The organism is Streptomyces sp. NBC_01454, from assembly GCF_036227565.1.
In the GTDB taxonomy this organism is placed as follows: domain Bacteria; phylum Actinomycetota; class Actinomycetes; order Streptomycetales; family Streptomycetaceae; genus Streptomyces.
This window is the reverse complement of record NZ_CP109460.1, coordinates 2,043,703-2,101,373: the sequence shown is the minus strand read 5'-3', so window position 1 is coordinate 2,101,373 and position 57,671 is coordinate 2,043,703. Positions and strand designations below refer to the sequence as shown.

45 protein-coding genes, 1 pseudogene and 1 riboswitch (1 of these 47 running past the window's edge) are annotated in these 57,671 nt (G+C 71.5%); of the genes and pseudogenes, 31 read left to right on the top strand and 15 right to left on the bottom strand.

Annotation, left to right across the window (positions count from 1 at the left end):
* Positions 1-20 precede the first annotated feature (20 nt).
* Positions 21-623, bottom strand: a pseudogene (locus OIU81_RS09085) (hypothetical protein); the annotation flags it as partial.
* 223 nt (positions 624-846) lie between these two features.
* Entirely contained in the window at positions 847-3,012 is a 2,166-nt protein-coding gene (locus OIU81_RS09080) for a RecQ family ATP-dependent DNA helicase (protein ID WP_329145663.1), read from the bottom strand.
* A 125-nt stretch (positions 3,013-3,137) separates the two neighbouring features.
* Between OIU81_RS09080 and OIU81_RS09075 the strand changes: the two genes are divergently transcribed.
* The 6 genes from OIU81_RS09075 to OIU81_RS09050 all read left to right on the top strand — a co-directional run bounded on the left by OIU81_RS09075 (position 3,138) and on the right by OIU81_RS09050 (position 12,502).
* Positions 3,138-4,760 (top strand): DUF4192 domain-containing protein, encoded by a 1,623-nt coding sequence (locus OIU81_RS09075; protein WP_329145661.1) that lies wholly within the window; start codon positions 3,138-3,140, stop codon positions 4,758-4,760.
* Between the two features lie 215 nt (positions 4,761-4,975).
* Positions 4,976-6,967 carry a glycogen debranching N-terminal domain-containing protein gene (locus tag OIU81_RS09070; RefSeq protein ID WP_329145659.1) on the top strand — a complete coding sequence of 664 codons (1,992 nt, stop codon included), beginning with the start codon at positions 4,976-4,978 and terminating at the stop codon, positions 6,965-6,967.
* Between the two features lie 48 nt (positions 6,968-7,015).
* Positions 7,016-7,780, top strand: a complete 765-nt coding sequence (locus OIU81_RS09065) for an NUDIX hydrolase (protein WP_329145656.1) — start codon at positions 7,016-7,018, stop codon at positions 7,778-7,780.
* Positions 7,781-8,598: 818 nt separating this feature from the next.
* Entirely contained in the window at positions 8,599-9,600 is a 1,002-nt protein-coding gene (locus OIU81_RS09060) for a FadR/GntR family transcriptional regulator (RefSeq protein ID WP_329145654.1), read from the top strand.
* 395 nt (positions 9,601-9,995) lie between these two features.
* Positions 9,996-11,555, top strand: coding sequence for an RNA polymerase sigma factor (locus tag OIU81_RS09055; protein ID WP_329145652.1), 1,560 nt, complete (start codon positions 9,996-9,998; stop codon positions 11,553-11,555).
* Between the two features lie 137 nt (positions 11,556-11,692).
* Entirely contained in the window at positions 11,693-12,502 is an 810-nt protein-coding gene (locus tag OIU81_RS09050; RefSeq protein WP_329145650.1) for a serine protease, read from the top strand.
* 123 nt (positions 12,503-12,625) lie between these two features.
* Here the strand turns inward: OIU81_RS09050 and OIU81_RS09045 are convergent, their stop codons facing one another.
* The gene (locus tag OIU81_RS09045; protein WP_006602664.1) at positions 12,626-12,856 is read right to left on the bottom strand and encodes a DUF7455 domain-containing protein; all 231 of its coding nucleotides are present in this window, start codon (positions 12,854-12,856) and stop codon (positions 12,626-12,628) included.
* Between the two features lie 445 nt (positions 12,857-13,301).
* On the opposite strand from OIU81_RS09045, the gene OIU81_RS09040 reads away from it, so the two are divergent.
* The 6 genes from OIU81_RS09040 (at position 13,302) to OIU81_RS09015 (ending at position 20,163) form a co-directional block, all read left to right on the top strand.
* Positions 13,302-15,422, top strand: a complete 2,121-nt coding sequence (locus tag OIU81_RS09040; RefSeq protein WP_329145647.1) for a DNA gyrase/topoisomerase IV subunit B — start codon at positions 13,302-13,304, stop codon at positions 15,420-15,422.
* Between the two features lie 154 nt (positions 15,423-15,576).
* Entirely contained in the window at positions 15,577-16,065 is a 489-nt protein-coding gene (locus OIU81_RS09035) for a DUF1453 domain-containing protein (RefSeq protein ID WP_329145645.1), read from the top strand.
* 15 nt (positions 16,066-16,080) lie between these two features.
* Complete coding sequence (locus tag OIU81_RS09030) at positions 16,081-17,262, top strand: sensor histidine kinase (protein ID WP_443073951.1); 1,182 nt, start codon at positions 16,081-16,083, stop codon at positions 17,260-17,262.
* The gene (locus tag OIU81_RS09025; RefSeq protein ID WP_329145643.1) at positions 17,259-17,933 is read left to right on the top strand and encodes a response regulator transcription factor; all 675 of its coding nucleotides are present in this window, start codon (positions 17,259-17,261) and stop codon (positions 17,931-17,933) included. The genes OIU81_RS09030 and OIU81_RS09025 overlap by 4 nt, the downstream gene beginning before the upstream one ends.
* Before the next feature lie 107 nt (positions 17,934-18,040).
* Positions 18,041-18,562, top strand: a complete 522-nt coding sequence (locus OIU81_RS09020) for a DUF485 domain-containing protein (RefSeq protein ID WP_329145641.1) — start codon at positions 18,041-18,043, stop codon at positions 18,560-18,562.
* On the top strand, positions 18,559-20,163 hold the full coding sequence (locus tag OIU81_RS09015; protein ID WP_329145639.1) for a solute symporter family protein: 1,605 nt from the start codon (positions 18,559-18,561) through the stop codon (positions 20,161-20,163). The genes OIU81_RS09020 and OIU81_RS09015 overlap by 4 nt, the downstream gene beginning before the upstream one ends.
* Before the next feature lie 167 nt (positions 20,164-20,330).
* On the opposite strand, the gene OIU81_RS09010 is transcribed toward OIU81_RS09015, so the two are convergent.
* From OIU81_RS09010 to OIU81_RS08995, 4 genes are all read right to left on the bottom strand, one after another.
* Entirely contained in the window at positions 20,331-21,005 is a 675-nt protein-coding gene (locus tag OIU81_RS09010) for a DUF7342 family protein (protein ID WP_329145637.1), read from the bottom strand.
* Positions 21,002-22,657 (bottom strand): sensor histidine kinase, encoded by a 1,656-nt coding sequence (locus tag OIU81_RS09005; protein ID WP_329154981.1) that lies wholly within the window; start codon positions 22,655-22,657, stop codon positions 21,002-21,004. The genes OIU81_RS09010 and OIU81_RS09005 overlap by 4 nt, the downstream gene beginning before the upstream one ends.
* 836 nt (positions 22,658-23,493) lie before the next feature.
* Positions 23,494-24,492, bottom strand: coding sequence for a sucrase ferredoxin (locus OIU81_RS09000; protein WP_329145636.1), 999 nt, complete (start codon positions 24,490-24,492; stop codon positions 23,494-23,496).
* A gap of 195 nt (positions 24,493-24,687) precedes the next feature.
* On the bottom strand, positions 24,688-25,938 hold the full coding sequence (locus OIU81_RS08995) for a citrate/2-methylcitrate synthase (RefSeq protein WP_329145634.1): 1,251 nt from the start codon (positions 25,936-25,938) through the stop codon (positions 24,688-24,690).
* A 113-nt stretch (positions 25,939-26,051) separates the two neighbouring features.
* On the opposite strand from OIU81_RS08995, the gene OIU81_RS08990 reads away from it, so the two are divergent.
* Positions 26,052-27,221, top strand: coding sequence for a citrate synthase/methylcitrate synthase (locus OIU81_RS08990; RefSeq protein ID WP_329145631.1), 1,170 nt, complete (start codon positions 26,052-26,054; stop codon positions 27,219-27,221).
* A gap of 111 nt (positions 27,222-27,332) precedes the next feature.
* The gene (locus OIU81_RS08985) at positions 27,333-28,433 is read left to right on the top strand and encodes a CobW family GTP-binding protein (protein WP_329145628.1); all 1,101 of its coding nucleotides are present in this window, start codon (positions 27,333-27,335) and stop codon (positions 28,431-28,433) included.
* 69 nt (positions 28,434-28,502) lie between these two features.
* Here OIU81_RS08985 and OIU81_RS08980 read toward each other — a convergent pair whose 3' ends face one another.
* Positions 28,503-30,950: a DNA gyrase/topoisomerase IV subunit A gene (locus tag OIU81_RS08980; protein ID WP_329145626.1), complete on the bottom strand. Its 2,448-nt coding sequence runs from the start codon at positions 30,948-30,950 to the stop codon at positions 28,503-28,505.
* Positions 30,951-31,238: 288 nt separating this feature from the next.
* Between OIU81_RS08980 and OIU81_RS08975 the strand changes: the two genes are divergently transcribed.
* From OIU81_RS08975 to OIU81_RS08960, 4 genes are all read left to right on the top strand, one after another.
* The gene (locus OIU81_RS08975; RefSeq protein WP_329154980.1) at positions 31,239-32,579 is read left to right on the top strand and encodes a M16 family metallopeptidase; all 1,341 of its coding nucleotides are present in this window, start codon (positions 31,239-31,241) and stop codon (positions 32,577-32,579) included.
* A gap of 38 nt (positions 32,580-32,617) precedes the next feature.
* Entirely contained in the window at positions 32,618-34,000 is a 1,383-nt protein-coding gene (locus OIU81_RS08970) for a M16 family metallopeptidase (RefSeq protein WP_329154979.1), read from the top strand.
* Positions 34,001-34,213: 213 nt separating this feature from the next.
* A riboswitch (cyclic di-AMP (ydaO/yuaA leader) is annotated at positions 34,214-34,370 on the top strand.
* Positions 34,371-34,382: 12 nt separating this feature from the next.
* Positions 34,383-35,162 carry a M23 family metallopeptidase gene (locus OIU81_RS08965; RefSeq protein WP_329145624.1) on the top strand — a complete coding sequence of 260 codons (780 nt, stop codon included), beginning with the start codon at positions 34,383-34,385 and terminating at the stop codon, positions 35,160-35,162.
* A 280-nt stretch (positions 35,163-35,442) separates the two neighbouring features.
* A complete protein-coding gene (locus OIU81_RS08960; RefSeq protein WP_329145623.1) occupies positions 35,443-36,132 on the top strand; it encodes a GntR family transcriptional regulator in 690 nt (229 codons plus the stop codon).
* 399 nt (positions 36,133-36,531) lie between these two features.
* On the opposite strand, the gene OIU81_RS08955 is transcribed toward OIU81_RS08960, so the two are convergent.
* Entirely contained in the window at positions 36,532-36,813 is a 282-nt protein-coding gene (locus OIU81_RS08955) for an HPr family phosphocarrier protein (RefSeq protein WP_329145621.1), read from the bottom strand.
* A 220-nt stretch (positions 36,814-37,033) separates the two neighbouring features.
* Between OIU81_RS08955 and OIU81_RS08950 the strand changes: the two genes are divergently transcribed.
* The 5 genes from OIU81_RS08950 to OIU81_RS08930 all read left to right on the top strand — a co-directional run bounded on the left by OIU81_RS08950 (position 37,034) and on the right by OIU81_RS08930 (position 43,290).
* The gene (locus OIU81_RS08950) at positions 37,034-40,060 is read left to right on the top strand and encodes a bifunctional acetate--CoA ligase family protein/GNAT family N-acetyltransferase (protein WP_329145619.1); all 3,027 of its coding nucleotides are present in this window, start codon (positions 37,034-37,036) and stop codon (positions 40,058-40,060) included.
* A 38-nt stretch (positions 40,061-40,098) separates the two neighbouring features.
* Complete coding sequence (locus OIU81_RS08945; protein WP_006602644.1) at positions 40,099-40,689, top strand: DUF5998 family protein; 591 nt, start codon at positions 40,099-40,101, stop codon at positions 40,687-40,689.
* Positions 40,689-41,879 (top strand): alkaline phosphatase family protein, encoded by a 1,191-nt coding sequence (locus OIU81_RS08940; protein ID WP_329145616.1) that lies wholly within the window; start codon positions 40,689-40,691, stop codon positions 41,877-41,879. The genes OIU81_RS08945 and OIU81_RS08940 overlap by 1 nt, the downstream gene beginning before the upstream one ends.
* 69 nt (positions 41,880-41,948) lie before the next feature.
* Positions 41,949-42,614 (top strand): thymidine kinase, encoded by a 666-nt coding sequence (locus OIU81_RS08935; RefSeq protein ID WP_329145614.1) that lies wholly within the window; start codon positions 41,949-41,951, stop codon positions 42,612-42,614.
* A 127-nt stretch (positions 42,615-42,741) separates the two neighbouring features.
* A complete protein-coding gene (locus OIU81_RS08930; RefSeq protein WP_329145612.1) occupies positions 42,742-43,290 on the top strand; it encodes a GNAT family N-acetyltransferase in 549 nt (182 codons plus the stop codon).
* A gap of 29 nt (positions 43,291-43,319) precedes the next feature.
* Here OIU81_RS08930 and OIU81_RS08925 read toward each other — a convergent pair whose 3' ends face one another.
* Entirely contained in the window at positions 43,320-44,096 is a 777-nt protein-coding gene (locus OIU81_RS08925; protein WP_329145610.1) for a VOC family protein, read from the bottom strand.
* 251 nt (positions 44,097-44,347) lie between these two features.
* Here OIU81_RS08925 and OIU81_RS08920 point away from each other — a divergent pair, with 251 nt between their 5' ends.
* A complete protein-coding gene (locus OIU81_RS08920; RefSeq protein WP_329145608.1) occupies positions 44,348-45,187 on the top strand; it encodes a sulfurtransferase in 840 nt (279 codons plus the stop codon).
* An 81-nt stretch (positions 45,188-45,268) separates the two neighbouring features.
* Here the strand turns inward: OIU81_RS08920 and sepH are convergent, their stop codons facing one another.
* Positions 45,269-46,330, bottom strand: coding sequence for a septation protein SepH (gene sepH / locus OIU81_RS08915; RefSeq protein WP_329145606.1), 1,062 nt, complete (start codon positions 46,328-46,330; stop codon positions 45,269-45,271).
* 497 nt (positions 46,331-46,827) lie between these two features.
* Between sepH and OIU81_RS08910 the strand changes: the two genes are divergently transcribed.
* Positions 46,828-48,015, top strand: a complete 1,188-nt coding sequence (locus OIU81_RS08910; RefSeq protein WP_329145604.1) for a hypothetical protein — start codon at positions 46,828-46,830, stop codon at positions 48,013-48,015.
* Between the two features lie 100 nt (positions 48,016-48,115).
* On the opposite strand, the gene OIU81_RS08905 is transcribed toward OIU81_RS08910, so the two are convergent.
* Complete coding sequence (locus OIU81_RS08905; protein ID WP_329145602.1) at positions 48,116-49,459, bottom strand: D-arabinono-1,4-lactone oxidase; 1,344 nt, start codon at positions 49,457-49,459, stop codon at positions 48,116-48,118.
* A 255-nt stretch (positions 49,460-49,714) separates the two neighbouring features.
* Positions 49,715-50,989, bottom strand: coding sequence for an MFS transporter (locus tag OIU81_RS08900; protein WP_329145600.1), 1,275 nt, complete (start codon positions 50,987-50,989; stop codon positions 49,715-49,717).
* A 176-nt stretch (positions 50,990-51,165) separates the two neighbouring features.
* Between OIU81_RS08900 and OIU81_RS08895 the strand changes: the two genes are divergently transcribed.
* Positions 51,166-52,320: a ferrochelatase gene (locus OIU81_RS08895; RefSeq protein WP_329145598.1), complete on the top strand. Its 1,155-nt coding sequence runs from the start codon at positions 51,166-51,168 to the stop codon at positions 52,318-52,320.
* A 44-nt stretch (positions 52,321-52,364) separates the two neighbouring features.
* Positions 52,365-53,210, top strand: coding sequence for an inositol monophosphatase family protein (locus OIU81_RS08890; protein ID WP_443073950.1), 846 nt, complete (start codon positions 52,365-52,367; stop codon positions 53,208-53,210).
* Positions 53,211-53,294: 84 nt separating this feature from the next.
* Here OIU81_RS08890 and OIU81_RS08885 read toward each other — a convergent pair whose 3' ends face one another.
* Positions 53,295-53,471, bottom strand: a complete 177-nt coding sequence (locus OIU81_RS08885; RefSeq protein WP_018093452.1) for a hypothetical protein — start codon at positions 53,469-53,471, stop codon at positions 53,295-53,297.
* 329 nt (positions 53,472-53,800) lie between these two features.
* Here OIU81_RS08885 and OIU81_RS08880 point away from each other — a divergent pair, with 329 nt between their 5' ends.
* The 4 genes from OIU81_RS08880 (at position 53,801) to OIU81_RS08865 (ending at position 57,393) form a co-directional block, all read left to right on the top strand.
* Entirely contained in the window at positions 53,801-54,454 is a 654-nt protein-coding gene (locus OIU81_RS08880; RefSeq protein ID WP_006602630.1) for a response regulator transcription factor, read from the top strand.
* Positions 54,455-54,460: 6 nt separating this feature from the next.
* Positions 54,461-55,723, top strand: coding sequence for a sensor histidine kinase (locus tag OIU81_RS08875; protein ID WP_329145594.1), 1,263 nt, complete (start codon positions 54,461-54,463; stop codon positions 55,721-55,723).
* Between the two features lie 526 nt (positions 55,724-56,249).
* Positions 56,250-56,552, top strand: coding sequence for a DUF4193 domain-containing protein (locus OIU81_RS08870; RefSeq protein WP_003982531.1), 303 nt, complete (start codon positions 56,250-56,252; stop codon positions 56,550-56,552).
* 13 nt (positions 56,553-56,565) lie between these two features.
* Entirely contained in the window at positions 56,566-57,393 is an 828-nt protein-coding gene (locus OIU81_RS08865) for a hypothetical protein (RefSeq protein WP_443073949.1), read from the top strand.
* A 58-nt stretch (positions 57,394-57,451) separates the two neighbouring features.
* Here the strand turns inward: OIU81_RS08865 and OIU81_RS08860 are convergent, their stop codons facing one another.
* A protein-coding gene (locus tag OIU81_RS08860; RefSeq protein ID WP_329145590.1) for a DUF3093 domain-containing protein crosses the window boundary here: on the bottom strand, positions 57,452-57,671 show its 3' portion. It continues 224 nt past the right edge of the window; 220 of the gene's 444 nt are visible here — the last part of the coding sequence; its start codon lies off the right edge, out of view; it ends in the stop codon at positions 57,452-57,454.

Sequence of the window (57,671 nt, the reverse complement as noted above, 5' to 3'; positions counted from 1 at the left end):
CCGGTGCGCGGCGCCTCCGGCCGCGCTGCCGTCAGACGGCGCGCCTCCGTACGCCCGGTCTCCGGACGGCGCGGTTCGGGGACCGGCAGACCCGCGGAGGGCGGCCGCGGACGGCGCCCGCCCCGGACCTCTCCCAGGACCTGCCAGCGCTCCGGGGTCAGCGTGATGTACGCCCCGCAGCGGAGCCCGTGCAGGGTGCAGGCATCGCGCAGCCCCCACATCCACGCCCCGTCCGTCTCCGTCCAACGGGGCTCGCCCTCACGGCAGTAGAGCAGCACCGCGGTCCGGACCGGGGCCCGCAACCGCAGATCGTGCGGGATCACCCGGCGCAGATGCGCCAGCAGCACATTGCGGAACTCCCAGCCGTCGGGCACGGCCGCGAGCTCGGTGAACGAGGCGCTGGCCGTCACCCGGTCCTGCGTGTCCAGCACCGCGACGATGGCCGTCGACGACCCCGGGCGATGACGCTCGTGCAGATCGGCGACGACCTCACGGGGATTGCGCAGCAGCGGGATCCCGGCCGAGGCCCATTCGGCAGGCACGAGCATCCGCCCCAGGCGCGCGGCGGAATCGGCGGACACGGGCAAGGACACATGCGGGGGCGGAGCGAAGCCGAAGGTCATGTTCCTCCCTTCGTCAGGCGTCCACGTGTCGGGCGGTGACCGGGTACGGAGGCGCACCACGGCACGGCGCGGCCTGCCCACGGACGGCCGGTACGGGGAAGCATTCCAATTCTTCCCGTCGTACACGCATGCGGCAACGAGCAATTCCCGCCGGTGCCGGGAATGCCTCGGAAAGTCACCGATGTACTTGCCCCGTCGCGGCGTCGCCCGTGCCGTACCGCTCCTAGCCCTGAACGGCGAGGACCAGCGGAAACACCCCCTCCGCGCCCGCCCGGCGCAGCAGCCGGGCGGCCACGGCCAATGTCCAGCCGGTGTCGGCGTAGTCGTCCACCACCAACACCGGGCCACCCGCCGACGCCAGGGCCTGCGTCAACTCCGGCGGCACGCTCAGCGAACCGTGCAGCGCCCGCAGCCGCTGTGCGCTGTTGCTGCGCGGAATCCTGCCCTCGGCACCGTCGTCCGCCGAGGCCACCGTGCCCAGGAACGGCATCCGGCCGACCCCGGCGATCCGCTCGGCCAGCGACCGGATCAGCTGCGGGCGGCTGCGCGAGGAGAGCGCGACGACGCCCACCGGGCGGGCCGGTGCCTCGGCCGCGCCCGAGGCCCAACCACCCGGTCCCTTGGCCCAGTCGGCGAGCACGGTGACCACCGCGGCGGCCACATCGTCGGGCACCGGGCCGTCGGGTGCCTGCGGTGCGAGCATCGGCCGCAGGCGGTTGCCCCACCCGATGTCGGAGAGCCGGCCCAGGGCCCGGCCCGTCGAGGACAGTTCGCCCGCGGGGATACGCCCCTTGAGGTCGACACCGACGGCCGGCAGCCCCGTCGGCCACATCCGCCGCGGCTCCACCTCCACCCCCGGGCGCCCCAGCTCACCGCGCGCCGCGTCCAGCGCAGCGGCGGACACCTCGGTACTGAACCGTGCCCCGGCGCAGTTGTCGCAGCGGCCACAGGCCACCGCGGCCTCGTCGTCCAGCTGCCGCCGCAGGAACTCCATCCGACAGCCCGCCGTGGTGGCGTACTCCCGCATGGCCTGCTGTTCGGCCTCGCGCTGACGCGACACCCACGCATAGCGCTCGGTGTCGTACGACCATGGCCGGCCGGTGGACGTCCAGCCGCCCTTGACGCGGTGCACGGCGCCGTCCACATCGAGCACCTTGAGCATGATCTCCAGGCGCGAGCGGCGCAGTTCGACCTGCGGCTCCAGGGCGGGCAGCGACACCGGCCGGCCGGCGGCGGCCAGCACGTCCAGGGTCCGGCGCACCTGCTCCTCGGGCGGGAAGGCCAGCGACGCGAAGTACTTCCAGATCGCCTCGTCCTCGCGGCCCGGCAGCAGCAGCACCTCGGCGTGCTTCACCCCACGGCCGGCCCGGCCCACCTGCTGGTAGTACGCGATGGGGGACGACGGCGACCCGAGATGCACCACGAACCCCAGATCGGGCTTGTCGAAGCCCATACCCAGCGCGGAGGTCGCCACCAGCGCCTTGACCCGGTTGGCGAGCAGATCGTCCTCGGCCTGCTGACGGTCGGCGTTCTCCGTCTTACCGGTGTACGACGAGACCGTGTGCCCCCGATGGCGCAGGAAGGCCGTCACCTCCTCGGCGGCGGCAACCGTGAGGGTGTAGATGATTCCCGAGCCCGGCAGCTCGTGCAGATGGTCCGCGAGCCAGGCGAGCCGGTGTGCGGCGTCCGGCAGCGGCAGCACGCCCAGGCTCAGGCTCTCCCGGTCCAGCGGCCCGCGCAGCACCAGCGCCTCGGTGGAGCCCTCGCCCGTGCCGAGCTGCTCGGCGACATCGGCGGTCACGCGCGCATTGGCCGTGGCGGTCGTGGCGAGCACCGGCACACCGGGCGGGAGGTCGGCGAGCATCGTGCGCAGCCGCCGGTAGTCCGGCCGGAAATCATGGCCCCAGTCGGAGATGCAGTGCGCCTCGTCGACCACCAGCAGACCGGTCGCCGACGCGAGCTTGGGCAGTACCTGATCACGGAAGTCGGGGTTGTTGAGGCGCTCGGGGCTCACCAGCAGGACATCCACCTCACCGGCCGCCACCTCGGCCTGGACGGTGTCCCACTCCTCGGTGTTGGCGGAGTTGATCGTGCGCGCACGGATCCCGGCCCGCGCGGCGGCCTCGACCTGATTGCGCATCAGCGCGAGCAGCGGGGAGACGATCACGGTCGGCCCGCTGCCGCGCTCGCGCAGCAGCGCCGTCGCGACGAAATAGACCGCGGACTTGCCCCAGCCCGTCCGCTGCACCACCAGCGCGCGGCGGTGGTCGGCAACCAGCGCCTCGATCGCCCGCCACTGATCCTCACGCAGCCTGGCCTCGCCGCTGGGATCCCCGACGAGTCGGGTCAGGACGGCATCGGCGGCGGCACGCAGATCATCGTTGCTCATGCCTCCATGCAACCCGATGCCACTGACAATGCGCGAACCCCCGCCCGAACCTGTGGATAACTCGCTCGCCCGCGAGTTATCCACAGGGGTCGCGGCGCGGCGGCCCGCCGCGAGATCTTCGAGCCATGAATCCGCACAGCGAACCGAGCAAGCGCACCACCGACAGCGATTCCGCCGCTCAGCCCGCCGCCCCGACCCCTTCGAACACTCCCCGCCCGCCCGAACCGCCGGCCCCTGCCGACCCGCACCGCGCATCCGACCCCACCCCGCCCGCCCGCTCCGCAGACAATTCCCGCCCCATCGACTCCGCGAACACCACCACCCCTGCCACGCCTTCCCTCCCCACCCACCCCGCCGAGACCTCGAGCCCGTCCACTTCGCCCACTCCCTCCAGCCCCTCGCCCTCCTCCGCGCCCGCCGACGCGGTCCCGCCACCGCCCGCCGAAGCCCAGGTCACGCTGCGCAGCCCGGCCGAACTCGCCGACGCTTTGCCGTACCTCATGGGCTTCTATCCGGATGACAGCGTGGTTCTGATCGCGCTGCACGGCGACCGCGGGCGCTTCGGCGGCCGGGTCCGGCTCGGCATCCCCGCCGACACCGCACAGTGGCCGGATGTCGCCGACCAGCTCGCCGACTGTCTGGTCTCCGCGGGCAAGAAGCGTGACGCCCGGCCCGAGGCGATCCTCGTCTACCTCTGCCAGGAGCCCGCGGAGGGCGAGAGCGGCAAGGACGTCAAGGACCGGCTCCGCCCGCTCGCCCAGCGGCTGCGTACGGCCTGCGGCGCGCTCGACGTACCGGTCCTGGAAGCCCTGTGCCTGTCCAACGGCCGCTTCTGGTCCTACTGCTGCCCCGACTTCCGGTGCTGTCCCGCCGAGGGCACTCCCATGGTCATGCCCGGCACATCGGTGATGGCCGCGGCCGCCGCCTACGCGGGCATGCAGGTGCGCGGCTCGCTCAAGGCGATGGAGGCCCGGCTGACGCCCCGGACCGGCAGGCGGGCCGCGGAACAGGAGAAGACGCTGGACGCGGCGGCCGGCGCGCTGGTGCCGCGCATGCTCGAGCGGGACGGTGCGGCGGCCGTGCGGCACAGCACCCTCGAACTGGCCGGAGCCATGATCCACCGGTTCCGTCAGGACACCCCCTCTGGCAGCAACCGTGCCCGGGACGCCTGTGACGATGCGCTGATCACCGATGCCGAGGCCGCCGACCTCATCCTGGGCCTCCAGGACCGCGTCACCCGCGACCGGGCGGCGGAGTGGATGGACGGCTCAGCGGCCGCGCCGGCCCTGCGCCTGTGGCGCGCGCTCGCCCGCCGCTGCGCCGGCGGCTATGCGGAGCACGCGGTGGCGCCGCTCACCCTCGCCGGCTGGGTCTGTTGGTCCACCGAGGACGGACCGTCGGCACGCGTCGCCCTCAGCTGCGCCCTGTCGCTCGACCCCGAGTACACCTTCGCCCAGTTGCTGCACCGCGCCATCAACGAAGGCCTCGATCCGGAGCCGCTGCGCCGCTGCCTGCGCGAGCAGCACCAAGAGGGCGTGAGCACCGCCCAGGGCGAGCCCGCGCCCGACGCCGGCTCCGCGTCCACCACCGAGGAGACACGACGGCCGGCCAGGCGCCCCGGGCAGGCACGTCCCGGACCGGCCCGCCGCCCCCGCGGACCACGCGGCAGCACGGGCCCGGGCACCCGTTCGACGGACGGGCGCGGCAGGCGCCGGACCGGCCGGGACGGCGACCGGAGCCGGCGGTGAACACGACATGGCTGCGCGGCTGGCGTGACCTGGGCGCCGGCCGGGCCGTTCACCTGAGTGGCGTAGGCCGTACGAAGCCCCGACCTCACCAGGGAGCGCAGAGCGTGCCAGGCATCGTCCCCCTCACTCATCAGCCTCATCGGCCGCCCGGCGAGCGACGCCCGGCACCGCCCCGGCCCCCGCAACCGCAGCCCGTCCACTCCTCACTCGTCTGTGTGGCCCTCCCCGCCCTGGCGGTGTCGCCGGCCTCGGGGCAGTTGACCGGCCAGGGCATGGACGGCTTCTATCGCGACGGACGGCGGGTCCTCTCCCGCTGCGAACTCCGGGTCGCGGGCGACGAACCACTCGTCGTCCAGGGGCGGTTGAACGGCGCGGACCGGGCCCGGTTCCTCGGGGTGATCCACAGGGCGGGAGCGCGCGGACCCGACCCGGACATCCGCGTGGAACGACTGCGCTCCGCCGACGGCACCGAACGGATCACCTTCCACAGCAGCATGTCGCAACCCGTCCGGCTGCCGGTCGAGATCCGCCTGGGTACGGACCTCGCAGAGCTCGGAACCATCGCCGTGGGTCTGCCCGGTCCGGAGCTGAGAGCCGCGGTCCATGGCTCCGGGTTGCGCTGGTCCGGGTCCGATGTGCATGCGGTGGTGTCCGCGTCCCCCGCGCCCCAGGACGCGCTCGCCTCAGCGGGCCTGCTGCGCTGGGAACTGGAACTGCCACCCGGCGGCCGCAGCACCATCGAGCTGCACACCGGACTCGAGCACGACAGCGCCGGACCAGCAGGTCAGCGGCGCTCCGGCACAGCCTTCATCCCGGGCCCGCGCACCGGACCGGGCGTCGCACGCACCCGCAGCGCCCGGCCACCGAGGCCCTGGACGACGGCCCGCCTCGAATGCGACGACCACCGGGCCGACGCGCTCATGGCAGCTGCCCTCGACGATCTCCACGGCCTGGTGATGCGTGACCCGGCAGCCCCTGCAGACACCTTCGTGGCCGGCGGATTCCCCTGGCGCTGCGGCCTTGCACCGGTCGAGGCGCTGTGGGCCGCCCGGATGCTGCTGCCCCTGGGCACCCGGCTGGCGGCGGGCACGCTGCGGGTGCTCGCGCGAACTCAACAAGCCGCACCAGGGGCGGATTTCGGCCGAATTCCCGGACCGCTCCGGGACGCCGGACCGCATGCCCCGCCGAGTTGCACCGGCATCGAAGCAACCCTTCTGTTCCCCACCGTCCTCGCGGAGGCCCGCCGCTGGGGGCTTCCCGACCACGAGACGGAGCGGCTGCTGCCCGTTGCGGAGCGCTGCCTGAGGTGGCTGAGGACGGTCACCGACTCACCGGCCGGCAAGCGCGGTGGCTACGTTCCCGACCCCGCGCCCGGCGGACCGTACCGCTGCGAGACCCAGGCCCATGCCCATCGCGCGGCCCTGCTGGGCGCCGACCTCCTCGAAGCCTCTGGATCGTCCGAGGCGGCGGCACTGCGCGACTGGGCCGCCGACCTGCGCGCCCGGTTCCGCACGGACTTCTGGTGGGAGGACGGTGCCGGCGGCCGCCCCGCCGCCCTGCTCACCGCCGACGGGCGGCCCGTCCCGCACCTCGGCTCCACCACCGTCCACCTCCTCGACACCGGGCTGCTCGGCGGCGGGAATCCGGCTCCCGGCCTGCTGGACGTCACCCAGACCGACCGGCTGGCCAGGGCGTTGGAGACCCCCGCCATGGACTCCGGGTGGGGCCTGCGCGCAATGGGCACCAGGGAGAGCGGCTACAACCCGTTCGGCCACCGCAGCGGCGCGGTGCGCGTCCACGACACGGCGATCGCCGCCGCCGGACTGGCCGCGGCGGGTCATGAGCAGGCAGCCGGCGCCCTGACCAGGGGCATCCTCGACGCGGCGGACAGCTTTGCGCACCGCCTCCCCGAGATGTACGCGGGGGAGCAGCGCACCGCCGGCGGCATTCCCGTACCGCATCCGGCGGCCTGCCGCCCCGCGGCCGTGGCGGCGGCCGGCGCGGTGCACATACTGATCGCCCTCGCCGGTCTGCGCCCCGATGTCCCCGGCGGGACGGTGTCCCTGCGGCCCCTGCGCACCGCCCCGCTCGGTGCGCTACAGCTCACCGGCCTGAGCGTGGCCGAGCAGCCGTTCGCCGTACGGGTCAGCAGACTCGGCATGGGGATGGTGGAGACGGCCGCGGAAGGTCTGCAGCTGGGCTCGTGAGGTGCGGCAGGACCTGTTTATCGTCAGGCGGACGACTATGATCACGCCATGCCTCCCTACGACCCGTCGGCCTTCCCGCCCTTCGCCGTCACTGTCGACCTGGTCGTGCTCACCGTGCGCCGTCACGCCCTGTGTGCGCTGGCCGTGCGGCGCGGTGAGCCGCCGTTCCAGGGCCGCTGGGCCCTGCCCGGTGGGTTCGTCCGGGCCGACGAGGACCTCGAGGGCGCGGCCGCGCGGGAGCTCGCCGAGGAGACCGGGCTGCACGCCCATTCCCCGGCCGGGCCGTCCCCCGTGTACGGCGCGCACCTCGAACAGCTCGCTACCTACGGCGACCCCAAGCGCGACCCGCGGATGCGGGTCGTCAGCGTCGCGCATCTGGTACTCGCCCCCGACCTTCCCGCTCCCCGGGCCGGCGGCGACGCCCACAGCGCGCGCTGGGCGCCGGTGGACAACCTCCTGGAGCAGGACGACACCCTCACCCGCGAGGGTGAGCTGGCGGCTCCGCTCGCGTTCGACCACGCCCGGATCCTGGCCGACGGCGTGGAGCGGGCCCGCTCGAAGATCGAGTACTCCTCGCTCGCCACGGCCTTCTGCCCGCCGGAGTTCACCGTGGGGGAGCTGCGCCGGGTGTACGAGGCGGTCTGGGGAGTGGCGCTGGACCCCCGTAACTTCCACCGCAAGGTGACCGGCACCCCCGGCTTCCTGGTGCCCACCGGTGGCACGACGACGCGTCAGGGCGGCCGCCCCGCACAGCTGTTCAGGGCCGGTGGAGCGACGCTGCTCAACCCGCCGATGCTTCGCCCCGAGGTCTGAGACGTCGCGCACACCGGTCGACACCGGAGGGCCGGGGTTCACCCACGGTGACACGACGAGCCGTCAAGATTGAACCATTACGGGAAAATAGGACATATTCAGGTATCTTGGCCGGGTGAGTCCTTACGTCGCCACCAGAGTTCCCGGCCGGCCTCACACCCCGCGAGGGGTGCCCGGTCCACCACCGCCGCGCCCGTCCGGCGAACCTCGCGGCCCGCGCCCGGCCGTTGTCGACGCGCCTGGAGTGCGGCTCCGCGCGGCCGCTACCTCCTCCTGGCGGTGACCGATCCAGTCGGGCCGTGGTCGGAGTTCCGGGCCCTGTCCCGGCCGCCTCTGCACTGTGAGGTCCCTGGTCCGGCGGCCTTCTGCGTGCCCGTGCTTGCCGCGGTGTGGAATGGCCTGTCCTCGTGGCAAGTTGGGCGGAGCAACTGACCCGTCGTGCCCGAGTGAAAAGAGGGGCCGGTGAGGTATTCCGTTCCGCCGCAGCCGGATTGCCGGAGAATTCCCGTCATTTCAGGTGAGGCGGGGTAGCCGCCTGACGTCCGGTGTCCGCGTCAAGGGTCCGTTCGGAATTGACCAAAGGGCGCTGGTTCGTGATGCGGTTCACGAGCCAACCGGCAGGCAGGGCGCGGGTGTTGTCGTACCACCTCTGGCCTGCAGTGATGTGCTCCCGGTGCGATGTGGCTGCTTCTGCTGATCGAGTAAGGCATATGTTTTGGTGCCGTGTTGTTATGGCTGCTGCCCGCAACTCGCCGTAGAGAGCGCATTTCTTTCCGATAAAGCGTCAATTCAGGGATGGGGGGCGATCACCCTTTCGTGTGCTTTTCACCAAAGACCTCAAGGGTGTTCAGAGTGTCGCCGACAACAGATGCGTGAGTACCCTTGCGCACACCATGATGACCGCGGCTCGCCCCGGCGACACCGGCCTCGCAGGCCCGGGCGAGCTTGACCGCTACCCCTACGCCAACGCCGGCAACGCCGCGAACGCCGCCAGCGCGGCCGGCCAGGACCGTGCAGAGCGCGTTTCGCAGGTCTGGGACGGCTCCGAGGCAGACATCGGCCGGGTCGGCCGACGCGCCGCCGGAAGTCGCGGGCGTGGCCTGCACGGCCAACTCGTCCAGCAGCTCGGCCAGATGATCGTCTCCGGCGATCTCGGCGCCGACCGCCCGCTCGTCCCCGAGGAGATCGGCCAGCGCTTCGAGGTCTCCCGCACCGTCGTCCGTGAGTCGCTTCGAGTCCTCGAGGCCAAGGGCCTCGTCAGCGCCCGCCCGAACGTCGGCACCCGGGTGCGCCCCGTGAGCGACTGGAACCTCCTCGACCCCGACATCATCGAGTGGCGGGCCTACGGGCCGCAACGCGACGACCAGCGCCGTGAGCTGTGTGAGCTGCGCTGGACGATCGAGCCCCTCGCAGCCCGGCTCGCCGCATGCCACGCCCGTGAGGACATCCAGCAGCGGCTCGCCGACATGGTCGAGATCATGGGCCACTCCGCGGCCCAGGGCGACACCATGACGTTCTCCCGCGCCGACGCCGAGTTCCACTCGCTGCTGCTGCAGCTCGCCGGCAACCGCATGCTCGAGCACCTCTCGGGCATCGTCTCCGCCGCCCTCCACGTCTCGGGCGCCGCCGCCGGTGGCTGCGAACGACCGGTCGAGACGTCCGTGGGTCAGCACATGCGGGTCGTCGACGCCATCGGCTCCGGTGACGCCACGGCGGCCGAGTCCGCGATGCGCCAGCTCCTCGCCGCCCATAGCGAGGCCGCCGGGCAGGGCTCCGGGACGCCCGCCGACCACGTCGTCCCCGCGCCCCGCGAGCACTGAAGGCCCGTACCCGACCGCGTACGGACCGTGGGTGTCATGCGGCTGCCGTGCTTGCACGCCCTCCGGGCAGGGCACGTCGTACGGGAGAAGGCGCAGAAGATCGCCGGATCCGGATCGTCGACCGGATCCGGCGAGAGGTCTCGGGAGGGTTGCATGTCATATGACTGGGAATGGGTCGTTATGGGGTGTGACTCGGGCCACGCAGATTGGGCGTAACACTCTTCAGGGAAGCGCGATGACTTAAGAGGTGATAGCCGAGGAGGGAATAAGAGCGGCGTGAGAGACGCTGTTCAACTCCCCGGTTGCCCCTGCGCCGTCGGTCCATCCCCACCGGCGGTCGTCGGCTCCGATCCACAGTGGACGGGGTCGGAAGCCGTTTCCATCGTTCCGAGAGGTTGTTCGTGTCGGCCAGCACATCCCGTACGCTCCCGCCGGAGATCGCCGAGTCCGAGTCTGTGATGGCGCTCATCGAGCGGGGAAAGGCAGATGGGCAGATCGCCGGCGATGACGTGCGTCGGGCCTTCGAGGCTGACCAGATTCCGCCAACCCAGTGGAAGAACGTTCTGCGCAGCCTCAACCAAATCCTCGACGAGGAGGGTGTGACGCTGATGGTCAGTGCCGCAGAGGCGCCCAAGCGCACCCGCAAGAGCGTCGCAGCGAAGAGTCCGGCGAAGCGCACCGCCACCAAGACCGTCGCGGCGAAGACCGCCACGGTCAAGAAGACCACCGCCGCCGCGTCCTCCGCCCCTGTGGCGGACCCGCCGGCCGGTGAGTCCGAGTCCGCGCCCGCGAAGAAGGCAGCGGCGAAGAAGACGGCCGCCAAGAAGACCGTCGCGAAGAAGACGACGGCCAAGAAGGCCACCGCCAAGAAGACCGCCTCCAAGAAGGACGCCGACGAGCTCCTCGACGAGGACGCGACCGAGGAGACCCCGGCGCCCGGCAAGGGCGACGCTCCCGAGGCCGCCGAGGGCGCGGAGAACGCCGGCTTCGTCCTGTCCGACGACGACGAGGACGACGCCCCCGCGCAGCAGGTCGCCGCGGCCGGCGCCACCGCCGACCCGGTCAAGGACTACCTCAAGCAGATCGGCAAGGTCCCGCTCCTCAACGCCGAGCAGGAGGTCGAGCTCGCCAAGCGCATCGAGGCGGGCCTGTTCGCCGAGGACAAGCTGGCGAACGCCGACAAGCTCGCACCGAAGCTCAAGCGTGAGCTGGAGATCATCGCCGAGGACGGCCGCCGGGCGAAGAACCACCTCCTGGAGGCCAACCTCCGTCTGGTCGTCTCCCTGGCCAAGCGGTACACCGGCCGCGGCATGCTCTTCCTGGACCTGATCCAGGAGGGCAACCTCGGTCTGATCCGTGCGGTCGAGAAGTTCGACTACACCAAGGGCTACAAGTTCTCGACCTACGCCACGTGGTGGATCCGTCAGGCCATCACCCGCGCCATGGCCGACCAGGCCCGCACGATCCGTATCCCCGTCCACATGGTCGAGGTCATCAACAAGCTCGCGCGCGTCCAGCGCCAGATGCTCCAGGACCTGGGCCGCGAGCCCACCCCGGAGGAGCTGGCCAAGGAACTCGACATGACCCCCGAAAAGGTCATCGAGGTCCAGAAGTACGGCCGCGAGCCGATCTCGCTGCACACCCCGCTGGGTGAGGACGGCGACAGCGAATTCGGTGACCTCATCGAGGACTCCGAGGCCGTCGTCCCGGCCGACGCGGTCAGCTTCACGCTTCTGCAGGAGCAGCTGCACTCGGTTCTCGACACGCTCTCGGAGCGCGAGGCCGGCGTCGTCTCGATGCGCTTCGGTCTCACTGACGGTCAGCCCAAGACCCTGGACGAGATCGGCAAGGTCTACGGCGTCACGCGTGAGCGGATCCGTCAGATCGAGTCGAAGACCATGTCGAAGCTGCGTCACCCGTCGCGCTCCCAGGTGCTGCGCGACTACCTCGACTAGTCCCGGCCCGCCCGGACAGCGCCATGGAGCCCGGTCTCTCCCAGTGGAGGGGCCGGGCTCGCGCATGTCCGGGTGCGTAGGGCGATCGTTGGCGTCACTCTGGGTGTGCATGCACCGTCCCGGAGTCAGGAGTCCGTATGCGTCCGACCGCCCACGCTGCCTTTGCGGCACTCGCGCTGGTCCTCGCCCTGCCGGCGTCGGCGACCGCGGACGGGTCGGTGATCGGTGGAAGACCTGCACCGTTGTCGCACAGCCCCTGGGCGGTCGCGCTGGCCTCGCACCAGCGCTTCGGGGCACAGCGCTCCGGGCAGTTCTGCGGCGGTGTGCTCGTCGGGCACTCGACGGTGGTGACGGCGGCGCACTGTCTGAGCACGGAGGTGCTGGGCGTCCCCTGGCGGCAGGTACGGGACCTGAGGGTCGTCGTCGGACGCGACAACCTCACCGGGGGCGGCGGCCAGGAACTCAAGCCCGCGAGGGTCTGGGTCAATCCCCGCTACAACACCTGGACGAACGACGGCGACATGGCCGTCCTCACGCTGGATGGGCCGGTCCCGAACCGGCCCATCCCTGTGGCGGGGCGGAATGACAGCGCCTACCGCCCGGGCAACGCGGCGACGGTCTACGGCTGGGGGGACACGACGGGGGGCGGCAGTTATGCGTCACGGCTGCGGGCGGCGCACGTCAATGTGCTGCGCGATGCGGTCTGTGCCCGCGCCTATCCTGGCAACGCCGACGGAAAATACCGTGCGCAGTCGATGATGTGCGCAGGGGAGCCGACCGGCGGCCGGGATGCCTGCCAGGGGGACAGCGGCGGACCGCTGGTCGTCCGGGGGCGGCTGGTCGGGCTGGTGTCATGGGGGACGGGCTGCGGCCAGGCGGGCAGTCCAGGGGTCTATACGCGCGCCTCGGCGCTGCTCCCGGCGGTATCCGCACACGGGGCCGGTTGAACCGTGCGAGGGGCTCTCAGGCCCACCTGCGGACGCACGACTGCGGGCAGCCTCCCGGTGGTGCCGGGTGGCCGCCCGCGGTACGGCGCTGTGCCGCTGTTCGCTCGTCGTGGATGCGAAGTGTCAGCGTTCCTCTTCGGACGCGGACGCCGGAGAAGCGGTGAGCCGCTCCGTCTCGTCCTGTATTTCCGCGGCGATCTTCTTGAGTTCTGGCTCGAACTTGCGACCGTGATGGGCGCAGAAGAGCAGTTCTCCGCCGGACATCAGAACGACGCGCAGGTATGCCTGGGCGCCGCAGCGGTCGCAGCGGTCAGCGGCCGTCAGCGGGCTCGCGGGTGTCAGAACAGTAGTCACGTCGCCTCTTCTCTAGCTCGACGAGCTGTCGTACCAGGGTCAACATCCAACCAGGCCGAAAACGTTCCCGCTCGTGCCTTTTCCTCGAAAAAATTCTCCGAGGGGGCCGGGTGCTGCCGGGTGGCGGCGAATGAGCCGTGTTGCGTGGTGGTCTGATTCACGTTGGTTGTTGGTCTGTGTCCTCACCGGCTGGCTTGCCGGTTGTTGATGAGGACGTGCCCGGAGCCTAAATGGTTCATGCCTCGAAGGGAACGTGATGTGCACGTCACTGCGACGTCACCCCAACGAGGGATCGAACACGCGAGCGAAATTCTACTAGCATGAGCATGCTTACGGGTGGCGTCACATCGGCTCTACCAGGCCTCGGTACCCTCTGACCGGCGACACCGCCACAACCGAGTCCGTGGAATGCGGACTGCCAGAAATTCAGCGAGGAGCGAACCGCGTGACCGCCGAGATGTCCGTGCCGTCCACCGCAGTGCTGACCGGGGCAGACCGGGACGGATCCAACTACACCGCGCGGCATCTGCTCGTCCTCGAGGGGCTCGAAGCCGTCCGCAAGCGCCCGGGCATGTACATCGGCTCGACGGACAGCCGTGGCCTGATGCACTGCCTGTGGGAGATCATCGACAACTCCGTCGACGAGGCGCTGGGCGGCTACTGCGACCACATCGAGGTGATCCTCCACGACGACGGGTCCGTGGAGGTCAGGGACAACGGCCGAGGCATCCCCGTCGATGTCGAGCCGAAGACCGGCCTCAGCGGCGTCGAGGTCGTGCTGACCAAGCTGCACGCCGGCGGAAAGTTCGGCGGCGGCTCGTACGCGGCCTCCGGCGGCCTGCACGGCGTCGGCGCCTCGGTCGTCAACGCCCTGTCCGCGCGGCTCGACGTCGAGGTGGACCGCAGCAGCAAGACGCACTCGATCAGCTTCCGTCGCGGCGTACCCGGCATCTTCACCGAATCGGGTCCCGACGCCCCCTTCGACCCGGGCAACGGCCTGCTCAAGGGCAAGCGGATCGCCAAGACGAAGACCGGCACCCGGGTGCGTTACTGGGCCGACCGGCAGATCTTCCTCAAGGACGCCAAGCTCTCCCTGGAGACGCTGTACGCCCGCGCGCGGCAGACGGCCTTCCTCGTGCCGGGCCTGACCCTCGTCGTCCGTGACGAGCGGGGCATCGACGGCGCCGGCAAGACGGAAGAGATCTTCCGCTACGACGGCGGCATCAGCGAATTCTGCGAGTACCTCGCGCAGGACAAGGCCGTGTGCGATGTACTGCGCCTGAGTGGCCAGGGCACCTTCAAGGAGACCGTCCCGGTCCTCGACGACCGCGGCCACATGACCCCGACCGAGGTCACCCGGGAGCTCGGCGTCGACATCGCGCTGCGCTGGGGCACCGGCTATGACTCGACGCTCAAGTCGTTCGTCAACATCATCGCGACGCCCAAGGGCGGCACCCACGTCTCCGGGTTCGAGCGGTCGGTCACCAAGACCGTCAATGAGGTGCTGCGGTCGAGCAAGCTGCTGCGCGTGGCCGAGGACGACGTCGTCAAGGACGACGCCATGGAGGGCCTCACCGCCGTCGTGACCGTACGGCTCGCGGAGCCGCAGTTCGAGGGGCAGACCAAGGAGGTGCTCGGCACCTCCGCGGCCTCCCGGATCGTCGCCCAGGTGGTGAGCCGGGAACTCAAGGCGCACCTGACCTCCACGAAGCGGGACGCCAAGCAGCAGGCCCGTGCCGTCCTGGAGAAGATCGTCGCCGCGGCCCGTACGCGCATCGCCGCCCGGCAGCACAAGGAGGCCCAGCGGCGGAAGACCGCGCTGGAGTCGTCCTCACTGCCGGCCAAGCTCGCGGACTGCCGCAGCGACGACGTCGACCGCAGCGAGCTCTTCATCGTCGAGGGTGACTCGGCGCTGGGCACCGCGAAGCTGGCGCGGAATTCCGAGTTCCAGGCGCTGCTGCCGATCCGCGGCAAGATTCTCAATGTCCAGAAGTCATCGGTTTCGGACATGCTCAAGAACGCAGAGTGCGGCGCCATCATCCAGGTCATAGGGGCCGGGTCCGGCCGCACCTTCGACATCGACACCGCCCGCTACGGCAAGGTCATCTTCCTGGCCGACGCGGACGTCGACGGTGCCCACATCCGCTGTCTGCTGCTGACCCTCTTCCAGCGCTACATGCGGCCCATGGTCGAGCAGGGCCGTGTCTTCTCCGCCGTCCCGCCGCTGCACCGCGTCGAACTGATCAACCCCAAGAAGGGCCAGGACAAGTACATCTACACCTACTCGGACAACGAGCTGCGCCAGACCCTGCTCGAACTTCAGCGCACGAAGGTCCGCTACAAGGACAGCATCCAGCGCTACAAGGGCCTGGGTGAAATGGACGCCGACCAGCTCGCCGAGACGACCATGGACCCGCGCCACCGCACCCTGCGTCGCATCAACATCAGCGATCTCGAAGCGGCGGAGAAGGCCTTCGACCTCCTGATGGGCAACGAAGTCGCCCCCCGTAAGGAGTTCATCACCAACTCCGCGTCCACTCTGGACCGTTCACGCATCGACACCTGAGCCGTTCGCGGCCGCCGACGGGCGTTTCTCCACCCCAGGGTGGAGAAACGCCCGTCGCCTTTCCACCCGGGCCCCACCCTGGCGCCGATCCGCACGGTGACGCCGCTCCATAGCGTCGGAGACGTCGAATTCCCGTCCCATGGAGGGCCAGATCATGAGCGGCTCGCTCAACATCGTTGTGATCGTCGGCGTCATCGCGCTGGTGTTCATCCGGCAGTTCGCGGCGCAGCGCATCTCGTCGGAGGGCAAGGCCTGGTGGCTGATTCCGGTCGTCCTGACGTTCATGGCAGTGCGGCAGCCCGGCCTCGTCGACCCGGCGCACCACACGGCGTCCGCCGTCCTCCTGGGCCTGGAGGTACTGATCGGCCTGGCCTGCGGCGCCGGCTGGGCCTGGACGACACGCATCTGGACCGACGACGACAGCGTGGTGTGGACCAGGGGGAGCTGGGCGGCGGCCGGCGTGTGGGCCTGCGGCATGGCGCTGCGGGTCGGTCTCATGGGTATCGCCGCGGTCATGGGCATCCACCAGGGCAGCGCGGCCACGATGCTCTCCGTCGCGGCGATGCTGCTGGCCCGCGCCGGAGTCACCATCTGGCGGACCCAGGGCATGCAGCGGACGTACCGTGTCCCTGTCGCGGGCTGAGACCCTGCGAGCGCCATGGAAGGGACCGTAGTGCCGCCGAACTCCTGGACGAGCTGGCCCTTGCGGGAATCGCTGGCCCGTGAGGGCGTAAACGGCGCCCGGTTGTGGATCGGCCGGGCGGTGCGCATCGCGGTGGTGGCGGGGCTGGTGTGGACCACCCTGGTGGGGTCGGCCTTCACCGGCTGGCGCCTGGTGGCGTTGTGCGCGGGTATGGCAGCCACGCTGCTGACGTTCCGCGGCTTCTTCCGTACGACGCTGGCCCAACGCCTGTGGCCGTCCATCGGACTGTTCGCCGTACTGCTGGGCGCGGCCCTCGGCCTCGCAGGCGCGGGGGCGCGGGTGCCCGCCATCGTCCTGTGGTGCGCCTGCGCCGTCGTCGCCATGGAGCGGCTGCCGCTGGGCGTCGCCGTACCGTGCTCCGTCGGCGCACTGGGCGGGTACGCCGCACTGAACACCGACAACTGGTGGGCGACCGCCGCGACCGCCGCAGGCCTGGGACTGGCGGGCTACGTCGTACGGCTGGACGCCGAGGCGCGCGGCCACGCCCAGCGGCTGCTGGCTCAGGAGCGTGCCGCCCGCAAGGCCGAGGCCGAATCGGCGGCGCTCACCGAACGCGGGCGGATCGCGCGCGAGATCCACGACGTCCTCGCCCACAGCCTGAGTGCCCAACTGGTGCACCTGGAGGCCGCGCGGTTGCTGATCCAGCGCAGCACCGACCTGGAGGCCGACCGTGTGCAACTGCTGGAGCGGGTGACGGCGTGCCGGGGAATGGCCCGTGAAGGGCTGGACGGCACCCGTGAGGCGCTTTCGGCGCTGCGCGGGGAGATGATCCCGGTCGAGGACTTCCTGCGCCGTCTGGCCGCCGCTGAGGGCGCTCGGCTGGAGGTGACGGGCCAGGCACGCGCCGTGCCTGCCGAGGCGGGCCTCGCGGTCCGCCGGGTCGCCCAAGAGGCCTTCACGAACGTACGCAAGCACGCCCCGGGTGCCCGGGTGAGTGTGCGGCTGGAGTACGCGGCGGACGGCATCGGGCTGGAGGTGCGCGACTCCGGCGGCCGCGGCGCGCCCGGCGAACTCGCGGGAAGCGGCTCCGGGTACGGTCTGCTCGGGATGCGGGAGCGCGCCGAACTCCTCGGCGGAACGCTGGAGTCCGGCCCCGGCGAGGAGGGTTTCGTGGTGCGGTTGCGGGTGCCCGCATGACGGCGGACGCGAGAACGCGGGTCGTGGTCGCCGACGACCAGACGGTGGTGCGCGAGGGGATCGTGATGCTGCTGGGGCTGCTGCCGGGGATCGAGGTCGTCGGATCGGCCGCGGACGGCGAGGAAGCGGTCCGCCTGGTTGCCGGACTCGCCCCCGACGTCGTCCTGATGGACCTGCGGATGCCGCGCTGCGACGGTGTCGAGGCCACCCGCCGTATCCGTGCCGAGCACCCCGGTACCCAGGTGGTGGTGCTCACCACCTATGCGGACGACGACTCGCTCTTTCCTGCTCTGCAGGCCGGTGCCCGCGGCTATCTGACCAAGGACGCCGACGGCGACGAAATCGTCCGCGCCATCGCCGACGTGCTCTCGGGAGAGGCCGGACTGTCCCCCAAGATCCAGCGCCGGCTGCTGGAGCGCTTTACGGAGCCCGTGCGAACGGTGCCGCATCTGCCCGACGAGCCCCCGGACGGGCTGACCGCCCGCGAGGTGGAGGTGCTGCGGCTGGTCGCCGAGGGCCAGTCCAACCCGGAGATCGCCCGCACCCTGCATGTCTCCACCGCGACCGTGAAGACCCACATCAACAATCTCTTCGCCAAAGCGGGACTGCGGGACCGCGCGCAGGCCATCCACTACGCGTACCGTCACGGCCTTGCACAGCCGCCCCAATAGCCCGTCACCTGATGGGGTGAAGGGTTCGCAATGAAGAGTCCAGGATCTTCCTTTCTGTCCACTCTTGGGCCACACGGACAACAAACCCGTGCACCAAGGAGAGTTCGGTGGACAAGCAGGACGGCCGTTCGGCCGGTGAGTCAGGGGCCCTACGGCTCGACGACCCCTGGTACGACGCTCTCGCCTCCGGGTGGGGCGAGCTGGATGACGCGGCGCAACCAGCGGGGGAGTGGGACCGCACGGAGAAACCCGAACCGGTCCCGGTACCCGCGCCCGTACCGGTAGCGGAACCACGGTCCGCACCGCACGACGAGATCTATCTGGCAGTGCAGCGAAGCGCGGCCTTCCAGGAGGTGCGTCGCCGCTACCGGCGGTTCGTCCTTCCCGGCACGACGATCTTCCTGACCTGGTACCTCGCCTATGTGGTTGCCGCGACCGCCGCGCCGGGACTCATGGCCCATCGCGTCGTCGGCGCGCTGAACGTCGCGATGCTCGCCGGGCTCGGCCAGTTCGCCACCACGTTCCTGCTCACCTGGGCCTACGCGCGCCACGCACGGCTGCGCAGGGACCGCGCGGCACTCGACATCCGCTGGGAAACACAGGAACTCACCGGGGGGAACATCCGTTGAGCGGCGACCACCAGACCCTCGCACTGGTCCTGTTCAGTGTGTTCATCGCCGTCACCCTGGCGATCACGACCTGGGTGAGCCGCCGCCGGCACGGCTCCGCCGAGGAGTTCTACGCGGGCGGGAGACTGTTCTCCCCCATGGAGAATGGGTTCGCCATCGCGGGTGACTACATGTCGGCCGCGTCCTTCCTCGGCATCTCCGGGCTGATTGCCCTCTTCGGCTACGACGGCCTGCTGTACTCGGTCGGCTTCCTCGTCGCCTGGCTCGTCGTCCTCTTCCTCGTCGCCGAACTCGTCCGCAACTGCGGCCGGTTCACCCTCGCCGATGTCGTCGCCGCCCGGATGCGAGAGCGCCCCGTACGCATCGCGGCCGGCACGGCCTCCGTCACGGTATCCGTGCTCTACCTGGTCGCGCAGATGGTCGGCGCCGGCAGCCTGGTCGCCCTGCTCCTGGGCGGCGCGAGTCAGCAGGCCCGCACCTGGATGGTGATCGGGGTCGGCGCCCTGATGGTGGTCTACGTCGCCTTCGGCGGGATGCGGGCCACAACCTGGATCCAGATCGTCAAGGCCGTACTCCTCATGGGCGGTGCCATCGCCCTGACCGTCCTGGTACTGATCCGGTTCCACGGCGACTTCAATACTCTGCTGAACACCGCCGCCGAACGCAGCGGCCACGGCCGCGAGTTCCTCACTCCCGGCCTTAAGTACGGCGGCGGCTGGACCGCGCGGCTCGATTTCATCAGCCTCGGCATCGCTCTGGTCCTGGGGACCGCCGGACTGCCGCACATCCTCTCCCGCTTCTACACCGTCCCCACAGCGCGCTCCGCCCGTCGCTCCGTCGTCTGGTCCATCGGCCTGATCGGCGGCTTCTACCTGATGACCATCGTGCTCGGCTTCGGCGCCGCAGCGGTGCTGGGCAGCTCCGCGGTCCATGCGTCCAATACGGCCGGCAACACCGCGGTCCCGCTGCTCGCCCTCAACCTGGGAGGCGGCGCCGGTTCGACCGGAGGGACGGTTCTCTTCGCCGTGGTGGCCGCGGTCGCGTTCGCCACCATCCTGGCCGTGGTCGCCGGCATCACGCTCGCCTCGTCGGCCTCGGTTGCGCACGATCTGTATGCGTCGCTGCGACGCCCGCGTGGCACCGTGCAGGACGCCCAGCGTGCCGAGGTGGCTGTGGCGCGGATCGCAGCGGTGGCGGTCGGCGCGGTGGCCATCGGCCTCAGCCTCCTCGCCCAGGACTTGAACGTTGCCTTCCTGGTGGGGCTGGCATTTGCGGTCGCGGCTTCGGCCAACCTGCCCGTCCTGCTGTACACCCTCTTCTGGCGCCGCTTCACGACCCGGGGGGCGGTCTGGTCCGTGTACGGCGGACTGATCCCGGCGATCACCCTGGTCGTGCTCTCGCCGGTGGTCTCGGGTGGCACGGAGTCGATCTTCCCCGGGCTGGATTTCGCCGTCTTCCCGCTCGAGAACCCTGGTGTCGTATCGATTCCCTTGGGCTTCCTGATGGGCTGGCTGGGAACACTGCTCTCCCCGGAGGCTGCCGACGAAGCACGTCATGCAGAGACGGAGGTACGGGCGCTCACGGGTGCGGGTGCGGCTTAAGAGCATGACCGATGAGTCCCGGGGCGGGCAGGCCCTGGACTCGGAGGGGACGGGGCAGGACGGGCGGGACCGGGACGGCTGTGCGGCGGTCCGGCCCTCGGCCCCGTACACGTCGTCACCCCTATGCCCGTCTATGCCCGTCGCTCCCGGGGTGGCGATGGGCCGGCCTAGACCCACTCGTAGCGGTGCTCGGGGCGGCCGGTCTCGCCGTACTTGAGGGTCAGGCGCACCCGCCCTGCGCGCTCCAGGAGCTTGAGGTAGCGCTGCGCCGTCTGCCGGCTCAGCCCCGCCTGAACAGCGACGTCCTGCGCGGACAGCGAGGCTTCCGCGGAGCGCAGTACCGAGCGCACGCGGTCCGCGGTGGCGGTGGAGTGTCCCTTCGGCAACTCGGCGGGACCCGCGTTGGCGGATGCCAACGTGCCGAAGATCCGGTCCACTTCGGACTGCTCCGCCTGTCCGCCGCCCGCAAAGGTGCGGTGCAGTGCGGCATAGCCTTCCAACTTGGAGCGCAGGCCGGCGAAGGTGAACGGCTTGACCAGATACTGCAGTGCGCCGTGACGCATGGCAGCGTGCACGGTGGCGATGTCGCGCGCGGCCGTCACCATGATCACGTCGGTGAGCACACCGCGGCGTCGCAGGTCGCCGACCAGCTGGAGCCCTGTCCTGTCGGGAAGATAGTGGTCCAGGAGGATCAAGTCGACGGGGTGGCTCTCCAGGGCCGCGAGGGCTTCCGCGGCGGTGTGCGCGAGGCAGCTGACCCGGAACCCGTCAGTCTTGGCGACATACGCTGCGTTGATCTTTGCCACGCGCACGTCGTCGTCCACGACCAGTACGTTGATCATCGGCCGCCCCCCGTTGCGCCTCCGGGAAGGCGCGTGCTCGCCGTGGCCCGTCTGGTGCTGGCGGATTCTGCGACTGCCTCCTGGAGGGGCGCTTCACGCCCCGCCGGCAGCTCATCGGACAGTGCGTCAGGGACCGTCACCGTGAATACCGCACCACCACGGGGGCGCTCGCCGACCTCGGCGCTGCCTCCATAGCGCTCGGCGAGACGCCGCACGAGCGCCAGACCGATGCCGCGCTGCCCGTGGGAGGGCGGATCCTTGGTCGTCCAGCCCTCGGTGAAGATCTCGGCGCGACGTGCTTCGGGCACGCCCGGCCCGTTGTCGCTGACCCGCAGGACGGCGGTTCGGCCGATGGTGCGAACCTCCACTTCCACGAGGGCGTCCCGTTCACCTGACGCGGCGTCCAAGGCGTTGTCCACGAGGTTGCCGAGCACGGTGACGAGGCTGTGCGGATCGACCAGACGGTCGGGCAGGTACGCATCGGGCGAGATGCTGAGGGAGACGCCGCGCTCGGTGGCGACGGTGGCCTTGCCCACCAGGAGGGCGGCCAGCAGCGGATCGTGGATACGCTCGGTGACCTGCTCGGCGGTCGCACGGTGCACGCCCACGGCCTGTGTCACGAACTCCACTGCCTCTTCGTGCAGCCCGAGTTCGAGCAGTCCGAGGAGCGTGTGCAGCCGGTTGGCGTGCTCGTGGTCCTGGGCGCGTAGGGCATCGATGAGGCCCCGGGTGCCGTCCAGTTCGCGGCCGAGCCGTTCCAGCTCCGTGCGGTCGCGCAAGGTGACGACGGCACCTCCGTCCTCGGTCGGCATGCGGTTCGCCACCAGGACCCGGTGCCCGCTGACGGCCAGCAGGTCCGCCCCTGACACACGGCCGGCCAGCACATCGGTCGTACGACCGGGAGGCAGAGCCGCTTCCAGGGGACGGCCGATGTCCTCGGCACGGAGCTCCAGGAGGCGCTGCGCCTCGTCGTTCATGAGGCGGATACGGCCCTGCCTGTCGAGCGCGAGGAACCCCTCACGGATGCCGTGCAGCATTGCTTCCCGCTCGGCGAGCAGCGCGGAGATGTCGGAGAACGCCAAATCGTGCGTACGGCGCTGGAGGCGGCGGGAGACGAGGTAAGCGGCGAGAGCGCCCACGGCGAGCGCCCCGCCGGCGTACGCAAGCAGCTGGGGGACGGTGGAGAGCAGCCGTTCCTGCACGCTCTTGTACGCGATGCCGACGGACACCGCTCCGACGATCTTGCCTTGCTCGTCACGGAGCGGGACCTTGCCGCGTGCGGACCGGCCGAGAGTGCCTTCGTCAATCTGCATGACTTGCCGGCCGGAGAGCACGACGCTGGGGTCGGTCGAGACATGGCGCCCGATCTCGGCCGGGTCGGTGTGGGACCAACGCACTCCCCGCTTGTCCATGATCACCACGTACTCGGCTCCGGTGGCGGCGCGAATCCGCTCCGCCTCGTTCTGCACGGGGCCGTGGCGTGTCGGGCGGGAGGACTCCAGGGCGTCGTCGAGACGTGATTCGGCGGCGGTGGTCTGCGCGATGGACAGGGCACGACGCATCGCTTGATCATCGAGTTGCGCACTGAGCGGGGCGAGGAACAGACCGGTGGCCAGTGCCGTGACTCCCGCGGCGATGGCCAACTGCACCATCAGGACCTGGGAGAACACCTTCCGGGGCCAGCCCAGGTGCGGTCGACGCAACCTGGAGACGACCGGTTCGCGGTCGGGCTGGGCCGGCCGACCGCCGGGCGCATGCGTGGCATCGCGCGGCTTGCCGCTGGTGCCCCGGGAGACAATTGCGGCGGCGGGAAGCGGCGCGGAACCCGAGGGCTCCGTGGCGCTCGGGCGCGGAACGGACTCTTCCTTTTCGCCCATACGAACGAACAGTAAGTGCGGTGATGGTCGGGCCGGTAATCCCTCACGGGGGCGAATTCGGAGCGTGGCCGGGTGGCGACGCATACGTGACGTCGCCCGACCGCGTCCGATCACGGGCCGCCGCGGAAGGCGCCTTCGGCTGCTGCGCGGAGTTATCCACAGGCCTGTCGGTTGCGGAAAGTGCGCACTTAGCCTCGAACGGTGAAGCCGACTGGGCTCTGCGGGCGGCGGTTTGAGGACCACCGGTTGCAGGGCGAGGTGCGCGATGGGGCGCGCGGAAGGGAGTGGTCATGCGGTGGACGGGGGAGGGCTGCGGGGCCTGGCGTAAGTCGTGGAGGGTGGCTGGTGGGGCCCCGCCCGGTCGCCTCCGCGCCGGGGGCGCGCTGTCCCGGCGCGGCTGGTCAGTGCGATTCGCCTGCAGTCTCACGTGGTCCTGGCGGAGGCGTATGCCGCAGGAGGAGCCTCGCCCGCCCGCAGGGACAGCACCGTCGAGCTGCGGTGGTCACCGGCCTCGGGGTCGTCGACTCGGCAGAGTCGAAGTCCCCGATGTGCCTCGGGTGAGGGACGACGGCGATGAAGCGCCAGGCGGGTGCGCGGCGGAACCCTTGCGGTCAGCTGCCGACAGCCTGCGCCGTCCTCCCCGGCATACGGTTCACCGCGGCGATGGAGACAACGGCCATACGCGCCGGTGGACCGAGCGGCGCACCACAGCTGGCGGGCGCCGCAGCACCATCGGCCCGCTGTTCGACGGTGACCTGCCAGCTGCGGCCGTCGGAGTGCGCCACGGTGACAGCCCACGCGGAGGAGGCTCCCGTGAGCGCAGAGCTACCGGGCATCGAACTGTCGGCCGGCCTCGGTTCGGGCCGCACCGTGTCGGTCCGTACGACGTCGAGTGCGTCCGCCCGGTCCTCCCCGAGCAGCTCGCGGACCGCCAGGTCGGCGGCCTGGCCCGGCCGGTCCCACGCCGAGCGGCCACGACAGTGGTCGATCGTGATCCGTCCGTCGCGCGCCGCTTCCACAGCCTCCTTGACGAGGGGGGCCGAGGCGCGTCCGTAGGCGTAGCCGTAGGGGAGGACGAACAGCGTGGGGGAGAAGCGATGCCCTCCGATGTGGGTGACTTCCCAGGCCTCGGCCCCGTCGGCGGCGAGCTCGGCGGCCAGCGGGCGCCCGAGCAGGGCGCAGCAGCGGTCCCGCTTGCCGTTGGTGCACACGAGGACCAGCGGTTCACCGATGTACGGCTCCCAGAGGTTGTGGTGCTCGCCTGCCCCCAAAGCCTTGAAATCCAGACCGAGAGCCGCTCGCGGGTCGGTGGCGGTGGTGGTGCGGATCCAGGTGCGTCCGGGGGCGGTGTGCGCCAGGAACATCCGGCGCCGGGACGTGCCGTGGCAGTCGGCATGACGCCCGGGTCGGCGGATCAGGGCGACACGTACGCCCGTCCCCGCGGTCGCGGCCTCCAGGGCCCGGCCGACATCAGGATCGAGGTGACTGTCCGTCAACGCTTGGGCTCCCCAGGGTCCCGTCTGCTCGATGAGCAGCCAGGTCCGGGCGGTGGCCGCCGTCGCGGTGAGAGATTCGGCCGATTCACGGGAAGCGGTGGCACAGGTACTCACATAGGTGAGCCTAACCTCATCCGCTGAGTGCCCGACGCCGGGTGGTCCCCCAGCGGGTGACGGCGAAGTCGCGTTGCCTTGCCTGGGAGTCTTCGCGGGCAGCTCAGCAGTGCCGAGGCCGGTCGTGGTGGGCGGGGTCGGTGTCTCGGCGTCGGCTCCGTATGGAGAAGCGTCCGCGCCCCGCGAACTCATCACTCACGGCAATGGCTGTGGTGGACGGCGGCCGTGGTACTGGCCGCTGGGGCGCATGCGGAGGGGGTGTTCGGTGTATTCCTCCAGGGCGTGCGCGATCCAGCCGGCTGTGCGGGCAATAGCGAAGATCGTTTCGCCGGCCTCGGCGGGCATGCCTGTGGAAGCGGTGAGTACGGCCAGTGCCAGGTCGACATTGGCGTGCAGCTCCGTGTGCCGGGCCGTGGTGGTGATCACTTCACGGGCGGCCTGCAGGGCGGGATGGGCACGTGGCACCTCCTCCAGAAGCCGGAACAGGGTGCGAGCCCGCGGGTCCTCGCCGGGATAGAGGCGATGGCCGAGCCCTGGCACCCGTCGGCCGGCCCGCAGGTGGTCGGCCACGACGGCGGCCGCGCTGCCCCGGTCCAGTACCTCCACCAGCATCCGGTGGGCAAATCCGCTTGCCGCGCCGTGCAGCACGCCGTCCAAGGCCCCGAACCCGGCCGAAACGATCGCGTACGGATGGGCGCGGGCGGAGGCGGCGACCCGGACCGCGAGCGTCGAGGCCGCGAGGTCGTGGTCGATGAGCAGGACCAATGCGGCGTCCAGCACACGGAGGGCCTCGGCATCGGCAGGTTCCGCGGTCAGTCGTGACCAGAGGCGTGCAGCGAGAGCGCCGTCGGCTGGTGGCTTCGGGGCGTGCGGCGGCAAGGCGTCGACGAGTGTCGGGATGAGGCTGCGCGCGATATCGACGACGGTGTCTTCGGACAGGTCGAATCGGAGCGGGTCGGTGTGCGCAGCGGCGATCACGCCGACCCGTAGCCGGTCCATCGGTCCGCTGTGTGCCGGCAGCGCTTCAACGGCGCGGTGGGCAGCTGCCAGCGCGTCGCGCGGTGCGGTGAAGCGGATGCCGGGGCGCAGTTCGCCGGACCACAGCCACTCGGCGACTTCTTCGTAGCTGTAGTGGGCGGCGAGTTCTGATGTGTCGACGCCGCGGAAGTAACAGTGATCGCGGTCGATCAGAGTGATGCCGGTGCGGATCGCCAACTCGCTGCCCGGCGTCGAGGGTTCGCGGCGGCCGGCGCGACGGGCCAGTGCGTCGACCTCTTTCGCGTCGAAGGTGCTGCCGCGACTGCCCGGCTCGCGGCGGCTGGTCAGTTGGCCACGGCTGACATAGGCGTACACCGTCTCCGACTTCACGCCGAGCCGTTCGGCCGTCTCCCGGGTGCTCAGCCGCTGTCCGCCCCGGCCCGATGCCGCTTCCTGCTGGTCTGCCATGGGGCCACCGTATCCGGACCGTCCACATTGATGGAATCAATATTGACAAGTATTGAGTCGAGAATGGACAGTCGGATCAATTATTCGGGTGAGGGAGAGCAAGGAGATCAGCCATGCCGATCGCCGAGGTGAACGCACCGGTCGACGCGCCCCGCGGACTCGCGGGCGTCATCGTCACCGAGACCCAATTGGGCGACGTCCGGGGTGCGGAGGGCTTCTACCACTACCGCCAGTACTCCGCCGTCGAGCTGGCTTCGGCCCGCAGCTTCGAGGACGTGTGGTACCTGATGTTCCACGGCGAGCTGCCCGATGCGGTGCAGCTGGACGCCTTCAGGGCCGAGACCGCCGCACTGCGCGCCCTGCCCGCGGCCGTACGCGACGCGTTGCCCGCCCTGGCCCGTGCCGGTGTGCTCTCCGGCCCGCTCGCCGGGCTGCGTACCGCGTTGTCGCTGCTCGGCGCAACGGCCGGCTTCCGGCCGCTGTACGACATCGACGCCGACCGCCGCCGTACCGACGCCCTCGCCGCATGCGCCGCAGTACCGACGCTGATCACCGCGCTGCACCGGCTCGGTCAGGGTCTCCAGCCTGTCGAGCCGCGTGCGGACCTCGGTCACGCGGCCAACTACCTCTACATGCTCACGGGCGAAGAACCGGACCCGGAGCGTGTCCGGGCGATCGAGGCGTATCTGATCTCCACCATCGACCACGGATTCAACGCCTCGACCTTCACCGCACGCGTCATCGCCTCCACCGGTGCCGACCTCGCGGCCTGCCTCGTAGGCGCCGTCGGCGCGCTCTCCGGGCCGCTGCACGGCGGTGCCCCCAGTCGCGCACTGGACATGCTCGACGCCATCGGTACCCCTGACCGCATCGACTCCTGGATCCGCGACAGTGTCCTCCGCGGGGACCGGATCATGGGGTTCGGCCACTCCGTCTACCGCACCGAGGACCCGCGTTCGAGGATGCTGCGAGGGGTCGCCGAACAGTTCGGCGGCCCGCTGGTGGACTTCGCCGTCCAGGTGGAGGCGAGGGTCGAAGCGCTGCTGGCCGAGCTCAAGCCCGGCCGTGAGCTGCACACGAACGTGGAGCTCTACGCGGGCGTCGTCATGGAGCTGTGCGGGCTGCCGCGCGAGATGTTCACGCCCACCTTCTGCGCGGCCCGCGTGGTCGGCTGGAGCGCCAACATCCTGGAGCAGGCCGAGGACTCGAAGATCATCCGGCCGGCCGCCCGGTACGTGGGCCCGCCCCCGCCGCAGCCGCTGCCCGCCACCGCGCTCCGATAGCGGGCGGTGCGGCGGCCGAGCCGGGCCCCCGCAGCCGGCGGTCCGTTACGATCGACAGCTCGTCCGCCGCCGGTCCGCGCGGCCCGCCACCCGCACCATGGAGGCGCCCCCTTGGCCACGCAACAGATCCCGGTCGTCGTGCTCGCGGGCTTCCTCGGATCGGGCAAGACCACCCTCCTCAACCATCTGCTCGGCACCGGCGACGGCACCCGTATCGGCGCGATCGTCAATGACTTCGGCAGCATCGAGATCGATGCCATGACCGTCGCCGGACAGGTGGACTCGATGGTCTCGCTCGGCAATGGCTGTCTGTGCTGTGCCGTGGACACCAGCGAACTGGACACCTACCTGGAACGGCTCGCCCGCCCCGCAGCCCGCATCGATGTGATCGTCATCGAGGCCAGCGGACTGGCCGAGCCGCAGGAACTCATCCGGATGATCCTCGCCAGCGAGAACGACCGGATCGTCTACGGCGGCCTGATCGAGGTCGTCGACGCCGCCGAATTCGAGGACACCAGGGCCCGCCACCCCGAACTGGACCGGCATGTGGGCATCGCCGACATCGTGGTGCTCAACAAGGCCGACCGCATCGGCGACGCGGCACGACAGGAACTCATCGCCACCCTCGCCGACCTCGCTCCCGGCCGGCCCGTGATCTGCACGGCGTACGGCCGGGTCGACCCGGAGCTGTTCTTCGACCGCGCGCCGGGGGAGGGCGACGACCCGGCCGTACGGCAGCTGTCCTTCGAGGACCTGTTGCGCGAGGCCGTGGCGAACGAGGACGCCGCCCACGACTGCGACGGCCACTGCGCTCACCCCGACCATGCCCACGCGGAGGGCCACTTCCACGCCGCCTACCAGAGCGTGGAGTTCACCTCCACCGAGCCGATGCACCCGCGCCGCCTCATGGACTTCCTCGACAGCCGCCCGGCCGGTCTCTACCGCATCAAGGGGTTCGTCCACTTCGACGTGCCGGAGAACCGCCAGAAGTTCACGCTGCACGCGGTCGGTGACTTCCTGCGTTTCTACCCCTCGCCGTGGCCGAAGGGCGAGGAGCGGTGCACCCAGCTCGTCATGATCGGCAGCGGCATCGACGCGCCGGCCCTGCGCAAGGAGCTGGAGAACTGCCGGGACAGCACACCGTCGGAGGCGGGCGCCCACAGCATGTGGGGTGTGCTGCGGTACGTGGCCGCGCGCGAGGAGGACTGGTGACGCCGCCGGGCCGGTGAGCCACCGACCCGACCGCGTCCACTCCCCATCCTGCCGACTGCCGACCGCCGGCTACACCGGCCCGGCCAGCGCTGCCACGGGCTTCGTCAGCGGCACTCCCGAGCCGTCCCGCCGCGGATCCACCTCGGGCAGCTCGACGGGCGAACCCTTGGCGTCCGCGGCCCGCACCGGAGCCGGCCCCACCCACGCCAGGGTGAGACAGTCCTCGCCCTTCAGGAACCGCTGGCAGCGCACACCACCGGTCGCCCGCCCCTTGCGCGGATACTGGTCGAACGGGGTGAGCTTGGCCGTCGCCACCGAGTCGTCCAGCGTGCCGTGCGAGCCGGCGACCGTGAACACCATGGCATCGGCGGCCGGATCGACCGCGGAGAACGAGAGCACCTTCGCGCCCTCGCCCAGCTTGATGCCCGTCATGCCGCCCGCGGGCCGGCCCTGCGGCCGTACCTGCGCGGCCTGGAAACGCAGCAGCTGCGCCTCGTTGGTGAGGAAGACCAGGTCCTCCTCACCGGTGCGCAGCTCGGCCGCGCCCACGATGCGGTCGCCGTCCTTGAGGGTGATGACCTCCAACTCCTCCTTGTGAGAGGGGTAGTCGGGCACCACCCGCTTGACCACGCCCTGCTCCGTGCCGAGCGCCAGGCCCGGTGAGGACTCGTCCAGCGTGGTCAGGCAGATCAGCTGCTCGCCGTCCTCCAGCGTCAGGAACTCCGAGAGCTGTGCACCGCCGGAGAGACTGGGCGCGGCTGCCGTCTCCGGGAGCTGCGGCAGATCGATCACCGAGATCCGCAGCAGCCGGCCCAGGGACGTCACCGCGCCCACCTCGCCGCGGGTCGTCGCCGGCACCGACGAGACGATCACGTCGTGCTTGACGCGCCGGGCGTCGGCGTCGAAGGGCACCTCTCCGGTGACCGTACGGGCCAGCAGGCCCGTCGAGGACAGCAGCACCCGGCACGGGTCGTCGGAGACCTCCAAGGGCACCGCACCGACCGTGGTGCCCGACGACTCCAGCAGGACCGTGCGCCGGTCCGTGCCGTATTTCTTCGCCACGGCGGCCAGCTCGCCGGACACGAGCTTGCGCAGCTCCGTGTCCGAGTCCAGGATCCGCGTCAGCTTCTCGATCTCGTCCTGCAGGCGGTCCCGCTCCGACTCCAGCTCGATCCGGTCGAACTTGGTCAGCCGGCGCAGCGGCGTGTCGAGGATGTACTGGGTCTGGACGTCGCTCAGCGAGAAGCGCTCGATCAGCCGCTCCTTGGCCTGCGCGCTGTTCTCGCTGGAGCGGATCAGACGGATCACCTCGTCGATGTCCACCAGGGCCGTCAGCAGGCCCTCGACCAGGTGAAGACGGTCGCGCCGCTTGGTGCGCCGGAACTCGCTGCGCCGGCGCACCACGGTGAAGCGGTGGTCGACGTAGACCTCCAGCAGCTCCTTGAGGCCCAGCGTCAGCGGCTGGCCGTCCACCAGCGCGACGTTGTTGATGCCGAAGGACTCCTCCATCGGCGTGAGCTTGTAGAGCTGCTCCAGGACGGCCTCGGGGTTGAAGCCGTTCTTGACCTCGATCACCAGCCGCAGGCCGTGCGCGCGGTCGGTGAGGTCCTTGACGTCGGCGATGCCCTGCAGCTTCTTCGAGCCGACCAGGTCCTTGATCTTGGAGATGACCTTCTCGGGGCCGACCGTGAACGGGAGTTCGGTGACGACCAGGCCCTTGCGGCGCGCGGTGACGCTCTCGACCGTGACCGTGGCGCGGATCTTGAAGGTGCCGCGGCCCTTCTCGTACGCGTCCCGTACGCCGTCGAGCCCCACGATCCGGCCGCCCGTCGGCAGGTCGGGGCCCGGCACGAACCGCATCAGGGTGTCGAGGTCGGCGTTCGGATGCTTGATCAGATGGCGGGCGGCGGCGATGACCTCGCCCAGGTTGTGCGGCGGCATGTTCGTCGCCATACCGACGGCGATACCGGACGTGCCGTTGACGAGGAGGTTGGGATACGCGGCGGGGAGGGCGACGGGCTCCCGCTCCTGGCCGTCGTAGTTCGGCGCGAAGTCGACGGTGTCCTCGTCGATGGACTCCGTCATCAGGGATGTCGCGGACGCCATCTTGCACTCGGTGTACCGCATCGCGGCGGGCGGGTCGTCATTGCCCAGCGAGCCGAAGTTGCCGTGGCCGTCCACCAGCGGCAGCCGCATCGAGAACGGCTGCGCCATGCGCACCAGGGCGTCGTAGATGGACGCGTCGCCGTGCGGGTGGAGCTTACCCATCACCTCGCCGACGACGCGGGCGCACTTGACGTAGCCGCGCTCGGGCCGCAGGCCCATCTCGTTCATCTGGTACAGGATGCGGCGGTGCACGGGCTTGAGACCGTCGCGGGCGTCCGGCAGGGCGCGCGAGTAGATGACCGAATACGCGTACTCGAGGAAGGAACCCTGCATCTCGTCGACGACGTCGATGTCGAGGATCCTCTCCTCGAAGTCGTCCGGCGGCGGGGTCTTCGTGCTGCGGCGGGCCATCGCGGCTGCGGCTCCTTCTGCTGCGTCTACTGCCGATATCGGAAAGCGTCGGTCAACCCGTCGGGTCAACCGGGCGGGGGCTCAGCCCGCGCATATCTCTGAGTCTGACGCCGACCATTGTGGACCGCCCCACCGACAACGCTGACCGCGACTCCCCCTTCGGCCCCCGAGGAAGCCGCACGGGGCGCACGTACAGGGCCGGTCGCCCGGGAACTTCGCCAGATGCCGACGCGCTTGCATACAGTGACAGAACTTCCTCGCAAGCGGATCGAAGGGACGTACATGCCCATGGGTCACACGGCCACAGAACAAGCCGGCTCCGGCGGCCTGACAGCGACCGAGCACCGGCTGGCCAACGGCCTGCGCGTGGTGCTCTCCGAAGACCACCTGACACCGGTCGCAGCGGTCTGCCTGTGGTACGACGTCGGCTCCCGCCACGAGGTCAAGGGCCGTACGGGCCTGGCTCACCTCTTCGAGCACCTGATGTTCCAGGGCTCCGCGCAGGTGACGGGCAACGGCCACTTCGAGCTGGTGCAGGGTGCCGGCGGCTCGCTCAACGGCACCACGAGCTTCGAGCGCACCAACTACTTCGAGACCATGCCCGCCCATGAGCTGGAGCTCGCGCTCTGGCTGGAGGCGGACCGGATGGGCTCGCTGCTGACCGCGCTCGACGACGAGTGCCTGGAGAACCAGCGCGACGTCGTCAAGAACGAACGCCGCCAGCGTTACGACAACGTCCCCTACGGCACGGCCTTCGAGAAGCTGACGGCCATGGCGTACCCGGAGGGGCACCCGTACCACCACACGCCCATCGGGTCGATGGCCGATCTCGATGCGGCGTCCCTGGAGGACGCGCGGGCGTTCTTCCGTACGTATTACGCGCCCAACAACGCCGTGCTGTCGGTCGTCGGTGACATCGACCCCGCGCAGACGCTGGCCTGGGTGGAGAAGTACTTCGGCTCGATCCCCTCGCACGACGGCAAGCAGCCGCCGCGCGACGGCACGCTGCCCGACATCATCGGCGGCCAGCTGCGTGAGGTCGTCGAGGAGGACGTGCCCTCCCGCGCCCTGATGGCGGCCTACCGGCTGCCGCACGACGGCACCCGTGAGGCGGACGCCGCGGATCTCGCGCTGACCGTACTGGGCGGCGGCGAGTCCTCCCGTCTGTACAACCGGCTGGTGCGCCGTGACCGCAGTGCGGTGGCCGCCGGCTTCGGCCTGCTGCGGCTGGCCGGCGCGCCCTCGCTGGGCTGGCTGGACGTGAAGACGTCCGGCGGGGTGGAGGTCCCCGGCATCGAGCGCGCGGTCGACGAGGAGCTGGCCCGCTTCGCCGCCGAGGGGCCGACCCCGGAGGAGATGGAACGGGCGCAGGCCCAGCTGGAGCGTGAATGGCTGGACCGGCTCGCCACGGTCAGCGGCCGCGCCGACGAACTGTGCCGCTTCGCCGTCCTGTTCGGCGACCCGCAGCTCGCGCTGAGCGCCGTCCAGCGTGTCCTGGACATCACCCCCGAGGAGGTGCAGGCGGTCGCCAAGGCCCGGCTGCGCCCCGACAACCGCGCGGTGCTGGTCTACGAGCCGACCGAGCCGAACGACGCCGCCGACACCGAGGAAGGGCAGGCGGACCAGTGAGCGACGCCACCACCCACGCCGACACCCCTGTGAGCACGATGGACTTCCACCCGCAGCCCCAAGGCGGCGCGCCCAAGCCGTGGGCCTTCCCGGCGCCGGACCGCAGCCAACTGCCCAACGGTCTCACCCTCCTGACCAGCCACCGCCCCGGCCAGCAGGTCGTCGCCGTCGAGATCAACCTCGTCGCGCCCCTGGACGCCGAGCCCGAGGGCCTGGACGGCGTTGCCACGATCATGGCGCGGGGGCTGTCCGAGGGCACCGACAAGCACGACGCGGAGGAGTTCGCCGCCGAGCTGGAGCGCTGCGGCGCCACCCTGGACGCGCACGCCGACCACCCCGGTGTACGGGTCTCCCTCGAGGTGCCGGCCTCCCGGCTGCACCGCGCGCTCGGCCTGCTCGCCGACGCGCTGCGCGCCCCCGCCTTCCCGGAGAGCGAGGTCGAGCGGCTGGTCCGCAACCGCCTCGACGAGATCCCGCACGAGCTCGCCAACCCGGCCCGGCGCGCCGCGATGGCGCTGTCCAAGGAGCTGTTCCCGGCCACGGCCCGGATGTCGCGCCCGCGCCAGGGTACCGAGGAGACCGTCGCGCGCATCGACGCCGCGGCCGTCCGCGGCTTCTACGACGCCCATGTACGGCCCGCCACGGCCACCGCCGTCATCGTCGGCGACTTCACCGGCGTCGACCTGGACGCGGCGCTGGCCGACACCCTCGGCGCCTGGAGCGGCTCGACGGCCGAGCCGCTGAAGGCCTCGCCGATCGCCGCCGACGACACCGGCCGCGTGGTGATCGTCGACCGTCCCGGTGCCGTCCAGACGCAGCTGCTCATCGGCCGGATCGGCCCCGACCGGCACGACCGGGTGTGGCCCGCGCAGGTCCTCGGCACGTACTGCCTGGGCGGGACCCTCACCTCCCGTCTGGACCGTGTGCTGCGTGAGGAGAAGGGCTACACCTACGGGGTGCGCGCGTTCGGCCAGGTGCTCCGCTCCACCGCCCCCACGTCCCCCGAGGGGGCCACGGGTGCCGCGCTGCTGGCCATCAGCGGCTCGGTGGACACCGCCTCCACCGTTCCGGCCCTCGAGGACCTGTGGAAGGTGCTGCGGACCCTCGCGGCAGGGGGGCTGACCGACGACGAGCGGGATGTCGCCGTGCAGAACCTCGTCGGGGTCGCGCCGCTGAAGTACGAGACCGCGGCGGCCGTCGCGGGCACGCTGGCCGACCAGGTGGAGCAGCACCTCCCGGATGACTTCCAGGCGCAGTTGTACGCCCGCCTCGTGGAGACCGGCACGGTCGAGGCGACCGCGGCGGCGGTCAGCGCGTTCCCCGTGGACCGGCTGGTGACGGTCCTCGTGGGTGACGCGGCGCAGATCGCCGAGCCGGTCAAGGAGCTGGGCATCGGCGAGGTGACGGTCGTCGGCGGCTAACCCCGCCCGTATGACGAAAGGTCATATATCGACAAAGCGGCTCCCGTGGCACTCACTCGCCACGGGAGCCGCTGTATGTCCGTTTTCTTACAGCTGGTTGCGCAGGTTCTTGTGGCATCCCGCACAAAAATCGGCTTCTGTTTGCCCCACGAAAGTGGCCCCGTTTAGCGTCGTCCCGGCTGTTCGTCACAAGTCCGCCACAACAGTGGCACCGGACAGTCATCGCCGAGTCCCCGTACGGCGCGAGCCAGGGGAGCCGGGGACCCACGCGTCCCTTGGGGTGAATCGGACTCCTCTCCCGAGGAGCCCGTAGGAGACCTTCCTGCTCCGAACCCGTCAGCTAACCCGGTAGGCGAGAAGGAGGGAAAGGACAAGCCCGTACATGGCGTTCATCCGTGCCACCGGGAAGCACCGCCGCGCCAACCGTCCTACCCGGACGACCCGCAACGTCGCCGGTATAGCCACCCTCGCGGCGGGCGGTGTGGTCGCCTCCGTGGCCTCGCCGGCACTGGCCGCGACGGACGTGGCACCCACCCATGACACCGGTCTGCAGCAGGCCGTCGTGATGGGTGACGAGCTCGCCGGCCATGTCGCGGCCCAGGCCGACGCGCAGCGCGCCGCCGCGGAGTCCGCCGCCGCACAGGCGAAGGCCGAAGCCGTCGCGAAGAAGCAGGCCGACGAGGCCAAGCGGCGTGCCGAGGCCGCCCACAAGGCCAAGGTGCGCGCCGCCCGCGATGCCGAGCGCAAGCGTCTGAACACCTTCGTCGCGCCGGTCGCCGACTCCTACGTCTCCACCGGCTACAAGGCGTCCAGCAGCCTGTGGTCCTCGGGCAGCCACACCGGCATCGACTTCCACGCCGCCTCCGGCACCAGCGTCCGTGCCGTCGGCTCGGGCACCGTCGTCGAGGCGGACTGGGGCGGCTCGTACGGCAACAACATCGTGATCAAGATGAACGACGGCACGTACACCCAGTACGGTCACCTGTCGTCGTTCGCCGTCTCGGTCGGCCAGAAGGTCACCCGCGGCCAGCAGATCGCCCTCTCCGGTGCCACCGGCAATGCCACCGGCCCGCACCTGCACTTCGAGGCCCGCACCGGCCCCGACTACGGCTCGGACATCGACCCGATCACCTACCTGCGCGCACACGGCGTCAACGTCTGACCTGCCGCTGGCCCGTCCCCACGCCCGGGAGGGGTGCCCCGCACCGCGCGTCCTCCCGAAGCCCCGGTCCCATGACCGGGGCTTCGGCGTATCCGGCGCGGCGTCGCGTTTGCGGTGCGGGGGGCGTGCACCGGAGGCGGAGCCGGCGTGCCCACGACTTCCGGCCAAAAGTATCCATGAATATTCTGTGCCCGTCGGAAAAGCCGTGCCGGTCTAATAGAGTCACGGAAAAGCCGCCGACCGGCGGCGTTTCCTGGGGATCACGGCGGAGGCTCGGAAGATGCGAGGCCATATTTCCGCGCATGCGGTGTGCACGGCGATTCGCGACGACATTGTCTCCGGTGCGCTGGCGCCGGGGAGCCGGCTGATCGAGGAGATCCTCGCGGCCCGTTACGGCGTTTCCAGAGTGCCGGTCCGTGAGGCGCTGCGCACCCTGCAGTCCGAGGGCTTCGTCACCACCCGCCACCACGCCGGGGCCTGCGTCGCCGAGCCCACCGCGCAGGAGGCGGCCGATCTCCTGGACGTCCGCGCCCTGTTGGAGCCGCTGGGCGCCGCCCGCGCGGCCGCCCGCCGCAGCCCGGCCCACCTCAAGGTGCTCCGCGGCCTGGTGCGGCTCGGCCGCGAGCGGGCCCGGCACGGCGATCCGGGGGACCTGCAGCAGCTGGACGACTGGTTCCACGAGACGCTGGCCCAGGCGGTCGGCAGCCCCAGCCTGACGGCGCTGCTGACCCAGCTGCGGCGCAAGATCGAGTGGATGTACGCCGTGGAGCCGCCGACCCGCTCCGCCGAGTCGTGGGACGAGTACGGTGCCGTGCTGGACGCGGTGGCCCGGGGAGACGCGGAGCGGGCCCGCGCCCTGATGGCGGCTCATGTCGAGCGCTCACTCCCCGTGTACCGGCTGCGACGCCCGCTCAAGACCGGGGTGAGGGATCCGAAACCGCCCGTCAACACGGTGCGCGTCCGCCCTTAACAACCGTCCCGTATACAAAGAGGTCCCGCATGCGAAGAAGTGCGGGACGTGTGGAACGGGCTTCGGTGAGCAGAAGCGAGATCCCTCCGGTGCAAATGCGGCCGGTATTCGGGGATCTATTCTGTGGCGCCGCGAACGGTGAATGGTGCGCGCCGAATGGTGCACGTTTTGCGGCACCGAGATGGGTTGTCACAGCTGACGTGCGCGCTATTTCTCGCCCGCCGGATTTCCGGGTGGTCGGGAAAATCCGGTGCACCCGCGCGACAAAGGCGCGCGCGGCGGCCGTGCACACACCGTGGCCCCGCCTCGGACTCAGGGCGCAGTGAAGCGGCCCCGTCGCGGCAACCGGTGACCGGTCGCCGCGACGGGGCCGCCGCGTACAGCAGAGAGCCTGTGGGCTCAGACGGTCTCGGGGAGCTCCTCGAGACCCTCGGCGACGAGCTTGGCCAGGCGGTCGAGCGCGGCCTCGGCGCCGTCGGCGTCGGAGGCCAGCACGATCTCCTCGCCGCCCTGGGCGCCGAGGCCCAGGACCGCGAGCATGGAGGCGGCGTTCACGGGGTTGCCCTCGGCCTTGGCGATCGTTATCGGGACACCGGAGGCGGTGGCCGCGCGGACGAAGATCGACGCGGGGCGGGCGTGCAGGCCTTCGGCCCAACCGACATTGACGCGGCGCTCTGCCATGGTGTTGCCCTTCAAAGTCGTGACTGTTGTCTAGACCAGTCTCTCACGCTGCCGGACCTGCTCCAGCGGACGCGCCTGCTGGCCTTCGCCGCCCCTGGTCCCCAAGGGAGGCCCGGCCGGCCGGGCCCGCCGCACGGTCTCCACGGCATCATCGGCCTGCCTGCACCCCGAGCGTACGCGCGCCGGGCCCGTTGTCGGTGCCCGGCCGTACGCTGTCCGCATGCAGAAGTCGCAGGACCACGCGTACCCGACCCACTGGGAAGCAGACGTGGTGCTGCGTGACGGCGGGACGGCGCGGATCCGCCCCATCACCCCCGACGATGCCGAGCGGCTGGTCTCCTTCTACGAACAGGTCTCGGACGAGTCGAAGTACTACCGCTTCTTCGCCCCCTACCCGCGCCTGTCCGACCGCGATGTGCACCGTTTCACCCACCACGACTACGTCGACCGGGTCGGTCTCGCCGCGATGGTCGGCGGCGAGTTCATCGCCACCGTCCGCTACGACCGGATCAACGACCAGGGCCTGCCCGCCAAGGACCCCGAGGACGACCAGGCGGAGGTCGCCTTCCTCGTCCAGGACGCCCACCAGGGCCGCGGCGTCGCCTCCGCCCTCCTGGAGCACATCGCGGCCGTCGCCCGTGAACGCGGCATCCGCCGGTTCGCCGCCGAGGTGCTCCCGGCGAACTCCAAGATGATCAAGGTGTTCACCGATGCGGGCTACACCCAGAAGCGCACCTTCGAAGACGGTGTGGTCCGGCTGGAGTTCGATCTGGAGCCGACCGAGCAGTCCATGGCTGTGATGCGCGGCCGCGAGCAGCGGGCCGAGGCCCGCTCCGTCCAGCGGCTGCTCACCCCGCGCTCGGTCGCCGTCATCGGCACCGGCCGCGCCACCGGCGGTGTCGGCCGCACCGCCCTGCGCAGTCTCCTGGACTCCGGCTTCACGGGCCGGGTGCACGCCGTCAACCACGCGTTCCCCGACGGGATGCAGCGGCTGGACCCCGAAGGCGTACCGGCCGTCCGCGCGCTGCGCGAGATCTCCGAGCCGGTCGATCTCGCCGTCGTCGCCGTGCCCGCGGACCGCGTCCCCGACGTCGTCCGTGACTGCGGTGAACACGGCGTCCAGGGGGTGCTGATCCTGTCCTCCGGTTACGCCGAGGCGGGCCCGGAGGGCAGGGAGCGGCAGCGCGCCCTGCTCGGCCAGGCCCGCTCGTACGGCATGCGGCTCATCGGCCCCAATGCCTTCGGCCTGATCAACACCGCCCCCGGTGTGCGGCTGAACGCCTCCCTCGCGCCCCAGATGCCCGGTGCCGGCCACATCGGCCTGTTCACCCAGTCCGGCGCCATCGGCATCGCCCTGCTCAGCGGACTGCATGCGCGCGGCCCCGGCGACGGCGGCATCGCCGGCATCTCCGCCTTCGTCTCGGCCGGCAACCGCGCCGACGTCTCCGGGAACGACCTGCTCCAGTACTGGTACGAGGACCCGGACACCGATGTCGTGATCCTGTATCTGGAGTCCATCGGAAACCCCCGCAAGTTCGCCCGGCTCGCCCGCCGCACCGCCGCCGTCAAACCGGTCGTGGTCGCCAAGGGGGCCCGGCACAACGGCACCGCCCCGCCGGGCCACGCCGTGCCCACCGTCCGGGTTCCCGACAGCACCGTCGCCGCCCTGATGCGCCAGGCGGGCGTGATCCGCGTCGACACGGTCACCGAGCTGATCGACGCCGGGCTGCTGCTGGGCTCCCAGCCGCTGCCGGCCGGCTCGCGCATCGCCATCCTGGGCAACTCCGAGTCGCTGGCGCTGCTGGCCTACGACGCCTGCCTGACCGAACGGCTGCGCCCGCAACGGCCCCATGTCCTGACCTCGGCCGCGACACCCGACGACTTCCGGGCCGCGCTCGACGAGGCGCTGGCCGGCGACGGCTGCGACGCCGTGGTCGTCACCGCCATCCCCTGGGTGGGGGAGGGAGCCGCGGTCTCCCCGGGCGGGGGTGAGGGCGCCGCGCTCGCCGCCGCCCTGCGCACCGCCGCCGAGGCCCACCCGGAGAAGCCGGTCACCGTTGTCCATCTCGCCATGGACGAACTGGCGGAGAGGCTCGCGGCACCGGCACCGGCACCGGCACCGTCACCGGGAGGAGCCCAGGCATCGGGGCCCGACGCCCCCGCCGGTGACCGGGCGGCCCGCCACGAGAACCCGGCTCCGGCACCTGCCCCGTCGTCCCCGGAGTCCGCGCCGCCCCCGCGCCACCCGTCGTATCCCGCACGCCCCCCGGTCCCCCCGGGACCGCCGCCCACTCTCACCGCAGCGCAGCCGGCCAGGGCCCGTGACGCCGAGGCCACCGCCCCGCCCCCGCGCCGCGCCGCACCCCTGCGCATCCCCGCCTACCCCGCCGCCGAGCGTGCCGTCCGTGCGCTCGCCGAGGCCGTCCGCTATGCCACGTGGCGCCGGGAGGCCGCCGATCCGGGCCGGGTGCCCGAGTACGACGACATCCAGGAGGCGGCGGCCGGCGCCGACATCGAGCGCCTCCTCGACCGGCTCACCCGCGACGTCCCCACCGGCCGCTCCGTCCCCGTGCCGGCCGAGGACGCCGAGGCCCTGCTCGCCCGCTACGGCATCCACACCCGCCCCGTCCTCCCCGCCCCCGACCCGGACACCGCCGTCCGCGCCGCCGCCCGCCTCGGCTATCCGGTGGCCCTCAAGACCACCGCACCCCATCTGCGGCACCGCGCCGACCTCGGCGGCGTACGCCTCGACCTCGCCGGCGAGCGGGAACTCCGCCGCACCTATGCCGAATTGACCGATTTCCTCGGCTCCCCGGAGGAGCTGCGTCCGGTCGTCCAGTCGATGGTGCCGCGCGGTGTCGACACGGTCATCCGGGCCGCCATCGACCCGGCCGCCGGCGCCGTCCTCTCCTTCGGCCTGGCCGGTGCGCCCTCCGAGCTGCTCGGCGACATCGCCCACCGCCTCATTCCCGCCACCGACCGCGAGGTCGCCGAGCAGATCCGCTCGATCCGGGCCGCCCCGCTGCTCTTCGGCTGGCGCGGGTCCCAGCCCGTGGACACCGCGGCGCTGGCCGAACTGCTGCTGCGGGTCTCCCGGCTCGTCGACGACCACCCCGAGGTCGTCGGTGTGGACCTCGAACCGGTGGTCGTCGCCGCCCACGGCCTCTCCGTTCTGGGTGCCTCCGTCCGCCTGGCCAGGCCCCCTGCCACCACTGACCTCGGCCCCCGCCGGCTGCCCGTCTACTGAGGCTCTCGCGGCCCGGTACGCCCCGTAAGATGGACCCCATGGCTAAGACCGGTACGACGACCCAGGGACTGCGTGCGGCGATCGAGCGCAGTGGCTATTACCCGACGCTCGTGGCCGAGGCGGTGCAGGCCGCGGTCGGCGGTGAGCCGGTCGTGTCGTACCTCGTCCATCAGGAGACGACCTTCGACGCCAACGAGGTCCGCCGTCATGTCACGGTCCTGGTCCTGACCGGCACCCGCTTCATTGTCAGCCACACCGACGAGCAGGCCGCCGACGCCACCTCCCCGTCGCCGTACGCCACCACCTCCACCGAGTCGGTCAAGCTCGGCCGGATCTCGTCCGTGGTGCTCAGCCGCGTGGTCGCCAACCCCGAGTCGTACACCCCCGGCCAGCTGCCCCGCGAGGTCGTGCTGACCATCGGCTGGGGCGCGGTCGCCCGCCTGGACCTGGAGCCCGCCGCCTGCGGCGACCCCAACTGCGAGGCGGACCACGGCTACACGGGCTCCTCCACCGCCGACGACCTCTCGCTGCGGGTCAGTGAGGCCGGTGACGGACCGGACTCGGTGCGCGAGACGCTCACCTTCGCCCAGGCGCTCTCCGAGGCCACCGCGGCCACCACCACCCGCTGATGGCCCACACCGTCCCCGCCTGGCCGGAACCCGAACCGCTCGACCCGCTGGCCGCCCCCGCGCCGCGGTACGGCACCGGCTCGCTCGCCGATCTGCTGCCCGGCATCGCCGCGGGACTGGGGATACCCGGCGTGCACACCTCGCTGGAGCTGACCCCCGCCGACCGGGCCTGCGTCTTCCTGATCGACGGCCTCGGCTGGGAGCTGCTGCGCGACCACCCGGAGGAGGCGCCGTTCCTGACCTCGCTCCTGGACACGTCGTGCAACGGCACCGGCCGCCCGCTCACCGCCGGCTTCCCCTCCACCACCGCCACCTCCCTCGCCTCGGTCGGCACCGGCCTGCCGCCGGGCGCCCACGGCCTGCCCGGCTACACCTGCGAGGACCCGGCGACCGGCGCCCTGATGAACCAGCTGCGCTGGTACCCGTGGACCGACCCCCATGTCTGGCAGCCGTATCCGACGGTGTTCCAGCGCGCGGACGCCGCCGGCATCCACACCTGCCAGGTCTCCGCACCGAACTTCCAGCACACCCCGCTCACCAAGGTCGCGCTCAGCGGCGGCACCTTCCACGGCCGGCTCTCCGGCGAGGAACGGATGGACCTCGCCGCCGAGCAGCTCGCCGCCGGTGACCGCTCGCTGGTCTACACGTACTACTCCGAGGTCGACGGCAAGGGGCACCGCTACGGCGTCAACTCCGATGCCTGGCGCGGCCAGGTGATGTACGTCGACCGGCTCGCCCAGCGGCTGGCCGAGCAGCTCCCGCCGCGCAGCGCCCTGTACATCACCGCCGACCACGGCATGATCGACATCCCCTTCGACCCGGAGTCGCGGATCGACTTCGACGAGGACTGGGAACTGCGCGCCGGCGTACGCCTGTTGGGCGGCGAGGGCCGGGCCCGGCACGTCTACGCCCACCCGGGCGCGGCCGCCGATGTGCTCGCCGTATGGCGCGAGGTGGTCGGTGAGCAGATGTGGGTCGCGAGCCGCGACGAGGCCATCGCCGCCGGGTGGTTCGGTCCGTCGGTCGATGACCGGGTGCGTGCCCGGATCGGTGATGTCGTGGCGGCCGCCCATGCCGACATGGTGATCATCGCGACCGAACGGGAGCCCCGGGAATCGGAGATGGTCGGGATGCACGGTTCGATGACCCCGGTGGAGCAGCTGGTGCCCCTCCTGGAAGTCCGTACCTGATCCACGCGGCCCGCCCCCCCCGCACTTCGCCACGCCCCCCCCACGAGCCCGAAAGGCCCGCAACTCCCCATGCCCGAGCTGGTGTTCTTCTCCGGAACCATGGACTGCGGAAAGAGCACCCTCGCTCTGCAGATCGAGCACAACCGCTCCTCCCGCGGCCTGCAAGGCATGATCTACAGCCGCAACGACCGGGCCGGCCGCGGCAAGCTCTCCTCCCGCCTCGGCCTGGTCACCGAGGCCGTCGAGGCGGCGGATGACATGGACTTCTACGCCCATGTCATCGGGCACCTCTCCTCCGGCGGCCGGGTCGACTACGTCATCGCCGACGAGGCGCAGTTCCTGGCCCCCGAACAGGTCGACCAGCTCGCCCGCGTCGTCGACGACCTGGAACTGGACGTCTTCGCCTTCGGCATCACCACCGACTTCCGCAGCAAGCTCTTCCCCGGCTCCCAGCGCCTGGTCGAACTGGCCGACCGGATAGAGGTGTTGCAGGTCGAGGCGCTGTGTTGGTGCGGTGCCCGCGCCACGCACAACGCCCGTACCGTCGACGGCCGGATGGTCGTCGAGGGCGCGCAGGTCGTCGTCGGCGACGTCGTGGGAGACGTGGACAGCCCCCAGGCCGAGGTCGGTTACGAGGTGCTGTGCCGGCGCCACCACCGCCGCCGCCAGACCTCGACGACGGCCCGCGCGGCCGCCCTCTCCCCGGACGTACTGCCCGTCGACGGCGCGAAGTAGCGGCCGCCCGCCGGCACCCGCGCCCGCACGCCCCACGAATGTCGGTGCGCCGGCACCGGCGCCCGATGGACGCTCTCCGCTTCGCGGGGAGGGAACCCACCGCTCCGCCCGGCGCGTCCTCGCGGGCATGACGCACACTCCGGTCCTGCTGCGCCCCGCCGTCCCCGCCGATCTCGACTCGCTCGTGGAACTACACACCCGGGCCCGCACCGCGTACTACCGGGCGGGCGGGCTCCCCGCGGCACAGATCGACACCCCCGACGGGCCGGCGCGGCGACGGGAGGGGTGGGCGCGCTCGATCCTCTCGGCCACCAGGACGGTGCGGTGCGCGCTGCGGAACGGCACCGTGGTGGGCGTGGTGGCCATGGGCCCGCCGCTCGGCCCCGGGAACCAGCCGCTCGGCCACGGGAACGAGGCGATGACCGTCGGCGAGCTGTACCAGATCCATGTGCTGCCCGGGCAGTGGGGACGGGGGATCGGCGGCCAACTGCACGCGGCCTTCGTACGGTTCCTGCGCGAGGCGGCGCTGCCCGGGGGCCGGGTCGAGGCATGGGAGCGCAACGACCGTGCACGGGCCTTCTACACGCGGCACGGCTGGCGGCCGGACGGACACCGGCGACCGGGACCGGCGGGCGCGTGCTACGTCCGGATGCGCCTGGACGCGGCCACCGCCTGAGCCCCACCGTCCCTGGTACGGCGGGTGTTTCAGCCCTGCTGGATGATCGTGAAGACGGCGCCCTCGCTGTCGGCGACGGTCGCCAGCCGGCCGTGCGCGGAATCCCGGGCGGCGTGCAGCACCCGTCCGCCCAGTTCGGTGACCCGGCGGGCCGCCGCGTCCGTGTTGGGGACGGCGAAGTACGTCATCCAGTGGGAGCCCCGGTCGCGGGGCAGGGCGGTGCCCACCCCGTGGACACCGGCCACCGGGCGCCCCTTGAGCCGCAGCGTCAGATAGTCGAGGCCGGCCGTGGCCACCGGCTCCGCCTCGAAGCCGAAGACATGCTCGTAGAACGGACTGACCGAGCCGGTATCGCGGGTGACCAGCTCGTTCCACACCGGTGTGCCCGGCTCGCCGGTGTGGACGGTGCCCATCGGCGACTTGCCCTGCCAGATGCCGAAGATCGCGCCCTGGGGATCGGAGCCGATCGCCATCCGCCCCGTGTCGTCGTCCGCGTCCAGCGGCCCGACGCCCACCGTCCCCCCGCAGGAACGGATCTGCTCAGCCGTCACATCCGCGTCGTCACTGGCCAGATAGGTGGTCCAGGAGACCGGGAGGTGGCGGTCGGGTGCCAGCTCACCGACCCCGGCGACTTCCCGGCCGTCGAGGAAGGCCCGGGCGTACGGACCGAAGTGCTGCGGCCCCGGGTGGAACTCCCAGCCGAACAGCGCGCCGTAGAACTCCTGCGTCGCGGACATGCTGTGGGCCAGGAGGCTCACCCAGCAGGGCGCGCCGGACATCCGCCGGGTCGCTGCCTCGGTCGTCATGGTCGCTTTCTCCTCGGAGTGTCGGGGGTGCCGACCCTGTGCGGTACGGGCACGGGTCCCGAGCAGATGCTCGCACCCGGTGACCTGGTGTGCGCCCCGGCCGCGCCGTCCACGGCGCGTTCGCGGGGGAGAATGCCCGATTTGAGGCCCCCGATCCGTTTCCGTGAGGTGACAACACGGCGCAACTGCGTCATACGGAGGGTGGGCTACCGCCTTCTGTACGTAGCAGTTGCTACGCAAGGATGAGTCCCATGAACGTCATCATCACCGCTACCGAACTCGCGAGCGAGCTGGCACAGCCCGCCGCCCCCGTCCTCCTGGACATCCGTTACCAGCTCGGCGGGCCGCCCGGCCGCCCCGAGTACGAGGCCGGCCACGTGCCCGGCGCGGTCTACGTCGACCTCGACAGCGAACTCGCCGCACCCCCCGGCCCGGCCGGCCGGCACCCGCTGCCCGACCTGGATGTGTTCGCCGCGGCCATGCGCGCCGCGGGGGTCCGCGCGGACCGCCCCGTGGTCGTCTACGACGGCGGCCAGAGCTGGGCGGCCGCCCGCGCCTGGTGGCTGCTGCGCTGGACCGGCCACCCCGACGTGCGTGTCCTGGACGGCGGTCTCGCCGCCTGGCAGGCCTCCGGGGGCGCCCTGAGCACCGATCAGCCGACCCCGCCCACCGGCGACTTCACGCCGCTGCCCGGCGCCCTTCCGCTGCTGACGGCGGACGACGCGGCCGCGCTGGCCCGCCGCGGAGTCCTGCTGGACGCCCGGGCCGCCGAGCGCTACCGCGGCGAGGTCGAGCCCATCGACCCGGTGGCCGGCCACATCCCGGGCGCCGTGTCCGCGCCGACGACCGAGAACGTCGCCGAGGGCGGCACCGTATTCCGTGACGCCGCGGAACTCGCCCGGCGGTTCGCCTCGCTCGGCGCCACGGCGGACACGGAGGTCGGCGTCTACTGCGGCTCCGGGGTCTCCGCCGCCCATCAGGTACTGGCGCTCGCGCTCGCGGGCGTTCCCGCCGCCCTCTACGTCGGCTCCTGGAGCGAGTGGACGGCCGACCCCGCCCGCCCGGTCGCCACCGGCCCGCAGGCCGGCTGAGCCCCCGTCACACGCCGTCCGCCCGCCCCCTGGAAGCAGGGGACGGGCGGACGGCATCACTGCAGGGGGAGCGCCGCCGCGCTACTCCGGCTTCTTCCGCCGGGTGCCGAAGACGATCTCGTCCCAGCTGGGCACCGCGGCGCGGCGACCGGGCCGGACGCCGTCCGCCTCGGCCTGCCGGTCCGTGGTCCCGGTCAGCCGGTCACGGTGGCCGGCCACCGCACGCGGCATCAGCACATCGGCGTATGCGGAACCCGCGCCCGCGCTGGCCGCCGGGGCGGCCGGCTCCTCGACCTCGGCCTCGGATTCCTCGTCGCTCTGCGGCGCCTTCGCGCTCTCCGGCACGATCATGTCGCCACGGAAGCTCGGCACCGCCTCCAGCAGGCTGGTCAGCGAATCCCGCTCGCGCTCGCGCTCACCGACGGCCTCCTCGGCGCCCCGCGACTCCTCGTCCTCGCCGCCGGACTGCCCCGCACGCTCGGACGGCTGCCGGTCCAGGGTGCGGTCCAGCGGCCGGTCGCGCGGCAGCCGCGCGATCCGCGGCACGAACGGGAAGCTCGGCTCGGGCGTGTCGTCGCTCTCGCCGATCAGTGCCCGTGCTTCGTCGTCCACGGCCTGGACGAGCCGCCTCGGCGGGTCGTACGTCCAGCTCGCCGAGTGCGGTTCGGTGGCGACGCGGTAGACCAGCAGCACCTCCCAGGTGCCGTCGTCGCGGCGCCAGGAGTCCCACTGGACGCTCTCCTTGTCGGCGCCGCGCAGCAGCAGCCGCTCCGCGACCGCCTCACCGAGCTGTGGGCCGGTGTTCTCGCCGGGGCGCCGCACCGGTGTCTTACGGGCCCGCTCGGCCATGAAGGCACGCTCGGCGAGCACCGGGCCCTCGAAGCGGCGCACCCGGTCGACGGGGATGCCGGCGAGCTGGGCGACCTCTTCGGCGGAGGCACCGGCTCTTATACGGGCCTGGATGTCCCGCGGCCGCAGATGGCTCTCGACCTCGATCTCGATCTGGCCCAGCCGTGCGCGGTCGTTGCGGACAGCGGCGCGCAGCCGTTCGTCGATCGGAAGCGTGTACTCGGTGCTGTCCGCAGCTTTGAGCACCAGCCGTGTGCCGTCGTTGGAGACGGCCACGACACGCAGTTCGGGCATGGGGACCTCCCGGGTGGTGCCTGCCGACGTCACGTGCGTCGCTGCTTCCGCTAGTCGAGTGTGGCCTGCCCGGGTGCAGCCTGCCACAACATTGCCGAGTTGCCCGGCGTGTCGAGGCTTGGCCCTGAAACGCCGTTATGACACGGTTACCTGTTCGCAACGCTCAGTGACCGTGCCGCTTGCCCTGTCGCCGTTCACCCGTGCCGGTCGGCGGCGCCCCGGGGCGAGTGCCGCCTTCACAGCCCCTCCCGTGGGTTCCGGGCAGCCGGACGGGAACCGGGGCCAGGGCTCGCCACAGTACTCCATTCGGACCACTGACGTGGACCGCCGCGCCGCCGAACTTCTGGGCGGGCAACGGAGTTGAGTCACCTTGTCGATCTCTCTACCTGGCACGTAGGTGGCAAGTTTCACAGATTCCCCAAAATCGGAACTTTTGGGTACTCCGAATGGTCACTTCTCCATGCAAGATGGATCGAAGGGGCTATCAAAGGTTGGAGATGGACGTAGAAACCGAAACCGACACGAAGAAGAAGGAGAAGCGGATAGACCTGAGCGTGGCTCAGGTGTCCGGCAGCGCGGTCGCCGCGGCTGCCGCGGCGTATCTCGCAGGCCAGCTCGGCGTCTACGGAACCTTCATCGGCGCGGGCGTGGTCAGTGTCGTGGCCACCACCGGGGGCTCGATATTCCAGCACCTGTTCCGGCGTACCGGCGAACAGATCAAGGAAGCATCGGTCATCACCCGGCCGAAGCCGCGCCGCTTCTCCGCCACCCGCAATCGATCCACCACACCCGAAGCGCGGCACCCCGCCTCCACGATGGTGTTGCCGACCTTCGACCGGCAGGGAGCGGAGGACGAGGTCACCTCCGTCGCCGCCAGAATGCCCGGGCCCGACACGGCCCGTACACAGCTGATCCCGCGGGCGGATTCGTCCGCACCCCGTGATCCGGCAGGCGCCTCGGAGGCCGACGACGCGACGCGGATGCTGCGCCCCGTCGATCCCGCCGCCCCCGGGGGACACGCGTCGGATCAGGCCGGTCCGGAGCGGCCGGCCGACCGTACACAGCTGGTGCCGCGTCTCGACGAGCGGACCGCGATGCTCGGTCAGGCGGCGGCCCGCGCGCCCGGCGCGCCGCCCGTGCGGCACCCGGCCGGATCGGCCGAGACGCTCAGCACCACGACGTACGGTTCCCGGCTGCGTGGCTGGAAGCGGCCGGCGCTCGGTGCGCTCGCGGTCTTCGTGCTCGCCATGGGCGCGGTCACCGGTACCGAGCTGATCACGGGGCAGACGCCGAACGGCGAGAAGGGCACCTCGCTGGGCAACATCACCCAGATCGGGGGGTCCGGCCGGCACCAGCCCAGCAGTCCGCAGTCGCCGGGATCCGGTGACTCCCCGGACGACGGCAAGCAGCACGGCAACGGCGATCAGCCCTCCCCGGACCCGAGCCCCTCGGACGGTACCGGCACGGGCAAGGACAACGGCAGTCCGTCGCCGGAGCCCAGTCCGTCCGACGGCGGCAAGACCTCGCCCGACCCGAGCCCCTCGTCACCGGACCCGTCCTCGAGCGGTTCCTCCGGCGACGGTGACACCGGAAAGGGTGACGGCTCGACCGGGGGTGACACCCCGGGGAGCCCGCAGCAGCAGCGGGGGTCCGACGGACGCAACCCCGCGCCCGGGGCCTCCTGACCCCGGACGGCCCGTCCGGAGCGACGGTCCGGTGAGCGGAACCGACACGGCCGCGGCCCGGTTGCCTGTGAAGGCGCCGGGCCGCGGCCGTCGTCGTTCGTCAGTCCCCCAGGACCCGCCGCAGATACGCGTTGGCGAACCGGCGGTCCGGGTCCAGCCGGTCGCGCACCGCGGTGAACTCGCCGAACCGCGGATAGGCGTCGGCGAGATGGGCGGCATCGCGGGTGTGCAGCTTGCCCCAGTGCGGACGGCCCCCGTGCGCCGTCATGATCCGCTCGGTGGCCGCGAAGTACGCCTGGTGCGGCGTCCCCCGGAACATGTGCACGGCGATATAGGCGGTGTCCCGGCCCGAGGCGGTGGACAGCGCGATGTCGTCGGCCGGAGCGGTGCGCACCTCCACCGGGAAGCTGATCCTGAATTCCGAGCGCTCCACCAGGGCCCTCAGCTCGCCGAGCGCCGCGACGGCGGCCGCGCGGGGCAGCGCGTACTCCATCTCCACGAACCGCACCCGCCGCGGGGAGGTGAACACGCGGTAGGGGATGTCGGTGTAGGTACGGGCCGACAGCGCGCGGCTGGAGAGCTTGGCGATGCCCGGGATGGCGGCCGGCACCGCCCGCCCCGCGGTGCAGGCGAGCTGGAAGACCCCGTTGGACAGCAGCTCGTCCTCGACCCAGCCGCTGACCTTCCCGGGGGGCGCGGCCGGGCCCTGGCTGCGGTTGTTGCGCTTGGTGTTGCAGCTGCCGGTGTGCGGGAACCAGTAGAACTCGAAGTGTTCGTTCTCGGCGACCAGCTCGTCGAACCGGTCCGTCACCTCGTCGTAGGGCATCGGCTCCTCGCGGGCGGTCAGCAGGAACTCCGGCTCCACGGCGAAGGTCAGCTCGCTGATCACGCCCAGCGCGCCCAGGCCCAGCCGCGCCGCGGCGAAGACATCCGGTCGCTCCTGGGCGGAGCAGGTCAGGCGCGAGCCGTCGGCGGTGACCAGCTCCAGGGCGGTGACCTGGGCGGCGAGTGACGCCGAGTCGCGGCCGGTGCCATGGGTGCCGGTGGCGGTCGCCCCGGAGACGGACTGCTCCATGATGTCGCCCATGTTGGTCAGCGACAGCCCGTGTGCGGCCAGCGTCTCGTTGAGGTGCCGGAGCGGGGTGCCGGCCGCCACGGTCACGGTGCCGGCCGCGCGGTCGATCCCGCGGATCCCGGTCAGCCGCTCGGGGCGGATCAGCAGTCCGTCGGTGGCGGCGGCCGGGGTGAAGGAGTGGCCGGTGCCGGCCGCCTTGACCGTGAGTCCGTCCGCGGCGGCCGCGCGGACCGCGGCGGCCAGTTCCTCGGTGCTCGCCGGGGTCACGCTCCGGGCGGGGCGGGCGGTGACGTTGCCCGCCCAGTTGCGCCACGGACGGCCCGTCGAGCCACGTCCTCCCGAGCCGCCGACGGCGTTGCTGACTGCCATGGTGACGTCCCCTCCCGCGTCCGGCCCACGTGGCGTGGGCACATGATGCCGGTCGCCGACGCGCTCTCCGGGCCGGATGACGTACATCACACACGCGGGAACCGGCCGCGGTCGCCCGGCTCCCGGACATGTCGTACCGACGGTAACTCTCCGGCGGGCGGCGCGTGTTCACTTCACGGCTCCCCGGTCGGTCCGGCTCGCCCGCCCGGCAGGCGCGCGAGCGGGCCGGACCGTGCGGCACCCTCCGGACCCGCCCTAGGCGACGCTCTCCTCGCCCTGCGGCCGCGGGAGGGTGCCGCCGTGCGCGGACGGCGCCCCGGCGGCCGCCGGGTCCGTCACCGAGGAAGCGGTCCGGGGGCGGAGCCTGCGGTAGCCCGCCAGGGCCACCAGGGCGCCGAGCACCCCCGCCGCCCCCGGCACCAGATACCCCCGGGCCGCACCGGCGGCGTCGACCACCCAGCCGGCCGCCGACGAACCCAGCGCGACGCCCACGGCCAGACCGGTGCTGGTCCAGCTCATGCCCTCGGTCAGCTTGGACCGCGGCACATGCTCTTCCACCAGCGCCATCGTGGTCACCATCGTCGGGGCGATGGACAGCCCCGCGAGGAACAGCGCGACGGCCAGCAGCGGCAGGGAGTCCACCAGTTGCAGCGGCACCATGCTCACCGCGATCGCGCAGACCCCCACCACGAAGCGCCGGGACGGATGCCCCGGCAGGTGCAGCAGTCCGAAGACGGCGCCGGCCGCACACGAGCCGAGCGCGTAGACCGCCAGCACCAGGCTGGCCGCTGCCTTGTGCCCGGCCTCCTCGGCGAAGGCCACCGTCACCACGTCGATCGCCCCGAAGATCGCCCCGGTCGCCACGAACGTCACCACCAGCACCTGCAGTCCCCGCGAGCGCAGCGCCGACCCCTTGGTGTGCAGCTCCCGCGGATGCGGCACCGGCTCCGTCGTGCGCTGCGCCGTCAGCCAGAAGACGCCGACGGCCAGGAAGACGGCGGCCAGCAGCGGGCCGGCCTCCGGGAACCACGCCGTGGACAGGCCGATGGACAGGATCGGCCCGAAGATGAAGCACGTCTCGTCGACGATCGACTCCCACGCGTAAGCGGTGTGCAGGTCGCGCGGGGAGCCCCGGTAGATCTCCGCCCAGCGGGCCCGGATCATCGAGCCGATACTGGGCACGCACCCCGCCCCCGCCGCGAAGACGAACAGGATCCAGTCCGGCCAGCGCTGCTGTGCGCTCAGCAGCAGACCGGCGACCGCGGCGATCGACACCAGGGTGGCCGGGCGCAGCACCCGGCTCTGGCCGTGCCGGTCCACCAGCCGGGAGATCTGCGGGCCGAGCACCGCGGCGGACAGCGCGAGGGTCGCGGACAGCGCGCCCGCCAGGCCGTAGCGGCCGGTCAGCTGGGAGACCATCGTGACGACGCCGATGCTCATCATCGACAGCGGCATCCGGCCCAGCAGTCCGGCGGCGGAGAACGACTTGGTGCCGGGGCGGCCGAAGATGGCGCGGTAGGGACTGGGCAACGGGGGCGCTCCGCCGGTGAGGACCGAAGATCGGTAAGGAATGTCTGCAGCCGATACAGCTTACGGGCCCCGCGCTGCCGGCCGCCTCCGGATTTCGGGCCGGCCGCGGGCGCTTCCCCCTCTCCGCGCCGGGGCCTGCCCGCCGCCCCCGGAGGAAGGGTGGCAGGATCGACGGCATGCCCGAACAGTGCGATCCCCGTCCTTATGACGCCCTGCTGCTGCTGTCCTTCGGCGGCCCGGAAGGGCCCGATGACGTCGTCCCGTTCCTGGAGAACGTCACCCGCGGCCGCGGCATCCCCCGTGAGCGCCTCAAGGAGGTGGGGCAGCACTACTTCCTGTTCGGCGGCGTCAGCCCCATCAACGCCCAGAACCGTGAGCTGCTGGACGCACTGCGCAAGGACTTCGCCGGGAACGGGCTGGACCTGCCCGTCCACTGGGGCAACCGCAACTGGGCGCCCTACCTGACCGACACCCTGCGCACCATGGTCCACGACGGACACCGCCGGATCGCCGTCCTGGCGACCAGCGCCTACGCCTCGTATTCGGGCTGCCGGCAGTACCGCGAGAACCTCGCCGACGCGCTCGCGACCCTGCAGGCCGAGGGCCTGGAGCTGCCGCAGGTCGACAAGCTGCGGCACTACTTCAACCACCCCGGGTTCCTCCGCCCGATGATTGACGGTGTGCTGGCGTCGCTGGCCGCCCTGCCCGCGGAGGTGCGCGACGGCGCCCACCTCGCCTTCACCACGCACTCCATCCCCACCGCCGCCGCCGACACCTCCGGCACGCCCGCCGAGCACACCCGGGACGGCGGGGGCGGCGCCTATGTCGCCCAGCACCTCGACGCGGCGCGGGTGATCGCGGACGCCGTCCGCGCGGAGACCGGCGTGGACCACCCCTGGCGGCTCGTCTACCAGTCCCGCAGTGGCGCCCCGCACATCCCCTGGCTGGAGCCGGACATCTGCGACCACCTGGAAGCGGCGCACGCCGACGGCGTCCCGGCCGTCGTCATGGCCCCCCTCGGGTTCGTCTCGGACCACATGGAGGTCAAGTACGACCTCGACACCGAAGCCACCGCCAAGGCCGCCGAGCTGGGACTGCCGGTCACCAGGTCGGCCACCGTGGGCGCCGACCCGCGGTTCGCCGCGGCCGTCCGCGACCTCCTCCTGGAGCGCGCGGCCGCCGAACGGGGCGCCGCTCCGCAGCGCTGCGCCCTGGGCGCCCTCGGCGCGGGCCACGACCTGTGCCCGGTCGGCTGCTGCCCGGCGCGCACCCCGCGCCCGGCCGCCGCCGGCGCCGACTGGCGCGGCCCGGTCGCCGGGGCCCCCGCGTAAGCCGTACGCCCGCCCCACCCCCGCCCGAGCGAGCAAGGAGCATCGTGCCCGACCCGCTGTACCCCAAGGCCCCGCGGACCGCCGACACACCGGCCGACGCGCCCTACGACGAACTCCTCGAACTGGCCCTGGAGGCCGCCCGCCGCGCCGGGGACCTGCTGCGCGACGGCCGCCCCGCCGACCTCGGCGTCGCCGCCACCAAGTCCAGCCCCATCGACGTCGTCACCGAGATGGATCTCGCCTCCGAGAAGCTGATCACCGCCTTCCTCGGGGAGCACCGCCCCGACGACGGCTTCCTGGGGGAGGAGGGCGCCAGCAGCGAAGGCACCAGCGGCATCCGCTGGGTCATCGACCCCATCGACGGCACGGTGAACTATCTCTACGGGCTGCCGTCCTGGTCGGTGTCCATCGCGGCGGAGAAGGACGGCGAGGCGGTCGTCGGCGTCGTGGCCGCCCCCATGCGCGGCGAGACCTGCCGGGCCGTCCTGGGCCGCGGTGCGTTCAACAACGGCGAGCGCCTCCACCACCGGCCCGCCCCGCCGCTCTCCGAGGCCCTCCTGGGCACCGGCTTCGCCTACCTCGCCGAGCGCCGGGCGGCCCAGGCCGAAGTGCTGCGCACACTGCTGCCGCAGGTCCGTGACATCCGGCGCGGCGGCTCGGCCGCGATCGACCTGTGCGACGTGGCCTGCGGCCGGCTCGATGCCTACTACGAGCGCGGGCTGAACCCCTGGGACCTGGCGGCGGGCGCGCTGATCGCCCGTGAGGCCGGCGCGCTCACCGGCGGCCGCCCCGGCTCTCCGGCCTCCCACGAGCTGACCCTCGCCGCCTCCCCGGCCCTCTTCGCGCAGCTCCAGCCGCTGCTGGAGGACCTCGGCGCCTGGCACGACTGACCCGGCCGCCCCCACGCGGGCATGACAGCGCCCCGGCACCATCCCCTGGATGCCGGGGCGCTGTCGTCGTGCGCCGGGAAACGGTCAGGCGTTGCTGACCGCGCCGTAGCGCACGCCGTGTTCGGTCGCCAGTCGCTGCAGGTCCTCGAGCTCTGCCTGCTCGACCTCGGCGAGGAAGTCGTCGCCCGCAGCCCGGGCCCGGTCCAGATCAGCTTCCGTGTTCTGTATGCGCTGCAAAATGCCTGCGGTGAACGCGTCCATGTGCGCCCCCTCGTCGTGGGTCGGTGGCACGGGGTGTGCCGACGGGTGGGTGATCACTGCGTGGTCCCTGCGATGGATCAGTTCGTGGCAAAGGGTGCTTTAAGTTGCCTGATAAACAGGGTGTGATCGCGGGTGTGCAGTCGTCCTCCCCACCCGGTACCTCAGGGAAACCTCACCCCACCCAGGAATCATGCCCGTCGGGCGTCCCGGGCCGCTCTCCACCCCTCCGCACCCCTCTTACCGCCGGTTTATGGCTCTTCGGGGCAGGATGGAAGAGCTTTCGGACAAGTTGTGCCTGCCCGCGAGGGCCCTGAGGAAGGACTAGCGACGTGCGTGTTCTCGTCGTCGAGGACGAGCAGCTGCTCGCCGATGCGGTGGCCACCGGACTACGCCGGGAGGCCATGGCCGTCGACGTGGTCTACGACGGCGCTGCCGCCCTGGAGCGGATAGCGGTCAACGACTATGACGTGGTCGTGCTCGACCGTGACCTCCCGGTCGTCCACGGTGACGACGTCTGCCGCAAGATCGTCGAGCTGGGGATGCCCACCCGCGTCCTGATGCTCACCGCCTCCGGTGACGTCAGCGACCGCGTCGAGGGCCTGGAGATCGGCGCGGACGACTACCTCCCCAAGCCGTTCGCCTTCACGGAGCTGACCGCCCGGGTGCGCGCCCTGGGGCGCCGTACGACCGTCGCGCTGCCGCCCGTGCTGGAGCGGGCCGGCATCAAGCTCGACCCCAATCGCCGCGAGGTCTTCCGCGACGGCAAGGAGGTCCAGCTCGCACCGAAGGAGTTCGCGGTGCTGGAGGTCCTGATGCGCAGCGAGGGCACGGTCGTCTCGGCCGAGCAGCTCCTGGAGAAGGCCTGGGACGAGAACACCGACCCGTTCACCAACGTCGTCCGGGTCACGGTCATGACGCTGCGCCGCAAGCTCGGCGAGCCCGCGGTGATCGTCACCGTCCCCGGCTCGGGATACCGGATCTGACCGGCGATGCCCTCCCTGCCCTCGTTCTCCAAGGCGGCCGCACCCCCGCCGCCTCTGCCCCCCAAGCCCACCTGGGACCCCCGGCCGGTCAGCATCCGGCCGTTCCCGTGGCTGCGCCCCACGATCCGGATCCGCCTGACCCTGCTGTACGGCGGCATGTTCCTGATGGCCGGGATCGTGCTGCTGACGATCATCTACATGCTGGCCGCGGACGCGCTGCACGACGGCAGCACGCTGCCCCTGAAGATCCTCGGCGGCAAGTTCCAGTCGACCAGTGACCAGTGCGACCTGCCCACCAAGACGTCGGGACCGCTGCTCCAGGCGGCCGTCGACCAGTGCCTCCAGCACCAGCGCGCGCTGGCCCTCAACGACCTCCTCAACCGTTCGCTGCTGGCGCTGCTGGGGCTGACGGTGGTGGCCTTCGCGTTCGGCTACGCGATGGCCGGCCGGGTGCTGGCGCCGCTGGGCCGGATCACGCGCACCGCGCAGCGGGTGGCGGGCTCGGATCTGCACCGCCGCATCGAGCTGGGCGGGCCCGACGACGAGCTCAAGGAGCTCGCGGACACCTTCGACGAGATGCTCGACCGCCTGGACCGGGCCTTCGAGTCGCAGCGGCGCTTCGTGTCCAACGCCTCGCACGAGTTGCGTACCCCACTGGCGATCAACCGCACGCTGCTGGAGGTCCAGCTCGCCGATCCGGACGCGTCCCCCGAGCTGGCGCAGCTCGGCAAGACGCTGCTGGCCACCAACGAGCGCAGCGAGCAGCTCGTGGAGGGCCTGCTGCTGCTCGCCCGCAGCGAGAACAAGGTCGTCGACAAGAAGCCGGTCGATCTGGCCGAGGTCGCCGCGCAGGCCGTCGACCAGAACCGTGAGGAGGCGCACCGCAGGGGCGTGGAGCTGCGCGGGGTCCGCCAGCAGGTCTTCGTGCAGGGCAACGGCGTCCTGCTGGAGCGCATCGCGCTCAACCTCGTCCAGAACGCGGTGCGCTACAACGTGCCCGAGGACGGCTGGGTGGAGGTCACCACCGAGCCCCAGCCGGGCTGTGCGGTGCTGGTGGTCGCCAATACGGGGCCGGTGGTTCCCGCCTATGAGGTGGAGAACCTCTTCGAGCCGTTCCGGCGGCTGCGGACTGAGCGCACCGGCAGCGACAAGGGCGTGGGGCTGGGCCTGTCCATCGTGCGCTCGGTGGTCCGCGCACACGACGGCACGATCACCGCCGCGCCCCGCGAAGGCGGTGGGCTCGTGATGCGCGTCGTCCTGCCGCTCTGACGCAGGCCACAGGGCGGTTGTACGCCTGCTGGAGCCACTGTGCGCCCCGGTGAGCAGTGGTCGGACATCTGTGCGTACGATCGCCCGTCTCGCGGCCGTACACCGCCTCGCCTCCCGGTTTGACGTGAAGGGGGGTCGGCGGGGATCCTTCGCCGAGTTCGCTTTGCGCGGAATTGAACTGGTCCGCCCACCGGTCTGTGCGTGTGTGATCCCTCACAGGCGCGAAATTCCAGCCATCTACGCTCCGTGAGCAAAATGGCCGCCGGAATGCCTGGGACGTCCGGGTTTCCGGGGGGTCGGATCACGGGAAGTACAGGTGATGGGCTGCGCGAGGTGCGACATTCGGACCGTGTACGGTCCTGATCGCCATCCAAACCGATCACCTCTTCAGGGGTGCGGTTGGGTGTCGATTGAGTAACAGACCTTGATGTGAGGCAAAATCTCCGCCTCAGGTCGGGCACAAGTCCGGCCTCTCACGCGTTACGAGCGCTGAGACACCGCAGACACCCAGAGGGGGAGAGCGAAAATGGCTACGGATTACGACACCCCACGCAAGACCGACGACGATCTCAACGAGGACAGCATTGAAGAGCTGAAGTCGCGGCGGAACGACAAGTCCGCCTCGGCGGTCGACGTCGACGAGTTCGAGCAGGCCGAGGGCCTGGAGCTGCCGGGCGCTGACCTGTCCAACGAAGAGCTGGCCGTGCGCGTGCTGCCCAAGCAGCAGGACGAGTTCACGTGCATGAGCTGCTTCCTGGTCCACCACCGCAGCCAGCTGGCCGCGGAGGACAAGAACGGACAGCCGATCTGCCGCGACTGCGCGGCCTGAGCCCGGTCTGCCCGTGGCAGGCATGAACCCGTTCCGTAAGGGCCCCAAGGGTGGCCAAGGTCCAGCGGCAGGCGCACGATCACACCAGGAAAACGCGCCCGTGCCCGCCGACCCGACCGCCCTCCCCACGGAGCGGACGACCGGAGCACCCCAGGAGCGGGGCCACGGGACCTCGCTCGCGGCCCTGACCGGCCGCGGTGCCGCAGGACGCGGTGGCAGGGTGCGGGGAGCGATCACCGTGATCGCCGACCGCATCATCGACACCGCCCCGCGGATCCCGGTCCGCGATCTTGCGACGCTGCGCGCCCAGTTCCCCGGACTGACCCCCGAGGACCTGGCCGACAAACTCGTCGCGGGCGCCTGTGCGGCGACCGCAACCGTCGGAGCGGGCGTCGGTGCGGCAGCGATGCTGCCCGTACCGCCCGCCATGCCGGCCGAGCTGGCCGCCGAGGTCACCGGCGTCGCCTCGGTCGAGATCAAGCTGATCGCCGAGCTGCACGAGGTCTACGGCCTGCGGCCCGCCGGGAATTTCCGGCAGCGTGCGATGGCCTGTGTGACCTCGTGGACCGAGGAACGGGGCATCGACGTCACCAAGCCGGCCTCGCTGAACTTCGCCCTCGGCGGGCAGATGCGGCGGGAGCTGCGCCGGCAGATCATGAAGCGCACCCTGCGCAATCTCCCCAACCTCACGCCGTTCATGATCGGCGCCGCCGTCGGCGCGTTCATCAACCGCAGGGACACCGGAAAGCTCGCGGAACGGATCCGTAAGGACCTGCGCGCACACCAGATCCCCTGGGACGCCCTTCCCGGCTCCGCACCGGACGCCCCGCCGCACGACTGACGACGCCGGAGCCGCCCGTCATCCCGCCGTACGGCAGAAGCGGGCCCCCGGCCGCCGGTCAGGTGCGTACGGCCGCCAGCGCCGCCACCAGCCGCTCCGGATCCCGTGTGGAGAGATAGGCGTAGGGCGTCGGATCCCCGGGGTCGGTGATCTCCACCCGCACCGCGGTGCGGACATAGCTGCGCAGCAGCATGAACGCGCGGGCATCGGCCTTGTGCGTACGCCAGGCCAGCGCCTCGTCCGCGTCCAGCGCCCGCGCCTCACCCAGCGCCGACGCG

Coding starts and splice junctions, on each gene's coding strand:
- OIU81_RS09010 (WP_329145637.1), bottom strand. CDS start 21,005: ATGATCAACGTACTGGTCGTGGACGACGACGTGCGCGTGGCAAAGATC.
- OIU81_RS08970 (WP_329154979.1), top strand. CDS start 32,618: ATGGACTTCCACCCGCAGCCCCAAGGCGGCGCGCCCAAGCCGTGGGCC.
- OIU81_RS08975 (WP_329154980.1), top strand. CDS start 31,239: ATGGGTCACACGGCCACAGAACAAGCCGGCTCCGGCGGCCTGACAGCG.
- OIU81_RS08995 (WP_329145634.1), bottom strand. CDS start 25,938: ATGGCAGACCAGCAGGAAGCGGCATCGGGCCGGGGCGGACAGCGGCTG.
- OIU81_RS08960 (WP_329145623.1), top strand. CDS start 35,443: ATGCGAGGCCATATTTCCGCGCATGCGGTGTGCACGGCGATTCGCGAC.
- OIU81_RS08875 (WP_329145594.1), top strand. CDS start 54,461: ATGCCCTCCCTGCCCTCGTTCTCCAAGGCGGCCGCACCCCCGCCGCCT.
- OIU81_RS09025 (WP_329145643.1), top strand. CDS start 17,259: ATGACGGCGGACGCGAGAACGCGGGTCGTGGTCGCCGACGACCAGACG.
- OIU81_RS09075 (WP_329145661.1), top strand. CDS start 3,138: ATGAATCCGCACAGCGAACCGAGCAAGCGCACCACCGACAGCGATTCC.
- OIU81_RS09030 (WP_443073951.1), top strand. CDS start 16,081: ATGGAAGGGACCGTAGTGCCGCCGAACTCCTGGACGAGCTGGCCCTTG.
- OIU81_RS09035 (WP_329145645.1), top strand. CDS start 15,577: ATGAGCGGCTCGCTCAACATCGTTGTGATCGTCGGCGTCATCGCGCTG.
- OIU81_RS08945 (WP_006602644.1), top strand. CDS start 40,099: ATGGCTAAGACCGGTACGACGACCCAGGGACTGCGTGCGGCGATCGAG.
- OIU81_RS08925 (WP_329145610.1), bottom strand. CDS start 44,096: ATGACGACCGAGGCAGCGACCCGGCGGATGTCCGGCGCGCCCTGCTGG.
- OIU81_RS09065 (WP_329145656.1), top strand. CDS start 7,016: ATGCCTCCCTACGACCCGTCGGCCTTCCCGCCCTTCGCCGTCACTGTC.
- OIU81_RS08895 (WP_329145598.1), top strand. CDS start 51,166: ATGCCCGAACAGTGCGATCCCCGTCCTTATGACGCCCTGCTGCTGCTG.
- OIU81_RS08980 (WP_329145626.1), bottom strand. CDS start 30,950: ATGGCCCGCCGCAGCACGAAGACCCCGCCGCCGGACGACTTCGAGGAG.
- sepH (WP_329145606.1), bottom strand. CDS start 46,330: ATGCCCGAACTGCGTGTCGTGGCCGTCTCCAACGACGGCACACGGCTG.
- OIU81_RS08955 (WP_329145621.1), bottom strand. CDS start 36,813: ATGGCAGAGCGCCGCGTCAATGTCGGTTGGGCCGAAGGCCTGCACGCC.
- OIU81_RS08870 (WP_003982531.1), top strand. CDS start 56,250: ATGGCTACGGATTACGACACCCCACGCAAGACCGACGACGATCTCAAC.
- OIU81_RS09050 (WP_329145650.1), top strand. CDS start 11,693: ATGCGTCCGACCGCCCACGCTGCCTTTGCGGCACTCGCGCTGGTCCTC.
- OIU81_RS08885 (WP_018093452.1), bottom strand. CDS start 53,471: ATGGACGCGTTCACCGCAGGCATTTTGCAGCGCATACAGAACACGGAA.
- OIU81_RS08910 (WP_329145604.1), top strand. CDS start 46,828: ATGGACGTAGAAACCGAAACCGACACGAAGAAGAAGGAGAAGCGGATA.
- OIU81_RS08940 (WP_329145616.1), top strand. CDS start 40,689: ATGGCCCACACCGTCCCCGCCTGGCCGGAACCCGAACCGCTCGACCCG.
- OIU81_RS08965 (WP_329145624.1), top strand. CDS start 34,383: ATGGCGTTCATCCGTGCCACCGGGAAGCACCGCCGCGCCAACCGTCCT.
- OIU81_RS08990 (WP_329145631.1), top strand. CDS start 26,052: ATGCCGATCGCCGAGGTGAACGCACCGGTCGACGCGCCCCGCGGACTC.
- OIU81_RS08935 (WP_329145614.1), top strand. CDS start 41,949: ATGCCCGAGCTGGTGTTCTTCTCCGGAACCATGGACTGCGGAAAGAGC.
- OIU81_RS09005 (WP_329154981.1), bottom strand. CDS start 22,657: ATGGTGCAGTTGGCCATCGCCGCGGGAGTCACGGCACTGGCCACCGGT.
- OIU81_RS09080 (WP_329145663.1), bottom strand. CDS start 3,012: ATGAGCAACGATGATCTGCGTGCCGCCGCCGATGCCGTCCTGACCCGA.
- OIU81_RS08950 (WP_329145619.1), top strand. CDS start 37,034: ATGCAGAAGTCGCAGGACCACGCGTACCCGACCCACTGGGAAGCAGAC.
- OIU81_RS08920 (WP_329145608.1), top strand. CDS start 44,348: ATGAACGTCATCATCACCGCTACCGAACTCGCGAGCGAGCTGGCACAG.
- OIU81_RS08930 (WP_329145612.1), top strand. CDS start 42,742: ATGACGCACACTCCGGTCCTGCTGCGCCCCGCCGTCCCCGCCGATCTC.
- OIU81_RS08905 (WP_329145602.1), bottom strand. CDS start 49,459: ATGGCAGTCAGCAACGCCGTCGGCGGCTCGGGAGGACGTGGCTCGACG.